This window comes from Roseateles sp. GW821-FHT09H11 (genome assembly GCF_059415845.1).
This window is the reverse complement of the sequence record NZ_JBWKOA010000010.1, coordinates 243,069-300,363: the sequence shown is the minus strand read 5'-3', so window position 1 is coordinate 300,363 and position 57,295 is coordinate 243,069. Positions and strand designations below refer to the sequence as shown.

The window sequence follows — 57,295 nt, the reverse complement described above, 5'->3', positions numbered from 1 at the left end:
GCCGCGCGGGTCGCGGCTGGAATCCGAGCACGCTGGTGGACAGGCACCGCCTGGTCGGCGCGTTCATGACGGACAAGCTGCTGCCGTGGGGACTGACCTTCTCCGCCAAGGGCACGTATGCGAGCGGCTTCCCGCGCCGCATGACGAATTGCATCGGCGGCACGCCGCAGTGCTTCCTCGTCGAAGGCGACTCGCCGAGCTTCCGTCAGGTCGACATCAGCATTGGCAAGGCCTTCAAGTACGGCATCCATCAGGTCGCGCTGCGGCTGGACGTGCTGAACGTGCTCGGCGCCGACAACTACGGCGGCTTCGACGACTGGATTGGCAGTGCGCCGCAGCCGGGGGCGACGCCCAACCGGCTTGGCGGCGACAACCTCAACCTTGACAAGCCCAACAACATCCGCGGCGACAACCGCGCGATGCGGGTGGTGTTGAACTACAAGTTCTGAGGATTGCGTTCCGATCAGCGCAGCGGCCGGAACGCCGCGCGCAGTTCCTCGGCGAAGAGCTGCGGCTCTTCCCACGCCGCGAAGTGGCCGCCCTTCTTCACCTCGTTGAAGTAGCTCAGCTTCGGATACGCCTTCTGCGCCCAGGACTTCGGCGCCTGGTAGATCTCGCCGGGGAACACGGTCACCGCGACGGGCACCTTGATTTCCCGCGTGCGCTGCTCGACGACGTTGAAGTTGTTGTTGTTGTTCTCCCAGTAGAGCTGCGAGCCCGAGGTCCCGGTGTTGGTCAGCCAGTACAGCGTGATGTCGTCGAGCATCTCGTCCCTCGACAGCGAACGCTCCGGCACACCGCCGCTGAAGGTCCAGTCGGCGAACTTGTCGTAGATCCACGCGGCCTGACCGGACGGCGAGTCCGACAGGCTGTAGCCCAGCGTCTGAGGGCGCGTGACCATCATCCCGGCGTAGCCGCCGCCGCGCGTGTACAGGCGGTTCATCGACTCGTAGGCGGCCTTCTCCTTCGCGGAGAGGCTGGCCGGCGCGGGCTTGCCGCTCTTGATCGAGGCGGCGATGTCCGCGGGCACGGTGGCCGGCATGTTCACGTGGATGCCCAGCAGCCCTTGCGGCGCCAGACGGCCCTGCGCCTGCGCGACGACCGAGCCCCAGTCACCGCCCTGCGACACGTACTGCGTGTAGCCCAGGCGCTTCATCAGCACGTCCCACGCACGCGCCATGCGCTCGGGGCCCCAGCCGGTGCCGGTCGGCTTGCCGGAGAAGCCGTAGCCCGGCATCGACGGGATGACGATGTCGAAGGCGTCCGAGGCCTGGCCGCCGTGCGCGGTCGGGTCGGTCAGCGGATCGATGATCTTCAGCTGCTCGAAGACCGAGCCCGGCCAGCCATGCGTGACGATGAGCGGCAAGGCGCCGGGATGCTTCGAGCGCACGTGGATGAAGTGGATGTCCAGCCCGTCGATGCGGGTGACGAATTGCGGATAGGCATTCAGCTTGGCTTCGGCCTTGCGCCAGTCGTAGCCCGTGCCCCAGTAATGCACCAGGTCCTGGAAGCCTGCGAGCTGCACGCCTTGCGAGCGGTCGTCGACCGTCTCGCGATCCGGGAAGCGCGTCGCCGCGATGCGCTGGCGCAGGTCGGCCAGCGCCGCCTCCGGAATGGCGGCCTGGAAGGGGCGGATGGTGGTGTCTTCGGCGGCATCGCGCGGCGCGGAGACGGCGGTCGGCGCCTGGGTCTGCGCGCTGCTGGCGACGGGGAACAGGGCGAGGCTGAAGGCGCTCGCGATGGCGGCAGCGGTCGCGGTGACAGCCAGGAGGTGGTGCTTGGCGTTCATGGGACTCCGTGGAGAAGATTCGGCGAGCCGGGATTCGGCACGGGACGAATTTCACCGGTCGCTGGTATCTCCGACGTGTCCTCGAGCAGGCCTTTTCGTCAGGTCGCGTATGCGGGTCGGCCGCAAATACACGCGCATACGATTCACTCGCATGCGACCAACATGAGACCAGCCGAAATGACGTTCCGATCGGGGCATGGCGAATGGATGACGCTCGTCGCGCGGCGTATGCTGGGCCGCTTCGCAACTCCGTGGTCCGGCGCCATGACGACTGCCCTGCTCATCATCGATCTGCAACGCGCGCTCTGCGTCGGCGAATACGCCTGCCACGACGTCGACGCCGTGATCGGTCGCATCAACGGCCTGATCGCACAGGCGCGTGACAGCGGCACGCCCGTGGTCTTCGTCCAGCACGAGGAAGAGGGTTACGAGCCGCTGCGCCACGGCAGCGAGGGCTGGCAGATCGATGATCGCCTGCACGTGATTCCGGAGGACCGGCGCGTGTTCAAGACCTCGCCGGACTCGTTCCACAAGACCGATCTGGACGCGGTGCTGAAGGGCTTGGGCGTGACGCACCTGGTCGTCTGTGGCGCGCAGAGCGACTTCTGCGTCGACACGTCGACGCGCCGGGCGCTGAGCTCGGGCTACGACGTCACGCTGGTCGAGGACGGCCACACGACGATCGCCTACGGCGACCTCACGGCGCCGCAGATCATCGACCACCACACGCTGATCCTGCGCAACCTCAACAGCTTCGGGCCGACGATGGAGGCGAAGAAGGCGGCGGAGATCAGGTTCGAAGCGGCCTGACGCGCGACCCTCGGATCACTTGAGCATCGTTCGGGAGCTGGCAAGCTGCGACAAGGTCATGTCGCACTGATCCACCGTCCCGATGCAGTCGAGCCCGCGGGACTCGACTTCGTTCATCAGGCTCAGCCATGCGTTCAGGCCTTCGAGCGTGACCTTCGTGCGCGAGGTCCGGCTCCAGCCTCGCTCGGCGAGCTGGCCCAGGTAGATCCACGTCTGCCGGCGCGACAGCCCCGACAGCTGCCCGATGCACGCCTGCGATACCGGCAGCGCCAGGCTGTTGCCCACCGTGCCCGCCCGCTGCGAACTGCTCAGCGCGGCCGCCAGGGTCGCCAGCACGCTGATCAGCCGCTGGAAGCCGTTGCCGGCCAGCCGCATCGTGATCTGGTCCTGCAACCGCGACGCGGTCGCCGCATAAAGCTCGCCCGTCGCCGCGTCGCGCTCCGGCGCGTTCGCGTCCTTCATGCGCGGCATCGGGATGTGGATCGTCGTCACGTCGACCAGCGCCGTCACGTCGTAACGCGCCGCCAGCTTGCCCAGCGGCGAGTCCGCCCCGATCACGTCGCCCAGCCACAGCGCCGCCACGGCCACGCGCGTGTCCGCCGCGACCTTCGCCGCAAGGAACGCCGCCCCGCCGCTGATCGCGATCCACTCGGCCAGCGGCGTGCCGGCCTCGATGATCTTCTGGCCGCGCCGATACGTCCGGATCTGGCCGTCGGCCAGCCAGTCGTCGCTCGTCGTGTCCGGTGCGCCGTCGTGCGGCGGCGTCCGCGTCCCTCTCGTGCTCATGATGTGTTCTGCATAAGGTCCGCCGGACAAGGCTCCGCCCTCCGCTGCTCATGCGGAACTGTCGCGAAAGCCATTGCGGCGAATCGTGGGTTATAGAAGCGGACCGCGGACACCGATCGGTGGATAAGCCCCGTGGCGCCGGCCCGGTTTGCGGGTTGACCGCGCGGCGGTCAGCGCGGTTGACCGCGCAGCGGTCGGCGGATCACCAGATGGACAGACTCCTTGCCAGCACGCGCTGGAGCCAGCTGCGCGACGAGGCTTCCGACACGTCGCCCTGCGCGACGCTCTCCAGGCTCGCGTTCACCACGTCGCGCGACGACACGAGGTTGCCCGGGCGGATGTCGCGCGGATTCACGATCCCCGAGAAACGCAGCGTGTTCACGCCCTTGTTCAGGCCCACGTTGCGTTCGCCCGCCACCAGCAGGTTGCCGTTGGGCAGCACGTTGATGACGCTCACCGCCACCGTCGTGACGAAGCTGTTGTCCGTCTCCGTCGTGCCCGAGCCCTTGAACGAATCGCTGCCCGCGGCCGTCGCGTCGATGTTGAGCAGCCGCTCCACCGCGCCGATCTTGCTCTGGCCGCCCGGCCCGCGCACCGCCAGCTTGTTGTCGCGGTTCGTGTCGGTCGTCTGCTTCTGGCTGGCCTTCAGCGTCTCCTGGATGTCCACCTTCATCGTGTCGCCGATCGCGCTTGGGCGCTTGTCGCCCGAGAACAGCGAGGTCGGCGACATGCCCGGCTGGTAGATCGCGCCGTTGTTGGGCCGCTCGATGTACATCGGCGCCTGCGGCGGCGTGACCATCATCGGACCGGCCACCGTCTGCGACGTGCCGGCACACCCGCCCAGCGCGCCAAAGGCGGCGAACGCGAGGATCGCCAGCGCCGGCGCCGTGGCTCGAGCAACCGCCGGAGCAACCGCCGGAGCCATCGCCGACGCGGTCGCGCGGCGGAATTCATTCGTCGACATCACATCCCTCTCCCTCAGCTCTGGAAGCCGGTGATCAGCGCCTTCACGACGGGCGCGATCTTGTTGCGCGTCCCGGCCCAACGGGCCAGGCCGAAGTTCTCCTCGGCGACGTAGCTGCTGCTCGACAGCAAGGTCCCGTCCGCCCGGTGCAGGCTCAGCGACGCGGCGCTGAGGTTGGCGCGGTAACCGCTGGCCATCGGCGGCACGCCCCATTCGATCGTCGCGACATAGCGCAGCCAGACGCCGCATTGCTGCAGGCCGGTGCCGGGTTCGTACACGCGGCTGTCCACGCCCTGCCCCTTCAGTTCCGCCTGCATCGCCGGGACCAGGTCCTCCAGCGGCGCGTTGCGGTTGAACTCGATGCACAGCGTGCGCACCGGCGCGTCGCCGTGATGGACGGTATTGCTGGCCTTGGCCGGCGCGGCGGTCGCGAGGGCCGTCGACGTCGCGGTGCCGGCGCCCTTGAGCAGTTCCCAGGCGGGCACCGGACTCAGCGCGCTGCAACCCCCGAGGCCCGTCAGCGCAATGAGCGCCAGGGCGGCGACGGGGCGGACGAAGCGGCGCGACGACGGTTCCGGTCGAATGCGCATGACCTGACCCTCACACCAGTTCATCGAGCACGGCGCCGCCGCCGAGCGCGGCCATCACGCCGTAACCGACGACATTGCCGAGCACGTTGCCGACGCCGCCGGCGACATCGCCGACCGTGTCGGTGACGACATCGGCGACCGTCTCGACGGCATCCACCGCGTCGTTCGCCAGCGCCTGCAGGCCCTTGGCGCTGATGGTCGCCGTCACGCCGAGCAGGGGCCCGAGCGTCACGCTGGGGCCGCCGCCTCGCGACGATCCCGACGAGCCGCCCGACGCGGCGGTGCGGCCGCTCTCGTGCGAGCCGTCGGAGGACGTCGCCAGGGCGACCAGGCTGGACAGGAGGGGCACGCTGCTCAAGGGAGGCTCCCGGCGACGATCAGCCGCGCGCGGCCAGCGAGGCCGTGTCGAGCGACAGCGTGGCGGGAGCGGCGGTCGACGTGGCGGCAGCAGCCGGTGCGGCCGCCATCGGTGCTGTCGCCGCGGAAGCCGGCGCACCGGCCTTCGCGTCATTCAGCATCTTGGTGAAATCGGGCGCGCCGGACTTGGCGCCCTTGGCCGGGCCTGCGGACGCCGGGGCGCCGACGTGGGCTGCGGGCGACGGGGAAGCGTTGGGCTTGACGTGCATGGCGAAGCGCTCTCGTTCGTTGGGGTGAACGGATTCTTCGCCGCGGCCACCTCCCGGCATGCCGCAATGAGCGCGACGAACTCAGCGGTCGTCGCGGACTCGGTGAACTGCGTCACCGAGGGAGATCAACTGGGAGGTGTCTTCGCCGCTTTGCCGGCTCAAGTCCGCGCGAGAGCGGCACCGACCTGGGCGATCAGCGCGCCGGGTGGGCGAAAAGGGTCAGGTCACGCGCCCCGGCTTTGATGCGCCATCGCCTCGGTCCATTCGTCCCAGGTGGACTCGGTGACCTCCAGGCCTTCCAGCGCAGGCGGTTCCTCGATGGGCCAGCCGGACGGGCTGAAGGGGATGCGCCGCTGCAGCAACACCTCGGTCTGCCGCAGGATGCGCTGCATGGCCGAAGTGAAGGGGTGGCCGGGTTCTCCGGCGGGTGGCGCGAAGCGTTGTCGCATGGTCCTCTCCTGACGAGTTCCCACTATCAGCGGGGGTCGGCCCAAGTGCCATCCCACCATAGGGTGGACTCGGGGGGATGCCGGAGGGGGTGTGACGAAAGGCAGTGGGGGACGGCCAGGCGGTCGGCCGGCCCGAGGAGCCCATCAACGGCGCGTGAAGCGGCTTCGCCACCTCATCAGATCGATCATTTCGATCTGATGGAACTGATCGGAATTGATCGTCAGCGCGGGCCGTCAGATCACCTGCCGGAGCAGCGCATACAGCGCGATCGCGCCGGAGACCACCGCACAGGCGGTCTTCATCGAACGGTTGGCCACGAAGGCGCCGATCAGGCTGCTGACCAGGATGGCGGCGAGGAGGTAGTTGGTTTTCATGGGCCGCGATTGTGGCGGCGCGCCGGCGGGTGTCCGGCGAGCGCCGCGGCGCGGATCAGACAGTCGCCCGATCGGGGCGGTTGATCTCGACGGTGACGTGAACAAGTTCCTCGTGGACGGACAGCATCCGGCGCACCTCGTCCGGCCGCGCGTCGGGGCTGTCGGTGACCAGCGAGACGATGCAGGCGTACTGCGCGCGACCGACGCGCCAGACGTGCAGGTCGGCGATCGCCGCCGGCCACGGCGCGGCGGCGATGACCTCGCGGATCTCGTCGACGACCGGCGCGTCCATCTCGGCGTCCAGCAGCACGCGGCCGGTGTCGCGCAGCAGCCCGCGCGCCCAGACCGCCACCAGCACCGCGCCCGCGATGCCCATCACCGGATCGAGCCAGTCCGCGCCCCACAGCCGGCCGCCCAGCAGGGCCACGATCGCCAGCACCGAGGTCGCCGCGTCGGCCAGCACATGCATGTAGGCGGCGCGGAGGTTGAGGTCGTCATGGCCCTGCCCCGGCGACTGGTCGTGCGGCTCGCCGTGCCCATGCCCGTGTCCGTGTCCGTGCGCATGACCATGACCATGACCGTGGTCGTGTCCGTGGTCGTGCCCGTGATGGTGGTGCTCGCCGCGCAGCAGCCAGGCGCAGGCAAGGTTCACCGCCAGACCGACCGCCGCGACCGCGATCGCCTCGTCGTAGTGGATGGGCGTCGGCGCGATCAGCCGCTCGACCGATTGCCACAGCATCAACCCCGCGACGCCGACCAGCAGCAGCGCGCTGCTGTAGCCGCCGAGGATCTCGATCTTCCAGGTGCCGAAGGCGAAGCGCCCGTCCCTGGCCCAGCGCCGCGCGGCGCCGTAGGCCAGCAGCGACACGCCCAACGCCACCGCGTGCGAGCTCATGTGCCAGCCGTCGGCCAGCAGCGCCATCGAGTTGAAGACGTAGCCGCCGGCGATCTCCGCGACCATCATCAGGACCGTCAGCAGCACCGCCCAGCGCGTGTTGCGGGCGGCCAGCGGATTGCCCTCGTCGAAGACATGCGTGTGTTGCCAGGGCGTGGTGGACATCGACGGAGACATGATGGCGGCGGCGAAGTGGACGGCGGTGGAGACGCAAGCGCCGCAGTATCCCCTTCACACCGCGCCCCCGGCGCCAGAGTCCCCGCGCCGGGGCGGTCATCGGGCGGGGGTAGACTGCGGCGCAGCTTTTCAATCACGACAACGGGATCCTGGGTGGACACAGAGGAGCGACAACCCTTGCGGGTGGTGGTGCTCGGCGGATCGGCGGGCAGCATCGATGCGCTCGGCACCGTGCTCGGTGCGCTACCGAACGAACCGGGCTTCGCGGTGCTGGTCATCACGCACCTGGACCCCAACGAGGAGACCCGGCTGCCCGAGGTCCTGCGCGACCGCAGCACGCTCCCGGTGGAGCGCCTCGAGCACTTCACCAAGGTCGAGCACGGCCGCGTCTTCGTGATGCCGGAGAACGTCGGCGTCATGGCGCTGGACGGCCATTTCCGCCTCACCCGCCGCACGCCCGGGCTGCACCTGCCGATCGACGCCTTCCTGGCCTCGCTGGCGCAGGACCCCGACCTGGACGGCGCGGTCGTCATCCTGTCGGGCACCGGCCAGGACGGTGCGGCCGGCATCGTCGACCTGAAGGCCACCGGCGGCTTCGTGCTCGCGCAGGCGCCCAACACCGCGGCGCACGACGGCATGCCGGTCGCCGCGATCGACACCGGCCTGGTCGACGAGGTCCTGCCCCCGGAGGACATCCCCGCGGCGCTGATGCGCCGCTTCGGCCAGCCGCACCACGAAAGCGACCTGCCCGGCTCCGCCGGCGTCGCGCAGGATGTCGACGCGCTGGAGACCGCGCTGGCGATCGTCCAGCAGAAGGCCGGCGTCAACCTCGGCTACGTCAAGGACGTCAACCTGCGCCGCCGCTTCCTGCGGCGCGTGCTGCTGCAGAAGGACCGCGACGTCGGCGCCTACCTGCAGTTCCTGCGCACCGACCCCTACGAGGCCGCCGCGCTGCGCGACGACGTGCTGATCGGCGTGACCGCCTTCTTCCGCGACGCGGAGTTCGTCAACGTGCTGCGCCAGGTCGTGCTGCCCAAGCTGCTGGCGCTGCGTCACGACCCGATCCGCATCTGGGTGCCCGCCTGCTCGACCGGCGAGGAGGTCTACACGATCGCCATGCTGCTCAAGGAGGCGATGATCTCCGAGGGCATCCACCGCCGCGTGCAGATCTTCGGCACCGACCTGAACGAGGCCTCGATCGAGACCGCCCGCGGCGGCCGCTACACCGCCGCCGCGCTGGAGAACGTGCCGCAGCCGTTCCGCGACACCGCCTTCGTGCCGAGCTCCGGCGGCTACCTCGTGGCCAAGGACCTGCGCGAGATGTGCGTCTTCGCGCGGCACAACCTGCTCACGCATGCGCCGTTCTCCGGCATGGGCCTGATCAGCTGCCGCAACATGCTGATCTATTTGCGCAAGGAAGCGCAGCAGCATGTCTTCGAGGTGCTGCACTACGCCTGCCGCAACGACGGCTTCATGCTGCTGGGCCGGGCCGAGGCGGCCTCGGTCGCCGACGGTTTCGAGCACGCCGGCGCGCCGCACCTGTACCGCAAGCTGCCGAACTCGCGCCGCCACCGGCCGCTGTTCCCGATCGATGCGCTGCGCCCCTGGGCCAGCGACGGCAACGCGCCGCGCGTGCCGCAGGCGCCGCCGCCGGACCTGGTCAGCGAGGCCGCCAACCGTGTCGCCCTCGCGCGCTACGTGCCGCCGGGCTTCGTCGTCAGCCAGGGCGGCGACGTGGTGCAGTTCCGCGGCGACGTCTCCGCCTTCATCGCACCGGCCAGCGGCGAGGCCACGCTCGCGCTGCCGCGCCTGCTGGACGCGTCGCTCAACGTGCCCGTGCGCACGGCGCTGGTCGAGGCCAAGCGCACCGGGCAGCCGGTCCGGCGCGAGCGCGTCGCCTTCAACGATCGCCGCTACGTGCTCGAGGTCCTGCCGCTCGAAGCGGGAGAGGCGTCGCAGCATTTCCTGGTCACCTTGGCGCCCCAGCCGGACGAACCCGCCGCCGAGACCACGTCGGCGCTGTCCACGCCGCCGTTCTCGCCCAGCGGCGCCCGCGCGCGCGTCGACGAGCTCGAGCGCACCGTGACGACGCTGTCCGACGAACTCGAGGCGACCCAGGCGCAGCTGCGCACGCTGGTCGTCGAATTCGAATCGGCCAACGAGGAACTGCGCACCGCCAACGAGGAGATGCTCAGCACCAACGAGGAATTGCAGAGCGCCAACGAGGAGCTGCAGAGCGCGAAGCAGGAGCTCGAATCGGCCAACCAGGAGCTGCTCTCGCTGAACGAGGAACTCAAGTCGCGCAACGACGAGCTGGATCTCGCCAACGACGATCTGAGCAACCTCGTCGAGGGCATCCCGCTGCCGGTCGTGGTGCTGGACCGCCAGCTGCGGCTGCGGCATGCCTCGCCGCAGGTGGCGCAGCTGTTCGGGCTCGATCCCGCGGCGCTGGGCCAGGCGATCGGGCAGCCGGTCGTCAACGTCACCTCGCGCTTCGCCGTCGGCCAGTTGGAGCAGCTGGTGCAGGCCGCCGTGCAAGGCCTGGCACCGGTCGAACACGAACACCAGGACACCGAGGGCCGCTGGTGGCTGATCAACGTGCGGGCCTACCGCACCGCCGACGAGCGCATCGACGGCGCGGTGATCGCCTTCCAGGACATCCACGAACTGCGCTGCGCGCTGGAATCGGCGCAGCATGCGCGCGACGACGCGGAGCGCGCCAACACGGCCAAGGACGACTTCCTCGGCATGGTCTCGCACGAACTGCGCGCGCCGCTGAACGTGATCTCCGGCTGGGCCTCGGTGCTGAAGCAGTCGCAGGAACGCGGCACGCTCGGCGAGGCGACCGCGACACGCGCGATCGCCACCATCCTCAAGCATTGCCAGGCGCAGGCGCAGTTGATCGACGACCTGCTCGACGTGTCGCGCATCGCGTCCGGCCACCTGACGCTGGAGATGCGCCCGCTCGACCTCTCGGCCTGCGTGCGCGCGGTCGTCGACGGGCTGCAGCCGGCCGCCGAGGTCAAGGGCCTGACGCTGAGCGGCACGGGATTGCAGCAGCCGCATCGCATCCAGGGCGACCAGCGCCGGATGCAGCAGATCGTGGCCAACCTCGTCGGCAACGCGTTGAAATTCACGCCGCGCGACGGACGGATCACCGTGTCGCTGAGCCGCATCGGGCCGACGATCGAGCTGGCCGTCGTCGACACGGGCATCGGCGTCGCGGTCGAACTGCTGCCCCGGCTGTTCGACCGCTTCACGCAGGCCGACATCAGCCGCACGCGCGAGTACGGCGGCCTCGGTCTGGGACTGTCCATCGTGCGCCACCTGGTGCTGGCGCACGGCGGCACGGTGACGGCGCACAGCGACGGCGAAGGCCGCGGCACGCGCCTGACGGTGCGCTTCCCGGCGGTGGAGCTGGTCTCGGACACGCCAGAGACGACGCCGCGCCAGAGCGTCGACGCCGACCTCGGCGGCCTGCGCGTGCTGCTGGTCGACGACGATCCGCATGCGCTGGACGCGCTGCGGCATCTGCTGGAGCTGGCCGGCGCCGAGGTGCGCGCGGCGGGCTCGGTCGAGCAGGGATGGGAGCAGGTCGCGGCGGCGTCCGAGCATCCGCCGCATGTGCTGATCAGCGACGTGGCCATGCCCGGCGCGGACGGTTATTCGCTGGTGCGCCGGCTGCGGGCGCGGGAGCGTGCGCTCGGCACCGCGTCGCCGCTGTTTGCCGTGGCGCTGACGGGCTTGGCCACGCTGCAGGATCGCGACGCGGCCATCGCCGCGGGCTTCGACGACCACCTGGCCAAGCCGGTGGACGTGGACCTGCTCATCGAGAAGGTGCTGCTCGCGCGCCCGCGCTGATCGGGGCCGTCGCGAAGGCGCCGCGGCGGATCAGTCCGCCGCCTGCATGACCGCCGGCAGGTCGATGGTCCGGCGGCGCGCCCGCTTGACGTCGTACATGCGCTGGTCGGCCAGGTGCAGCGCCTGCTCGACGCTGAGCCCCGCCGGATCGAGCGCCACGACGCCGACGCTGGCGCCCGCGTACTGCAGCGCGTGGCCGTCGAGGTCGAAGCGCCCCACGCTCGCGAGCGCGGCGCGCTGCTCCAGCGTGCGCGCGGCCTGCGCCGGCTCGCCGCGGTCCACGAGCGGTCCTTGCGAACGCGGCAGGCCGCCCAGGCTCACGCCGGGACCGACGACGATGAATTCGTCCCCGCCCACCCGCGCCAGCATGTCGGAGCCGCGCAGCTCCAGCGACAGGCGCTGGGCGATCTCGCGCAGGAACAGGTCGCCGCGATGGTGGCCGAGCTGATCGTTGACCGACTTGAAGCCGTCCAGGTCGATGCACCCCAGCAGCACGCAGGTGCCGTCGCGGGTGGCGCGCTGCAGCTCGCGCTGCAGTTCGTCGAACAGCGCGCGGCGGTTCGGCAGTCCGGTCAGCACATCGGTCAGGGCGTAGGTCGCCAGCTGCTCGTTGGCCGCGCGCAGGTCGGCCACCAGCCGCTCACGCTGCAGGAACTGGCTCACCAGCGACGAGAACAGCCGCAGCAGCGACTGCGCCTCAGGGCCGATCGTGCGACGGTCCGCGCTGGCCGCGCACAGCGTGCCGAGCAGCTCGCCGCCGTCGTCGCGGATCGGCGCGCTCACGTAAGTCTGGATGCCGAGCTGGCGCGCGGCGTCGGAGTCGCCCCAGCACGCCGCCACGTCGCTCGTGGCCATGCGGCCGGCGTCGAGCGCGCGCTTGCACAAGGTGTCCGACCAGGGGACGGTCAGCCCCTCCGGGATGGTCATCGTGCCGGCGTTGCGGGCCAGCAGCACATGCTGCTCACCGGCACGCAGGTCGATCGTGGTGAGGTAGGTCGACTCCAGGCCGGTGACCGTGCCCAGCATGTCCAGCAGCGGGCGGGTCAGCTGTTCCAGGTTGCGGGCGACGGGGACGGTCGACGTCAGGCGGGCGAGCAGGGCATCCAAGATCGGCGGTCGAAATCAGGACTGAAGTCGTGGATGTTGTCACAACTGCGAAGCACCGCCGGACGCCGTCCGTCATGACACGGGTGCCGTCCGCCGGATCGCGGACGCGTCCTTCATGACCGCGACATAGTGCCGCTCCGCCGGGCGTGGGAATTGCCGCTTTCGCAACATCGCAGACCAGGGGAGAACCCGCATGCAACGCGACGGACAGTACCGCGGCGTCACTTACCGCGTCGAATCGACACCCGCCCCCGGCGGGGCCTTCGTCGGCCACTACCAACTGCTGGATACCGGCCGGCGTCGGAGCGACGCGCCCGATCCCGGCCTGGCGGATCAAGGCCTGCCCAATGCCGCGGCAGCCAACGACGCCTTCGGAGACAGGCTCGAGACCCGGGACGATCAGACGACGTCCGCCGCCGGCGTGGACGACGTCGTCCACCCGGCGACCGACTCCGCCTGGGCGACCGAGAACGAGGCGCTCAACTACGCCACCGAGGCGGCCTGCCATGCGATCGAAATCATCCAGCTCGGGCGGCCGCAGGCTCAAGGACGAGGGAGCTCGTCGAGCCGGAGGCGGACGGACTCGCTAGGGCAGTAGGGGAGACCGCCCGACGCCGTCAGGCCTGGCGCGGGCACTCCACGACGCAGGGGGCATCCCTCCGGGAACCCCCAGCGTCATTCCGGCCCCACCCACACGCGCTGACCGCGGGCCTTGGGACTTTCTGACTGCGAGAGATGAACCGGTCAGGCTTCACCCAGGGCGCGCGCAACCAGCTCCACCTGCTCCAGCTGGTGGATCGTGTGGGAAGAGGTGGCGCCAGAGCCGTTCGCACGGCGCGCCACGCAGCGCAGCTGCACATGCTGCGGCAAGACCGCATCCATCTGCTCGCGGATGAAGCTCCACGCGCCCTGCTGACGATGCTCCTCCTGCACCCAGGTGATCTCGACGAGCGCCGGATAGCGCGCAAACAGCGCCGTCAGCTCATCCGCCGGGAACGGATAGAACTGTTCGATGCGGGCCAGCGCCAGATCCGCGCGCGCCACCGACCGACGGCCACGATCCAGGTCGTAATGGACCTTGCCGCTGCACAGCAGGAGACGTTCGATCTGCTCCGCGCGCTCGACCGTCGCATCGTCGATGACCGGCTGGAAGCTGCCGCCCGTCAGGTCCGCGATCTCCGCGTGCGACGCCTTCTCGTGATACAGCGTGCCCTTGGGCGAAAGCACGATCAGCGGCTTGCGCAGCGTGTCGAACGCCTGCCGGCGCAGCAGGTGGAACCATTGCGCGGCCGTCGACGGACAGGCCACGCGCAGGTTGTCCTCGCCGCACAGTTGCAGGAAGCGGCTCAGGTAGCCGCTCGAGTGATCGGGCCCGATGCCCTCGTTGCCGTGCGGCAGCAGGATGGCCAGCGAGGAGGTGTCGCCCCACTTCTCCTCGCCCGAGCTGATGTACTGGTCGACGAAGACCTGCGCGCCGTTGACGAAGTCGCCGAACTGCGCCTCCCACACGGTCAGCGTGCGCGTCGCCCCGACGCTGTAGCCGTACTCGAAACCGAGCACCGCCTCCTCGGACAGCGGTGAGTTGAAGATATCGAAGCGTCCCCGCGACGGGTCGCCCGGACCCGCGCCTGGCCGTTCGCCATGCCCCGCGCCGTGTGCGTCGCCATGACCGTTGCCGTGACCGTTGCCGGCACCGATCTGTCTCAGCGGCACGAACTCTGTCGGAGCGCCCTCGCCCACTGCCCCCGTCAACACGGTCGTCTGCGAGGTCCACACCGCCTGTCGATGCAGGAAGGTGCCGCGCCGCACGTCCATGCCGGAGATGCGCACGTTGAGGCCGCCTTGCAGGATCGTCGCGTAGGCGAGGTTCTCGGCGAAGCACCAGTCCGCGCGCAGCGGCGGCTCGGTGAGCCCCGCCATCCGGCGCCAGTGGTCCGTGAGCGTGCGCACCATCGCGTGCGGCTCGAAGCCGTCGGGCAGCCGCGTCATCGGATCGACCAGCGCCTGCAGCCCGGCCAGGTCCAAGCGGGGCACCTCGCCCGGGCGGCGCAGCGGGGACGGCGATTCGTCCTGCGCCGGGATCAACGGATCGGAGAACGCCTGGTGCGCGCGCACGCGGCTGTGCGTGACGTGCGAGGCCATGTCGGTGTCCGGCGGCAGGACGCGGTCGGCGCGCAGCGCGGCGGCGTAACGCTCGACGATCGTCGGATGCGTCTGCGTCAGCGCGTGGATGCGCGGCCGCGTCAGCGACGGGACGTCGCTCTCCGAGTGGCCGAGGCGGCGGTAGCCGATCAGGTCGATGACGATGTCGGAGCCGAAACGCGCCCGCCAGGCCAGCGCGATCGCCGCGGCACGCAGGGCCTGCTCGGGCTCGTCGGCGTTCACGCGCAGGACCGGCGCGTCGACCATGCGCGTGACGTCGGTGCAGTACTGCGCCGGCCAGGCGCTCATCGGGTTGGGCTCGGTGAAGCCGACCTGGTTGTTGATGATCACGTGCACCGTGCCGCCGACGGTGTAGCCCGGCTTGCCGCCCAGCATCAGCGTCTCCATCACGACGCCCTGCCCCGCGAAGGCCGCGTCGCCGTGCAGCATCAGCGGCAGCACGAGCCGGCGGCCGTCCTGGTCCGCGCGCTCGCGGCCGAGCGCGTCCTGGCACGCACGGGCCAGGCCCGTGAGCACCGGATGCACGCTCTGCAGATGCGACGGGTTGTGCGCCAGCGTCAGCGTCAGCCGGCCCTGCGGCGTGTCGAGCTCGCGTTCGCCGCCGAGGTGGTAGATGAGATCGGTGTGCAGCTCGGGATGCGGCGACTTCGGGTCGAAGAAGTCCAGCACGCGCGCCGGCGGGAAGCCCATCAGGTTGACCAGCACGTTGACGCGGCCCCGATGCGGCATGCCGAGGAAGATGCGCCGCACGCCGTGCCCCGCGGCCTCCTCGCAGAGCGCGTCCAGCAACGGGATCAGCGTCTCGTTGCCTTCCAGGGAGAAACGCTTCGCGTGCGGGAAGGCCTGCGCGACGTGCTCTTCCCAGCCCTGCGCGCGGATCAGCCGGTCCAGCAGCGCCAGGCGCTCCGCGGCGCCGCCCGCCCCCGGCGGCGCGGATTCCATCGCGTGATGGAGCCAGTCGCGCCGCGACGCGTCGCGCACCGCGCTGGCATCGAGCGCCAGTCCGCCGCAGTAGATCGCCTTCAGCGTGCGGTCGAGATCGCCGACGGTGCGGGCGTTCCACAGCGGCGTGCCGGCCGGCGACAGCCAGTCGCCGGGCTGCAGCCCGAAGCGCTGCGGGTCGAGCAGCGACGGATCGGCGGGGCGCGAAACGCCCAGCGGATCCAGTCGCGCACTGCGATGACCGTCACGGCGATGCGCGTCGATGAAGGCGAGCACCTCGGGCCGCCAGCGCGCGCCGGAGGGGTCGGGCGAAGCGGACGTCGGCGCTGCCGCGCCCGGTTGGATCCTGTCGTTCATGAGTCGCTCCCTGGTGATGCGACGGATACAAACGCGGCGATGACAGTGCCGCGGACGAAAACGGCGATGTGGGCGATGACGGCGTCGCAGGCGGTTCTGCGCCGCCTGTCGACCTGGGCCGCGCTACAACACGAAAGCCCGCACCGCGTTGTTCAGATGCGTGGCCTCGTCCTGCAGCGCCTTGGCCGAGGCGGTGCTCTGCTCGACCATCGCGGCGTTCTTCTGCGTGGTGTCGTCCATCTGCATGATGGCCGCATTGACCTGCTCGATGCCCATGCTCTGCTCGCGACTGGAGGCGCTGATCTCGGCGACGACGCCGCTGACCTGCCGGATGCCCGAGACGACCTGGGTCATCGTTTCGCCGGCCTGTTCGACCAGCCGGCCGCCGGCCCCGACCTGCTCGGTCGATTCGACGATCAGCGACTTGATCTCCTTGGCCGCGCTGGCCGAGCGCTGCGCCAGCGCCCGCACCTCCGAGGCCACCACGGCGAAACCGCGGCCGTGCTCGCCGGCACGCGCCGCCTCGACGGCCGCGTTCAGCGCCAGGATGTTGGTCTGGAAGGCGATGCCGTCGATCGTGCCGATGATCTCGCCGATGCGATGCGAGGACGCGGAGATGGCGCTCATCGTCGCGACCACCTCGCCGACCGCCTTGCCGCCGGCGCTGGCGACCTCCGACGCCGTCGCGGCGCGGGCATTGGCCTGGTCGGCGTTGTCGGCGCTCATGCGGATCGCCGCGGTCAGCTGTTCCATCGCGGAGGCGGTCTGCTGCAGCGCGCTGGCCTGCGCCTCGGTGCGCGCCGAGAGATCGGCGTTGCCCTGCGCGACCTCCTTCGCCGCGGCGGAGATGGTGTCGGCGCCCTGCCGGACCTCCGAAACGATGCGATGCAGGCTGCGCACCATGTGCTGCAGCGCGCCGATGAGCCGGCCGATCTCGTCCGTGCTCTGCGGCATCGGACGCAGCGTGAGGTCGCCCTTGGCGACGTCCTCGGCCAGCTGGATGGCCCCGTGGATGCGGTGCGTGATCGAGCGCGTGATGCTGATCGCCGTCAGCACGCCCAGCACCACCGCGACCGCGGCGACCAGCGTCATCCACAGCTTGGAACGGCGCGCGTCCTCCTTGGCCTTGACCACGTCGTCGGCCATGGCCTTGGTCTGGTAGTCGACCATCTTGTCGATCAGCGCGTAGTAGCGCACCTGCGACTGCGCCATGTCGCCCTGGTAGATGGCCATGGCCTGGTCGCGCTCGCCGGCGGCGATCAGGTCGAAGAGCTTGCGTACCGCGGCACCGTAGACCTTCCGGGCCTCCGACTGCTCGGCGAAGATGGCCTTCGCCTCGTCGGTGTTGAGCATCTTCTCGAACTTCGCGAAGTTCTCGGTGTTGGCCGCGCGCACGGCGGCGTAATCGTCCATGTAGCGCTTGGCCTGGGCGGGATCGGTGGCCATCAGCAGGCGCCCGATCACGATCACGCCCTGGTCGCCGACATTCTTGATGTCGTCGCTCAGGGCGATCTGCCCATAGCGGTCCTCGACCACCCGGTCCATCGTCCCGCTGGTGCGGTTGAGCACCGAGACGGCGACGGCCAGCACCAAAAGCAGCAAGGCAATCACAACGGCAAATGCGGCGGCCAGCCGCGTGCCGATATTGAAGTTGGACAACGTTGGCATGTTTTTTCTCCCTGAAAGCCGACGGTCAGGCCAAATCGGGGCAAAACACAGTCCGCCCCCCGATGGACGCGGTGCGTGCCCCGCGTCAGGCATGACTCCCCGTGGCCCCGATTTGGGATGCACCGCTAGGCGCAAACCGCAGCCATAGCCCAGCTATGGCGAGGATTTGCAACGACGCGGTGCGCCCAAAGCGGGGCCACGGGGAGTCATGCCTGCTCTGCGAAGGTGGCGATGTATTGGCAGGCGACGCGATCAGCGTGCGCGACAGCCTCGTCGGCGGAGGGGAATTCGTCGTCCAGCTCGTGCCAGGCGGTGACGCCGGGGCGGCCGTCCTCCTCGCCCTTGACGACGAATCGCCCTCGCCAGGGACCGGAGCCCGGCCCGTGGGTATCGAGGACGTAGGTACGGCCCTTGTGCTGGCGGACGGTCTGTGAGGTCGTCATGGTCGGCAACGGTCGGACGGACGCTGGAGTGCCGCGTCGACGGGCGCGAAGGGGGGCGCGCTCGGACGCGGGTGTCGCGGAGCCCGTGTTGTACACCTCCGCCCGCTTCACGGGAATGAAATCCTTGCGAGCGTCCCCGCTCGTCTCGGAGCCGGGCATGCCGGCCCCCCCCGGGAGCGAATTCCGAGCGGCGAGGAGGAGATTGAGCGGACGGGGGGGCCGGCATGCCCGGCGACCGCTCGGTCAACGCACCTGATTGCGTCCTTCGCGCTTGGCGACGTAAAGCGCCTCGTCGGCTTGCGCGATGAGGCTCTGCAGCGTGCATTCGTCGCTGGGCACACAGGCGGAGACGCCGAGGCTGACGGTGACGACCGGGCCTGCCGGCGAGTTCGGATGCGGCATCGCGAGCGACTCGATGCCGGAACGGACGGACTCCGCCACCTTGAGCGCGGCGTCGCGGTCGGCGCCGGGCAGCAGCACGACGAATTCCTCGCCGCCGTAGCGGGCCGCCAGATCGCCGGCGCGCCCGATCGACGCGCCCAGCACCGCGCCCACGGCGCCCAGGCACTCGTCGCCCTTCAGGTGGCCCATCTGGTCGTTGTAGCGCTTGAACGCGTCGACGTCGGCGATCACCAGCGCCAGCGAGCTGCCGGTGCGACGCGCGCGGCGCCACTCCTCGTCGGCCGCCTCGTTGAAGCGCCGGCGGTTGGGCAGGCCCGTCACCGCGTCGAGGAAGGAGAGCTGCTTCAGATGCTCGTTGGCCTGCCGGAGTTCCTCCGTCCGCTGGGCCACCAGGCGTTCCATCTCGATGTGGCGGGCGCGCAGCTGGCGCATCCGGAACATCACGGCGCCGGCGAAGAAGCCGATCGCCCCGACGGCAACGAGCAGGTGGAACCAGCCGGTCTCATGGAAGCGCGGCCGCACGGTGACCGGCAGCGGCGTGTCCGATTCGCGCCAGCGCTGACCGTCGCCGGACACCGCCAGGCGCAGCTTGTACTGACCGTGGGACAGCGCGGGGAAGGTCAGCTCGCGGTCGTTGCCGACGTCGGTCCAGCCGCGCGACAGCCCCTCCATCCAGAAGCGGAAGCGCACGCGATCGGCCTCGCGCAGCGTCGACGCGGCCAGGCTGACCGACAGCGCCACCGGCCCCGGCGGGAGCGCCAGCGGCTGGCCGTCGAGCGCGAGCGTTTCGCCATCGACCTTGATCTGCTCGATGCGCACCGTCGGCGGCTCGCCGCCGCCGGGCAGACGCTCGGGATCGACCACCACCAGGCCCGCCGACGACGGCAGCCAGACGCGGCCGCGGGCGTCGACGACACCGGCCGCCTGCAGGTTGCCGGCGAAGCTGGTGGCGCGCAGCGTGTCGCCCGGCCCGAAGCCGACCGAGCGCACCTGCTTGAGCCGGCCCTCGAGGAAGGCGTCGAGGTCGTCGCGGGCGACGCGGTAGAAGCCGCGGTTGCAGGTGATCCAGAAATGCCCCGCGCGGTCTTCGAGGAAGACCTGCGACAGCCCGTCCCACAGCCCGTCCGCCGGCTTGATCGCGCCGATGCGGCCGTCCTTCAGGCGGTTGATGCCTTCGCCGTTCGTGCCGATCCAGAGTTCGCCGCGCGCGTCCTCCTTGAGCGCCATGATCCAGTCGGACAGCAGGCCGTCGGCCGTCGTGAACTGGCGCGCCTGGCCGTCGCGCCAGCGCACCAGCCCCTGGCCGGTGGTGCCGAACCAGAGCGTGCCCGCGCGGTCCTGCAGGATCGCCGCGACGCCTTCCTTGGGCAGGCCGGGCGCGGTGACGACGTCGAAGCCGTGGCCGTTGAAACGCGCCAGCGCCGAGCGCGTGCCGACCCACAGCGTGCCGGCGCGATCCTCGAAGATCGAGCGCACCTCGATGCCGGGCAGGCCGCTGTCGGCGCCGAAGGTGTCGATGTGGCCGTCGGGCCGACGGCGCGCGATGCCGGCGGTGTAGGTGCCGATCCAGAGGGTGCCGTCGCGCGCCTCGTGCAGTGTCGAGACCTCGTCGGTCGGCAGGCCGTCGGCCTGGCGCACCGTCGTGATGCGGCCGTCCTTCATCCGGTTGAGTCCGCCGCCGGAGGTCGCGGCCCAGACCGCGCCGTCGCGCGCGGCGAGCACCGAGCGGACGTTGTCATGGCTGAGGCCCTCGGGCGTGCCGAGCACGGTGAAGGCGCGGTTGCGCAGCCGGTTCAGGCCGTCGACCCAGGTGCCCACCCAGATGCTGCCTTCGCGGTCGGCCATCAGCGACCAGATCTGGCCGCCGGCCAGACCGCTGCCCGGACCGCTGCCGCTGGAGATCGTGCTGAAGCGCCCCTCGCGGAAACGGCTGACGCCCGCGCCCCAGCTGCCGACCCACAGGTCGCCGCGGGCGTCGCGGGCCAGCGCGGTCAGGTGATCGCTGGGCAGGCCGTCGGCGGTCGTGTAGACGCGCATCGCCGATGGGTCGAGACCCGGCATGCGCACGAGTCCGCCGCCCGCCGTCGCCGCCCAGATGCCGCCAGCCGGATCGGCGATCACGAAGCGCACCTGCGCATGCGGGAAACCGCCCGCCGGATCGAAGACCTTGAACTTGCCGTCCGGTGTCATCGCGAACAGGCCGGCACCGGTGGTGCCGATCCAGAGCGTGCCGGCCGTGTCGAACACGGCGCTGCGCAGCCGCGCGGCGGGCAGTCCGTCCGCAGTGCCGAAGACCTTGACCGCGCCGTCCTGCCAGCGGACCAGTCCGCCGTCGCCGGCCGCCCAGATCGCGCCGGTCTTGTCCTCGACCAGCGACCAGATCCGGCGGCCGCCCGCCTGCGCCTTGGTGACGGCCGGCGAGAAGCGGCCGTGCTCATAGACGGTCACGCCGTTGGGATGGCCGATCCACAGCCGGCCGCGCCGATCCTCCAGCAGCGCGAACACCGGCTGCGAAGCAACGTCGGGCGCCCGCGCGGCGTCGAAGCTCACGAACCGCTTGCCGTCGAAACGCGCCAGGCCGCCACCGGTGCCGATCCACAGGCCGCCGTCGCGGGACTGGAGCAGCGCCTGGACGGTGTTGAGCGGCAGCCCCTGTTCGGTCTGCCAGAGATCGATCTTGTACTGGCTGACGGCACGGACCGGATCGGACAGGTCGCCGATGGCGCTGAGGTCGGGCACCGGCGCGGACGCTGCCGTCCTTGCCGCTGCCGCTGCCGGTGCGGCGGTGGATGCGGCCCGTACAGCCGGCACCGCCTTCGTCACCACGGGCGCTGACGCGTGTGCCGACGCCGCGGTCGCCGCCATGCCCCCCGGTGCCGCCGTCGCCACGCAGAACGCGGCGAGCAGCCACGCCGCCCCGCGAAGACGCATCGGCATCCCGGGCAAGGGATCGTCGGAGGAGAGGGAGGGCGACCGGTCGAAAGTCATAGGCGAGGACGGCGATTGTGACCGGTCCTGACGCAGCATCCGGGCTGCCGTACGGGAGACGGGGGCGGATCGCATGAAGGCGCGTCGGGTCATCGATCACCGCGCCGCGGCGATGCGGTCCCAGGACAAGCCGAACTTCAGCAGGTACTTGCGCAAGCGGTCGGCGTCGTTGACGACGCTGCGCGCCTGCCGGCTGGCATGGAAGAGCTGCCGTCCTGCCTCCGACAGGGACGACGCCGCCGCGCACACACGCAGCACGGCCGCGAGCTGGAGGCGATCGAAAAGGTCCATCGCCTCCAGGGCCGGCGCGTCGAGGAGCGCCGCGAGCAGCGACTCGCCCACCCCCTCGCCGGCGTCCGCGTTGCCCGGCCCGGCCGTGTCGCGTTCCCACAGCCACTCGAGCCGCGCGATCTCGGCCTCGACCAGCGGCAGGCCGATGCGACCGCCCTCCGCCAGCGTCACCAGCCGCATCACCGAGGCCGACAGGTCGCGGAAGTTGCCGCTCCACGGCGCCCGCGGCGATTGCGCGAAGCCGAGGTAACGCGCCTTCGCCTCGGCGTTGAAGCGCACCGCGCGGCCGCTTTCGCGCCCGACCTGCTGCACCAGGTGATCGACGTTGGGCTCGATGTCCTCGGGCCGGTCGCGCAGCCCGGGCAGGCTGTAGGTCCAGAGGTTGATCCGCGCGAACAGGTCGTCGCGGAAGCGCCCCGCGGCGACCTCGGCGCGCAGGTCGCGGTTGGTGCCGACGATCAGCTGGAAGTCGCTGGCGACCTCGCGGTCCGCGCCCACGGGCAGGAAGCGTTTCTCCTCGATCGCCTTGAGCAGCATGGCCTGCTCGTCCAGGCCCAGTTCGCCGATCTCGTCCAGGAACAGCAAGCCGCCGTCGGCGGTGCGCAGCAGCCCGGCCCGATCGGCCATCGCGCCGGTGAACGAGCCCTTCTTGTGCCCGAACAGCGTCGACGCCGCGCCGTCGCCGCGCAGCGTCGCGCAGTTGACCTCGACGAAGGCGCCGGCCAGCTGGTGGCGCGTCTGCTTCAGCTCGTACATGCGGCGCGCGAGGAAGGACTTGCCCGCGCCGGTCGGCCCGGCCAGCAGGATGGGCGCGCGGGAGTGCACGGCCACGCGCTCGATCTCCTCGATCAGCGCGTTGAAGCGGCGGTTGCGCGTGGCGATGCCGCTCTTCAGGAAGGCGACCGCGTCATGCTGCTCGGCCCGGAAGCGCTGCGCGATGCCGTCGTAGCGCGACAGGTCCAGGTCGATCAGCGTCATAGAGCCCGGGTCGCCCGCGCGCTGCTTGCGCGGCGGGGAGGTCTGCAGCAGCACGCCCGGGATGAAGCGCGCCTCCACCATCAGGAACATGCAAATCTGCGCGACGTGCGTGCCGGTGGTGATGTGCGCCCAGTACTGCTCGTGCGCGGGATCGAAGCGGTAGCCGCGCACCCAGTCGTAGAGCGTCGCGTAGACCTCGCCGAAGTCCCACGGATCTTCGTGCGGCATCGGGACGAGGTGGACCTCGGTCTCCGGCGAGACCGTGGCGATATCGGTCCGCAGCAGCTGCGCCAGGGTCAGGTGTTGCGGTGCATGGAACAGCTCCAGCCGATGTACGACCACGTCCGGCTGCGACACCAGCGAGATCGTCGGCCGCCACTTCTCCCAACGGCCGGCGCCCAGGCCGCCGTCCAGCTGCGATCCGAGGTAGCCGATCACCACGTTCTTCTTCGACATGGGGCCGCAGTTTATCCGCAGCGCCCGCGCCATCTATCTTTTTCGCTAGTTATCTAGCCAATCATCCAGTCCCGCCAAAGACGCCGGATGAATGGAGGGTGCAAACTTCCAGGTCGGACAAGAATTTTTCCCTTTTGAATCAATGGGTTGATCAACTTCAGACGAGACCAGGCAAGACCTGGCACGGGCGTTGCAATAAAGAGATCAAGACAACACGGCGAAGCAGCAGAACGGCAACGCCGAACAACATCCGACAGGGAGGACCACATGGTCAACACGCAACTCTTCAAGACGACGCCCGGCAAGCTGGCGCCCGCCGCGGACGCGGTGAACCAGTCCGGCGCCCGTGCCTACGGCTACAAGACCCGGCACCACCTGGCGCAACTGGCGGCCACGGGCTGCATGACGTCGACCTTCCACGCCGACGCGTCATCCCAGCTGGAGGACGCATTGGCGCTGGCACAGGACGTCGACACCGCCTTCCTGGCCAAGACTGCGGTCTACGCCCGTCAGGCCGGCCACATGAAGGACATGCCGGCGCTGCTGGCAGCCGTGCTGGCGCAACGCGACATCGCGCTGCTGCAGCCCGTGTTCGGCCGCGTGATCGACAACGGCAAGATGCTGCGCAACTTCGTGCAGATCCTGCGATCGGGTCAGACCGGCCGCAAGTCGCTGGGATCGCGTCCGAAGAAGCTGGTCCAGCAATGGCTGGTGACCGCGAGCGAGCAGCGCCTGCTGCAGGCGTCCATCGGGAACGAGCCGACGCTGGCCGACGTGGTCCGCATGGTCCACCCGAAGCCGGCGGAAGCCTGGCGCGCGGCGTGGTTCGCATGGCTGATCGGCCGTCCGTACGATGAAGCGGTGCTGCCGCCCGCGACCTTGGCTTACGAGCGCTTCAAGCGCGCGCTGCTGTCCGGCACGACGGAGGGCGCGACGGCGGACGATCTGCCGCCGGTGCCCTTCCAGATGCTGACGGCGCTGCCGCTGAACGACTCGCACTGGACGCGCATCGCGGCGCAAGGCTCGTGGCAGATGGTGCGCCAGAACCTGAACGCGTTCGCACGCCATGGCGTGTTCGACCAGCCCGACATGACCGCGCAACTGGCGGCGCTGCTGCGCGATCCGCAGGCCGTCGCCTCGGCTCGCGTGCTGCCATACCAGCTGATGACGGCGTTCAACGCGGCGTCGGACGTGCCGGCGGAGATCCGTGACGCGCTGCAGGACGCGATGGACGCCGCGCTGGTCAACGTGCCGGCGATCGAGGGCCGCGTCGTGGTCTGCCCGGACGTGTCGGGGTCGATGTCCTCGTCGGTGACCGGCTGGCGCGGTTCGGCGACCTCGGCGGTGCGATGCATCGACGTGGCCGCCCTGGTGGCTGCGGCGCTGGTCCGCAAGAACCCGCGTTGCCGCGTGATGCCGTTCGAGCAGCGCGTCGTGCCGGTCAAGCTGAATCCCCGCGATTCGGTGATGACCAACGCGGCGAAGCTGGCGGCGGTCGGCGGTGGCGGGACCTCGGTCAGCGCGCCGCTGCGTCTGCTCAATGAGGAACGCGCAAAGGTGGATCTGGTCGTGATCGTGTCCGACAACGAGTCATGGATCGACGCGCGCCGTCACGGCGCGACCGAGACCATGACACAGTGGGAGGCGATCAAGGTCCGATGCCCGACGGCGAAGCTGGTGTGCATCGACATCCAGCCCGGCGCCTCGACGCAGGCGGTGGAGCGCAAGGACGTGATGAACGTCGGCGGCTTCTCGGATGCGGTGTTCCGCATGGTCGGCGATTTCGCCGCCGGCGCGACCGAGGTCGGCCACTGGGTCCGCGAGATCGAGCGCGTGGCGCTCGATCCGCAGCGATTGAACGCATGAGGTGACTGCTGTCGCGTGGCGAATGCCGACGAGGACTACATCCGAAACTGATGTCCTCGACACCCGTTAGTCGCCACGCGGGGGCTGTGTCTGGACAACGAGAAAGAATCGAAGGATTGAAGACTGTCGACGGCACCGGATGCGGTTGCCGCGGCGAGCGATGAATGCCGGTGGAACTACAGCATTGTCACTGCCCAGGTCGCGGGTTCGAATCCCGCCGGTCTCCCCCGGGAGGCCGTAGCTCAGCGGTAGAGCAGGAACACGTTTCACCACCCCTTGTCATCGCTCACCGCGGCAACTGCCCGGTCGAGTCCCAGCACCCTGTTTTTGCGATGAATGCTGGCAGGACTACAGGTAGAGCACCCGTCCCCTCGGGGACGCGGACGTCGCGGGTCCGAATCCCGCCCGGCGCAAGCCGGTAGCTCAGGAAACGTCTTGCCGATCCCTTGTCATCGCGCTTTTGAATGGAACGAGTCATGAAGAACTACAACGAGATGGAAGTCGCCGGCGGCGTGCCGGTGAAGATGTGGACGCAGGGCGTGCCCGTGGAGGACGAAGCCCGCAAGCAGCTGATGAATGCGGCGAAGCTGCCGGTCGTGTTCAAGCACATCGCGGCGATGCCCGACGTGCACCTGGGCATCGGCGCGACGGTGGGCTCGGTGATCCCGACGCTGAAGGCGATCATCCCGGCCGCGGTCGGGGTCGACATCGGCTGCGGGATGATGGCCTGCAAGACCACGCTGCGCGCCGAGGACCTGCCCGACAACCTGGGCCCGCTGCGTTCCGCGATCGAGGCCGCCGTGCCGCACGGCCGCACGCCCAAGGGCCGCGACGTCGGCGCGTGGGAGAACCCGCCCGAGATGGTCGACGCGGCCTGGGCGGAACTCCAGCCCGACTTCGCCGAGATCTGCCGCGACTACCCGAAGCTGAAGAACACCAACAACCACAAGCACCTGGGCACGCTCGGGACGGGCAACCACTTCATCGAGGTCTGCCTGGATGAAGTGGGTTTCGTGTGGTTCATGCTGCACTCGGGTTCGCGCGGCGTGGGCAACGCGATCGGCACCATGTTCATCGAACTGGCGAAGAAGGACGCGATGCAGCACCAGGCCAACCTGCCCGATGCCAACCTCGCCTACTTCGAGGAAGGCGCGAAGTACTTCGGCGACTACGTCCGCGCGGTGGGCTGGGCGCAGAAGTTCGCGGAGACCAACCGCGAGGTGATGATGCGCCGCGTGATCAGCGCGGCGAAGAAGGTCATCGGCAAGAAGTTCGAGAGCCACATCGAGGCGGTCAACTGCCACCACAACTACGTGCAGAAGGAGACCCATTTCGGCCAGGACGTGTTCGTGACCCGCAAGGGCGCGGTGAGCGCGAAGAAGGGCCAGATGGGGATCATCCCCGGCAGCATGGGCGCGCGCAGCTACATCGTGCGCGGCAAGGGCAACCCGGAGAGCTTCGAGAGCTGCTCGCACGGGGCAGGACGCACGATGAGCCGCACGGAAGCCAAGCGCCGCTTCACGCTGATGGACCAGCGCGCCGCGACCGAAGGCGTCGAGTGCCGCAAGGACAAGGACGTCATCGACGAGATCCCGATGGCCTACAAGGACATCGACGCGGTCATGGCGGCCCAGCAGGACCTGGTGGAGGTGGTGCACACGCTCAAGCAGGTGGTGTGCGTGAAGGGATGAGGCACGCGAGACCGGCCTGATGGTCGGCGAGGGACGGCGCGCGCTTCCGGGCGCGCGCCCGTTCAAGGGAGAGAACAATGGACTGGAAGAGTTGGTATGTGACGATGAGGGGCGCACCCGTGTCCGCCTGGACTGCGGCCCAGTGGACGACCCACCTCGAGTCGCCCAGCGGCTACGAGCGCGAGGAAGCGATCCAGGCGCTGATGCGGCTGCGCGTCCACGCGACGCTGCCGACGCTGCTGCGCCGGATCAACGACTGGGTGCCGCAGGTGCGCGAAGCCGCGCGCGTCGCGGTGAGGGCATTCCTGGTTGAAGAAGCCATTCCCGCGTGGTCGCAGGCCATGCCGGTGATGATCGACCTGCTGCGCGGCCGTCGTGCCGATCACGGTCCGTTGCTGGAGGAGATCGCCGCGTTCCTGACCGATCCGGCGCGACTGCCGGTGCTCGCGGCGGCGCAACCGCACATGCATCCTCTGGTCCGGCGCTGGCTGGACCTGGGGGAGTGGCGCGTGGCCTCCGAAGCGCAACGCGCTGCGATGCTGTCGGCACGACTCGGCGGGGCGGACATCGTGACTGCGCGCTGGGCGTTGGAGCGGGTCGAGGAACTCGTCAGCACCACGGCGCGTCCGGCGCTCTGGCTCACAGGCTGCGGCCACGTGGCCGGCCCGGTGCGCGCGCACGCGCTGCGCCGGCTCTGCGAGGCCGCGCCCGAAGCCGGCACGGCGATGGCGCTGCAACTGGCACTCGACCCGCGCGCCGGCGTTCGCGAAGTCGCCCTCGCGCAGCTGCGCAAGGCGCAGCTGACGGACCCGATCCGCCAGCGGGCGCAATTGCAGCTGGAAACGCCGGCCAGTGCGCCTCATCACGGCGTGCCCGCGCTGCTGTTTCTCGCCCAGATCGACCCCGCGGACGCGACGGCACGTTGCGCGCGCTTGATGGCGATGCGCGGCAATGAACGCCCTCGTGCCGCCCTGCGCGCGGTCGCCCTGCAGCACCTGATCGCCGGAAGCGACGGCGACACCCAGCAGCATTGGCTGAGGCAGGCGATCGGCGACGCTTCCAGCCGGGCGCAACGCGTGGCGGTGAACGCGGTGTCGCTCGGCGCCAGTCCGCCGACGCCACGGGAGTTCTGGCCGCTGGTGTTCGAACACCAGGACGTGGGCGCCTTCCGGCGCGGGCTGCGCGTGCTCGAATACTGGGGCGTCTGGACGCAGTTGCATGAACTGCTGGGACTGGCCCGGTTGCCACTGCCGGAAGGGGGCGAAGAGGAACTCGTTGCCGCCTTGAGTCGATGGGAGGTCGGCACTCGCCGCGGCGTGACGGCGCCCGGCGACCCGCAGGCCTCGCAGCTGCGAGACCTGTGGCGAACCGGGGCTGTCAACCTGCCGGCGGCGATCCGGGCCCGACTCAGGTATGCGTTGACCGTCAGCGGCCTCCTGGCCGCGGACTGAAGGCGCCATCGCGAAGCAGCAGACCGGTCGGCACACCGACACACGGACTGACTGGGCGACAGACCCGGCGTCCGACATGACAACAAGCGCGAGAACACGCGCGACAACGACAGAGAGGCGTGCCCCTCGCATGGATTGCGGGGGCGCGAGAGAAGATGAAGACCACGGAGAAGATGATCGAGCTCGACGGCTCGCACGGCGAAGGCGGCGGGCAGATCCTGCGCACGGCGCTGGCGCTGGCCATGTGCACGGGCACGCCGCTGCGCATCGAGCGCATCCGCGCGAAGCGCCCCAAGCCGGGGCTGATGCGCCAGCACCTGACCTGCGTGCTCGCCGCGCAGGAGGTATGCGGTGCGACGGTGGTGGGTGCGGAACTCGGCTCGCAGACGCTGGAGTTCCGTCCCGGCCAGGTGCACGCCGGTGACTACCGGTTCGCGGTGGGCACGGCCGGCAGCTGCACGCTGGTGCTGCAGACCGTGCTGCCGCCGCTGATGCTGGCGGACGCGCCCAGCCGCCTGCACCTGTCCGGCGGCACGCACAACCCGATGGCGCCGCCCTTCCATTTCCTGCAGCGCAGCTTCGCGCCGCTGATGCGTCGCGCAGGGGCGAAGCTGGACCTGACGCTGCGCCGTCACGGCTTCTATCCCGCCGGCGGCGGCGAGATCGAGGCCGTGATCACGCCGGCCGACGGCGGCCTGCGCCCGTTCGACCTGCTCGAGCGCGGCGAGCCTGTGGAGGCGTTCGCGGAAGCGGTGGCGCCGGCGCTGCCGCGCGGCGTGGCCGAGCGCGAACTCGAGGCCCTCGAACGCCTGACCAACTGGGACACGCATCAACTGCGCATCGGCACGGCACGTCAGAACGAAGGCCCCGGGAACGCGTTGATGACGACGCTCGCGTACGAGCACCTGACCGAGGTGTTCATCGCCTTCGGCGAGCGCGGGCTGTCGGCGGAAGAAGTCGCACGGAAGGTCTTCACGGAGATGCGCGCCTATGAGGTCTCCGCCGGCGCGGCGGGCCCGCACCTGGCGGACCAGCTGGCGCTGCCGCTCGCGCTGGCGGTGGCCGGTTCAGGCCGCCCGGCCGCGTACACGTGCACCGAGTTGACGGAACACAGCCGCACCAACTTCGGCGTCATCGGGCGGTTCCTGGACGTGCGCTTCGACGCGCACCTGGAGGTCTCGCGGGCCGGCAACGCATGGCGTGTCGACATCCTGCCCGGCGTGGCGTGACCGCTGGACAGCCGGGCTTGATCGCGCGATGAGTTCACGATGAAACCACCATGAAACGCGGCGCCCGCGCGCCGCGTCACAATCCCGCACCGCGCGCCCTTCGGGGCGCGTTCCCCATTCCAGAACGCGCACGCCCCGCCATGAGCCACGCCCTTCCGCTGCAGCAGCACCTCCCGACCGCCAGCCCACTCGCCTATGGCTGCATGGGCCTGGGCGGCCACTGGGACGACTCCCCGTGGACCGACGCCCATGTCGACCATGCGCAGGCGGCCGTCGAGGCCGCGCTCGACATCGGCGTGACGCTGTTCGACCACGCCGACATCTACACCCGCGGCAAGGCCGAGTCGGTCTTCGGCGAACTGTTCCGCCGCCAGCCCTCGCTGCGCGACCGCATCGTGCTGCAGAGCAAGTGCGGCATCCGCTTCGCCGACGACCAGGGCCCAGGCCGCTACGACCTGTCCGGCGGCTACATCGTCGAGGCGGTCGAGGCCAGCCTGAAGCGCCTCGGGACCGAGCGCCTGGACATCCTGCTGCTGCATCGCCCGGATCCGCTGATGCAGCCCGAGGAGATCGCCGAGGCCTTCCAGCGCCTGCGCGCGGCGGGCAAGGTGGGCCACTTCGGCGTGTCCAACATGAACGTGGGCCAGATGGCGTGGCTCGGCCACGCGCTGGATCAGCCGCTGGTCGTGAACCAGCTGGAACTCGGCCTCGGCCACCTGGAACCGCTGGACGCCGGCACCTGCTTCAACGACCGCCAGGCCGCAGTCCGTCCCGGCGCGCTGGCCTGGACCGGCACGCTGGAACACTGCCAGCAGCACGGCATCCAGCTCCAGGCCTGGGCCGCGCTGGCCCGCGGCCGCTTCAGCGGCGAGACCGCGCAGGACCCCGCCGATGAGGCCGCGCGCGCGCTCGTCCACAAGCTGGCGCAGCAGCACGGCGTCAGCACGGAAGGCATCCTGCTCGCGTGGCTGATGAGGCATCCGGCGCGCATCCAGCCCGTCATCGGATCGGCCAACCCGGATCGCATCCGCGCCTGCGGCGATGCGCTCCGTGTTCAGCTCAGTCGTAATGAGTGGTACGCGCTGTACGTGGCAGCGCGTGGGGCACCGTTGCCTTGACTGCCTAGGCCGGGGCGTTGGCCGCGAGGTCGCAGGGCCTTGGCGGCAAGCGCCAAAACCCTGCGACCTCCCGTCCCCAACCAGTACCGTCCTTCAACGGTTTTGCGACCGAGGACTTCGAGGGAGCGGCGGCTGAGCGTCGCTGAGCGTCGCTGAGCGTCAGAACGCGGCGCTGAGCTCTGCAACAAGCGCGGCCGCGCCGATCTCACGCACCGCGGCGAAGTTCTGACCCGACCACAGCGGCGAGAAGTCGCCGCTGCCCTGCGCTTCGGCCTTCGCCCGCAACGGCGCAATGCTGGAGGTCGCCAGCGGGAATTGCGGGGCCGCGTCGTTCAGCGGACCGACCTCGCGCATGTAGCGGTTCACGATGCCGCGCGCCGGACGACCGGTGAAGAGATTCGTCACCGCCGTGTGGTGATTCGTCGGATCGCGCAGCGCCGCCCGATGCGGCGCGCTCGTCGTCGCTTCCTCGCACAGCAGGAAGGCCGTGCCCAGTTGCACCGCCGACGCGCCCAGCGCCAGCGCCGCGCGGATGCCGCGCACGTCCGCAATGCCACCGGCCGCGATGACCGGCACCTTCACCGCACGCACGATCTGCGGCAGCAGTGCCATGGTGCCGGGCTGGCGCGTCAGGTCGTCGCTGAGGAAATGGCCCCGATGTCCGCCCGCTTCCCAGCCCTGGGCGATCACGCCATCGGCGCCATGTTCATCCAGCCAGCGGGCCTCGTCGACCGTGGTCGCACTGCCCAGCACGAGGCTGCCCCACCCCTTCACGCGGGCGATGAGCTCCGGCGAGGGCAGTCCGAAATGGAAACTCACGACCGGCGGCTTGAACGGCTCGACGAGGTCGGCGATCTCCGCGGTGAAGGGGGCGCGTCCGGGGCCGGCCTTGATCTGCGCCGGGTCGATGCCGAACTCGGCGTAGTACGGGCCGAGGCGGTCACGCCAGCGGGCCTCGCGGACCTCGTCCGGCGTCGGCGATGTGTGGGCGAAGAAGTTGACGTTGAACGGCTTGTCCGTGCCGTCGCGCAGCGCCTGCAACTCCTTCTGCAGCGCCTCCGGCGTCAGCATCGCCGCGGGCAGCGAGCCCAGCCCACCCGCGTTGCTCACCGCGAGCGCGAGCCGCGCATCCTGCACGCCGGCCATCGGCGCCTGGATCAGCGGCAGCCGGGTGCCGAGGAAGAACGGAGCGAAAGGCGCACTGGAGGTAGGCATGGCGGCAGATCCTGGACTCGACAAGACGAGCCGTGATGATCGCCCAAGGCCAAAGGCCCTGTCATGACCGATCCATCTCGAAGGGCGGAATGCGACGGCCGTCGTCCTGCGCCGTGGCGCTCGCCAGCCATCCCGCGGCGGATTACTTGCAGCTGAAGCTCTTGGCGTTGACTTCCTTGACGTTGCCGGCGCCACAGGTGGTGGTGGCCTGCTCGCTCATCTTGCGGACGTCTTCCATGCGCTGGGTGGTGGCCTCGGCGGTGTTGGGCGCGATCACGCAGCCGGTGGACAGGACGGCGGCGGCACCGCCGAGCAGCAGCGCCATCAGACGGACGGCGGGGATGGAGCGGATGGTCATGATGAAGTTCCCTCGAAGGTTGATGTCGAGGCGGAGTCTAGGCAGCCGCGCCTGCGCCGGACGCCTCTCCGACAGACCGCGCTCCCGCCGGGACGAAGTGCACGACGGCGCGACACGCCGGGGAACCGGTGCGGTCAACCGGCGACCCATCGTCATGCGACCGATGTCCCCAGGATCAGTGGCCGTGCGCATCGCGCCCGGATATCCCCATTCACACGCGCTTGACGTAGCCCGGCTACGCTTCAAGTCTCGTCCTGCGGTCCAGCAGGACGATCCAGGAGTTGCCGTGACTGACCTTCGATCGATCCAGCGCCCTGCGACCGCGGTGCGCGCCGCGATCGCCGCGGTCCTGTGCGCCCTGCTGGGCGCCTGCGTGTCGGATTCCACCGGCGGCAAGCCGGAAATGACTGCTTACGAAACCACCCAGCACGACCGCTGCGTCGCCCTGCTGCGCCCGATGCTGCACGGCCAGCCGGTGCGCTCGACGGCGGTCGAACGTGGCCCCCAAGGCCTGGACTACGTCTGGGTGAACGCCGAGGTCCATGACGACGAGGACGACCTGGACCGCCGCCTGGCCAAGGGCACGAGCTTCGGCGGCCATTGCCAGTTCGAGGCCGGCGGACAGGGCGTGCATCTGCACGTCTATGCGCTGGACGACGACGCCGCGCCGATGCCGGCGGGCGATTACCGCTTCGTGGCCGGCCCGCGCGATGTGATCGTGAGCGCCGGCAGGCACTGACGGCCCCCACGCGGCCGGCATCGCGGTTCGGCGGATACTTCCCCCTCCCTCGACTCGCGGGAGCATCCTTGGCTGCCCCCTCCGACCCGCCCGTTTCCGCCGATCTCCCCGCGTTGCCGCCCTTCCTGTCCGGTGGCGGCACGGTCGCGCCCTTGATCGCCGCCTTCGATTGGGGCAAGACCGCATTGGGGCCGCTGCACACCTGGCCCGATCACGTCCGCCACGCGACGGCGCTGATGCTGCGCTCGCGCACGCCGATCGTGATGCTCTGGGGCGAACCCGGCGTGATGATCTACAACGATGCCTACGGCGTGTTCGCCGGCGCGCGGCATCCCCAATTGCTCGGCAGCAACGTGCGCGAGGGCTGGCCCGAGGTGGCCGAGTTCAACGACCACGTCATGCGCGTCGGCCTGGCCGGCGGCACGCTGAACTACGAGGACCAGGAACTCGTCCTCCATCGCCACGGTCGCGCGGAGAGCGCCTGGATGAACCTGGACTACTCGCCGCTGCTGGATGACGAGGGGCGGCCGGCCGGGGTGATGGCGATCGTCGTCGAGACCACGGGCAAGGTGATGGCCGAGCGCCGCGTCCACGGCGAGCGCCAGCGGCTGGCCCAGCTCTTCGAGCAGGCGCCGAGCTTCATGGCCGTGCTGGCCGGTCCCGAGCATCGGTTCGAGAGCATCAACCCGGCCTACCAGCGGCTGATCGGCGACCGCGAGGTGATCGGCCGCAGCGTCGCGGAGGCGCTCCCCGACGCGGCCGCGCAGGGCTACGTGACGCTGCTGGACGCGGTCTACGCGACCGGGCGCGCCTACACGGCGCAAAGCGCGCTGTTCACCGCCGATACGCCCGACGGTCAGACACGCGAGCACTTCCTGGATTTCGTCTACCAGCCGATCCGCGATGAGCGCGGCGCGGTCACGCACATCTTCGTCGAAGGCTTCGACGTCACCGCGCGCCTGCGCGGCGAGCAGCGCGGCGCGGCGCTCGCCGGGCTGAGCGAACGGCTGCGCGAGGTCGGATCGCCGGCCGACATCGGCTTCGCCTCGGCGCAGATGCTGGGGATGATGCTGACCGCGTCGCGGGCCGGGTACTGCACCGTCGATCACGAGACGGAGACCGTCCGCATCGAACGCGACTGGCGGCGCGGCGGCTTCGACAGCCTGGCCGGCCTGCGCCGCTTCCGCGACTACGGCAGCTTCGTGGAGCAGCTCAAGCGCGACGAGGTCGTCGAGATCGCCGACGTCCACGACGATCCGCGCACGCGCGACCATCGCGCGTCGTTCGACGCCATGCGGGTGCGATCCATCGTGAACGTCCCGGTGCTGGAACAGGGCCGGCTCGTGGCGCTGCTCTTCGTGCATGACGAGGCGCCGCGCGCCTGGAGCGCCGACGACGTGTCCCTGATCCGCGAGGTGGCCAACCGCACGCGCGTCGCGGTGGAGCGCGCGCGCAGCCAGGCGATCGCGCAGGACCGCGAGGAGCGGCTGCTGCGCTCGGACCGGCGCAAGGACGAGTTCCTCGCGACGCTGGCGCATGAGCTGCGCAACCCGCTGGCGCCGATCCGCAACGCGGTGCACCTGCTCGAGGCGGCCGACCGCGAGGGCCGCTTCACCGGCATCCGCGAGCTGCTCGAACGCCAGGTCAATCACATGGTGCGGCTGGTCGACGATCTGCTGGAGGTCTCGCGCATCAGCCGCGGACTGATCACGCTGCGGCACGAGCCGGTGAGCCTGGGCGCCGTGATCGACGCGGCGGTCGAGAGCAGCCGCCCGCTGATCGACCGCGAGGGACATCGCCTGACCCTGCGCTTCGACGGTCCGCCGCCGTGGGTGCAAGGCGACCTGGTGCGGCTCACGCAACTGCTGGTGAACCTGCTGAACAACGCGGCACGCTACACCGACCCGGGCGGTCGCATCGATGTGCATGTCGCGCGCGACGGCGCCGACGCCGTCCTGACCGTCACGGACAACGGCATCGGCATCGCGCCGGAACAACTGCCGCAGCTGTTCGAGCTGTTCTCGCAGCTGGATCGCTCGCACAGCCGATCGCAGGGCGGGCTCGGCATCGGGCTGAGCCTGTCGCAAACGCTCGCGCGCCTGCACGGCGGCCAGTTGACCGCGACGAGCGACGGCCCGGGACAGGGCAGCAGTTTCCAGTTGCGGCTGCCGGAGATCCCCGCCGCGGCGGCGGGCGCTCCGGCGGCGTCGGACAGCGATGCGCCGTTGACCGCCAGGCTGCTGCTGGTCGACGACAACCGCGACGCCGCCGACACCACCGCGGAACTGCTGCGGCTGATGGGCGCGGAGGTGGCGGTCGCGTACGACGGCGCGTCGGCGCTGAAGGCCGTCCGCGCGCTGCGACCCGACGCGGTCCTGCTGGACATTGGCATGCCCGACATGGACGGTCACGAGGTGGCGCGCCGGCTGCGCGCGATGGGCGAGGACATCGGCCATCCACGTCTGATCGCGTTGACCGGCTGGGGACAGGAACAGGACCGCGAGAAGACACGCGAGGCCGGCTTCGACGACCACATGGTCAAGCCGGTCGACGTCGACGTGCTGAAGGCCGCCCTGAGGGCCGCGCGGCGGCCGACGATGAACTGATGGATTGAATCGACGGGACGGACCGACCATGCTGCTGCGCATCCACCACGCCGCGATCATCTGCGCCGACTACGAGCGCTCGCGCCGTTTCTACACCGAGGTCCTGGGCCTGCGCGTGATCGCGGAGACCTACCGCGAGGCGCGGCGCTCGTACAAGCTGGACCTCGCGCTGCCGGACGGCGCGCAGATCGAGCTCTTCAGCTTTCCCGACGCACCGGCGCGGCCCTCGTACCCGGAGGCGCAGGGACTGCGCCACCTGGCCTTCGAGGTCGACGACGTCGAGCAAGGCAAGCGCGACCTCGAGGCCAAGGGCATCGTCGTCGAGCCGGTGCGCGTCGACGAGCTGACGGGCCGGCGCTTCACCTTCTTCGCCGATCCCGACGGGTTGCCGCTGGAGCTCTACGAGCGCTGACGCCCCCCTCACCCGGGCGGGTGTACGCGGGTCGGGACGGCGCCCGGGCTGCGGCATGATGCGCGCCTGGGAGGAATGGCCATGCCATCGACACACGCGGCCTGGAGGGAGCTCTCGACGGCCGGCACGCTCACGCGGGGCGGATTCTGGCTGCGCCACGGCACGCTGGTGCCGCTCGCGCTGTGGATCGCGATCGCGGTCGCGGACACGCCGCTCGGATGGGTCGCCGCACTGGCGACGACCGTCCTGCTGATCTCGATCTGGGGACGGCGCCTGCACGACCGCGGGCGCTCCGCCTGGTGGCTGCTGCTCGCGGCCCTGCCGGTGCTCGGGCCGCTGGTCCTGTGCGTCGAATGCGGCCTGCGCCGCTCCGTCCCCGAGGGCCGCCGCTTCGATGCGCAGCGTCCCGCCGATTACCTCACCGTCGCCCCTTGAGCATGTCTTCCCATCACATCGTCAATGACGTGACCGGATTGAATCCGGTGCGTGTCATGGCCATCGTCGCGCCGGAGTCCGTCGAGGACGTGCAGGAAGCGCTGCGGCGCACCACCGGTCCGGTGTCCGTCGGCGGCGGCCGCTTCAGCATGGGCGGCCAGACGGCCAGTCCGGGCAGCCTGCACATCGACATGCGGTCCATGAACCGCGTGGTCGCGTTCTCGCCGACGGCGCGCACGATCCGCGTCCAGGCCGGCACACGCTGGTGCGACATCCAACGCTTCATCGATCCGCACGGACTGTCGGTGAAGATCATGCAGACCTACGCCAACTTCACCGTCGGCGGCGCGCTCAGCGTCAACTGCCACGGACGGTATGTCGGCCTCGGTCCGCTGGTGCTGTCGGTACGCGCGATCCGCGTCGCGCTCCACGACGGCAGCGTCGTCGAGGCCACGCGCCAGTCCCACGCGGACATCTTCCGCGGCGCCATTGGCGGCTACGGGGCGCTGGGCGTGATCGTGGAGGTTGAACTCGACCTCGACACCAACCAGAAGGTGGAGCGCCACGACGCGGTCATGCCGCTGGCGGACTACTGGAGCTACTTCAAGGACCAGGTGCGCGGCAACCCGGCCGCGGTCTTCCACAACGCGGACCTCTACGGCCCCCACTACCGCACGCTGCGCGCGGTCACCTGGAAGGAGACCGACAAGCCGGCCACCGTCCCCGACCGCCTGCAGCCGCTGCGGCGCACCTATCCGCTGCACCGCTACTTCCTGTGGTCCATGTCGGAGACCCCCTTCGGCAAGGAACGCCGCGAGAAGCTGATCGATCCGCTGCTCTACCTGCGCGGCAAGGTGCACTGGCGCAATTACGAGGCCGGCTACGACGTGGCCGAGCTGGAGCCCCCGACGCGGATGCACCGCACCTATGTGCTGCAGGAGTACTTCGTGCCGGTGGAGCGGCTGACGGACTTCGTGCCGAAGATGGCCGAGATCCTGCGGCGCCACCGGGTGAACGCGCTCAACATCTCGATCCGGCATGCGATGCCGGATCCGGACACCTTGCTGGCCTGGGCGCCGACGGAGACCTTCGCCTTCGTGCTGTATCACAAGCAGCGCACCCGCGAGAACGCGCGCCGCCGCGTCGCCGTGTGGACGCGCGAGCTGATCGACGCGGTCCTGTCGGTGGGCGGGGCCTACTACCTGCCCTACCAGCCACACGCGACGCACGAGCAGTTCCACCGCGCCTATCCCGGCGCGCGCGAGCTCTTCGCGCTGAAGCAACGCCTGGACCCGCAGCATCGTTTCACCAACGCGCTGTGGGACAAGTACTGCCCGGGCGCGTCGTGCATGTCGGATGCTGCGCAGGCACCGCCCAGCTCGCCCGCTTCGGGCGCCGAAGGCAGCACCGAGTTCCACCGCGTGTTCGGCGACACGCGCCTGTCGGACGCTTTCTACCTGTTCCTGCAGAACGTCTTCCACACCGCGCCGGAGGATCGCTTCCACCACCTGATCGCGGACGCTGTCGCGCGCCATGCCGATGAGGAAAGCATCTACCGCGACATCCAGCGCCGCCTGCCGTCGATCAAGCCCGCGGCGGCGGAACTGCGCTACGCGCTGCCGGCGCTGTTCAAGCAGAAAGCGGAGATGACGCGGCAGACGCTGGCGGTGCTGACGGAGCGCGAGTTCGACGGTTACCTGGAGATCGGTTCCAAGGCGCGTTATCACGCCGGGCTGGCGAAGGCGCTGCGACTGCGCGGCGAGCTCGTGTTCGTCGAAGAGAAACCTCAGGGCCTCTCGCCCGTCGACATCGTCGAGCGCGGCCGGATCGCGCGGCCCGGGCGGCACGTCACGCTCGACGACTACGCGCCGCTGTCCGACGCCATCGCCTCCGGCAGCATCGGCCTGGTGACCTGCTACATCGGGTTGCATCACATGACGCCGGAGACGCTCGGCCCCTTCCTGCGGTCGGTTCATCGCGTGATGCGCCCCGGCGGTGCGTTCATCGTGCGCGATCACGACGTGCGGGATCCCGACCTCGGCGCACTGGTGTCGCTGGCCCACACGGTCTTCAACGCAGGTCTGGGCGAGACCTGGGAAAGCAACGTCGCCGAGCGTCGTCACTTCGCCTCGGGCCAGGACTGGGTGGATCGCCTGCGCGACGCCGGGTTCGAGGACAGCGGCCATCGCGTGTTGCAAGCCAACGACCCGACGATGAACACGTTGTTCTGCTTCATCAAGCCGGCGGAGGTCGCATGAACACATGGTCGACACGACACTCGCCATCGCCATCGCCATCAAGCGCGCGCGGCTGGTTCACCGGAGCCCGGGTCACCCTGTCGATGCTGGCCATCGGGATCACGGTGGCCTTCGGCGGAGCCGGCATCGTCGGCGCCGCCGAGCCGATGGCGCCCCGTGCGTCGCAGATCGCCGCGGCCGTGCCGGAGACGCCGGTCGAGGATCGACGGACACCCGATCAGACCTTCCTCACCTTCCCCGAGTGGTACCTGGTGCACAGCCCGGCGGAGTACGCCGCGTGGCTGCACCGCAGCGATGCGCCGAGCCGTTTCCCGCTGTTCGCGCACATCGGGCAGTTCTGGCAGTCGTACGGCGCGATCAATCGCGAGATCGAGCGCTATCCGTTCAACGGCGGCTACCACCTGATGGTGATGGTCATCGGCGTCAGCACGACGGTCGAGTACGCGCTCAAGGGCGCCTACGAGCGCACCATCGGCCGCATCGCCGAGGGCTTGCGCGGCACGGGCGGTCCGGTGGACGAGGAGCGTTTCGCGGCGCGGTACGCGCAGGACTACGTCGACTTCATCCGCATCGACCCCTGGTACAAGTTCGACTTCGCCTCGCAGCTGAAGGCGCTGTGGCGCGACGTGCCGATGACCGGTCCGAACATGGCGCGCAAATGGGAGCGCCGTTATCTGCTCACGACCGAGCTGCTCGTCAAGGAAGGGTATGCGCGACTGATCAAGCTGGGCACGCAGACGATCTACGACGCGCCGAAACCGGTGACCGCCGTGTGGCTGAGCCACGCGCCCGACGACGCAGCCGAGCGCGCCGCGCATCCGGACTTCATCGTCCCGCCGATGTCGGCGCCCCCGTCCTCCTCGGCGCTGGGACCGATCTACGCGACGATCCCGCGCTACGAGGGCTTCACCACCTACAGCCGATGGCTCGCCCGGCAGGACGTGGACTTCCTCAGCGTCGCCGGCAACACCGGCGAGATCGTGGTCAGCGAACTGGTCCCGCAAGCCTGGCGGCCGACCGGCACGCGGCTGCTCTTCGAGCAGCCCATCCTCACGCGACCGGGCACCAAACGCGCGGTCGTCGCGGTGCCGATCGCGCGTCTCGCCGACGAGCTCAGGCGGGCCGACCGAGCCGGCGACGACATCGAGCACATCTACGACTTCTGACGCCTCCGACGGCGAGATGCGCCGGCATCACCCGATGCGCTGCCGCATCGTGGCGATCGGCGATCGGCGATCGGCGATCAGCCGTCGCCGTCGCCGTCGCCGCGGCGATCAGTTCAACCGGTAGTTCAGACGCAGCCAGGTGATGGTGCCCTCGGGGCGGTTGCGCACCGAGAACTCCTTCATCACCTTGAAGTCGACGCCCCACTCGCCGCTCTCGGCCAGGTAGGCGATCAGTGGGCCGGCCGACAGCGCCTGCACCTTGTTGGCGCCGGCATCGCCGCCGCGATCGGCGGTGAACTGCTTGAGCACGTAGCCCTGCACGCCCACCTTCCACTGGTCGTTCAGCTGGTAGGTGCCCGACCAGTCCGCATGCAGGTACTGGCCGGAACGCACGCCCGTGTCGTCGTTGCGCGTGTTGAAGGAGTAGGTCGCGCGCAGGCCGACGGCCAGGCCGTTCTCCCACACGCGCGAGGCCACCAGCAGCGGCTTGAACGTCCAGAACTTGCCGGCGCCCGGATTGACCGGACGGTCCGCGTCGTACGAGCCCATCGGCGGGTTGAACGCGACGCCCAGCGCGACGCGCGATTCATCCTGCTGCCAGTCGATGTAGGCGGCCAGTTCCGGATCGGCCAGACCGCTGCGCTTGCCCGACAGCGCGCCGCCGGCGGCAGCCAGCTGCTGGTTGATCTGCGCCACCGCGGTCGGCGGCAGACCGGCAGGGAGCACGGTGCTCAGCGTGAAGTCGTTGGTCTGCTTGACCAGCGGGAACGCGGCGGAGAAGCCCAGGCGGCCGTCCATCACGATCTTCTCGGTGACCCAGGTGATGCGCGGGACGAAGACATCCGCCTTGATCGAGCCGTTCACCGTCAGCGGCAGCGTGCCGACACCGGGGATGGTCAGCGAGCGCGTCGGCGTGTTGCCGTCGGCGTCGCGCAGCTTGTCGGCCTCGTAATGCTGGTACCAGGTCTGCAGGTAGACGCCGGGGAACTGCGGCGTCGAGATCTCATAGGACGGCGCGCCGAGCAGCGCGCGCACCTGGCTGTTCTCGGTGGCGTGCGCGGTGCCGGTGACGGCGACCAGCGAAACGAAGGCGGCGGCGAGCGCGGACGGGCGCGCGCGGAGAAGGTCGATGGACACGGGGATCCCTCCGGGGAGTTCTGGATTTTCGAATCGGGGCGCATCGTGCCAGCGGAACAGGCCGGGGCTTGTGCCATTCGTCACATCGGGCATCGGATTAGAGGCACGGCCCCAGTTTCCGGGGCTGACGCGCCACACCCCGCCGCGCTTTAATCCGGTCCGCAACGCGCCCGCGATCGCCGTCACCATCGGCCTGAACTCGCGACGCCCCGAGCCACGACCTCACTTGCCACCGCATCCGGCCGGCTCGCGGTTCCCTCTCACAACATGACGCGTCACGCCTCGAGGAGACAATCCATGCACCGTTCCGCCCTTGTCCGTCCCAGCCTTGTCCGTTCCTTCCGGAACACCCTGTTCATCGGCCTGGCCGCGATGTCCTCGTTCGCCTTCGCGGCGGAGGTGGAAGTCGAGGGCTTCAAGTTCCAGGACACCGCGCTGCTGCACAACCAGACGCTGCAGCTGAACGGCGCCGCGACATCGAGCATCCTGTCGACGCGCTCGACGGCGGTGGCCTTCTACCTGCCGAAGAAGCAGACGACGATGGAAGCCGCGGTCGCCGAGAAGGGCGCCAAGCGCATCACCTTCTACATGATGCGCGACGTGTCCTCGCGCGACCTGGCCAACGCGATGCTGGACCGGATCCGCCAGAACGCGGCCGAGGAGTTCTCGAAGAACATCATCCAGACCTCGCAGCTGGGCGTCGTCTTCGGCAACCGCGCGAAGCTGCTCAAGGGCGATCTGGTCACGATCGACTACGACCCCGCGAAGCAGACGACGGAGTTCAGCGTCAACGGCCAGAAGGTCGGCGACACGATCCAGGGCGAGAGCTTCTTCCCGATGATGATGAAGGTCTGGATCGGCCCGAAGGTGCGCGGCAGCACGCGCGACGGCCTGCTGGGCATCGCGCCGGCGAAGTGATCGCGGGGCTCAGCGGCCCAGTTGCTTCAACGCGGCCTGCAGGCCGGTGACGCCGCCGACGCGCTGGTCGTTGATGAACACCTGCGGCATCTGGCGCACGGACGGGCCGCACTTCTCGTAGAAGGCCAGGCGCTCGGCCTCGTCGTCGATCAGGATCTCCTGATACTCGATCCCGCGGGACTTGAGCAGACTCTTCGCCGTGTCGCATTGCGGGCAGGCGGACTTCGAATAGACGACGATCTTCAGTTCCATGGGGCACGAGTGTATGCGTGGCCTCCGAAGAATGCCGACCAGGGGTCTCCCTGAGTTCCGGGGCTTCGGGGCCCGCATCGCCGGCGCTTAAGCTCCGCCCCCATGGACGCCCTGATCACCGCCGCCGCCCGCTTCCTCGCCGCCGGGGATGCGTTGAGCGCGCTGCAACGGGTGGCCCTGCGCGACGATCCGCCGGCGCTTGCGCTGCGAGGCATCGCGATGGCGCAGCTCGGCGAGCATCCACGCGCCCGCGAGCTGCTGCGCCAGGCCGCCAAGGCCTTCGGGCCGAAAGAGGCTGTCGCCCGCGCGCGCTGTGTCGTGGCGGAGGCCGAGGTCGCGCTGGCGATGCGCGATCTCGGGGATCCGACGCGTCCGCTGCTGCAGGCCGCCGCGATGCTCGACGCGCACGACGACCGCGCCAACGCGTTGCAGGCCCGCCTGATCGCCGCGCGCCGCCTGCTGCTGCTCGGCCGGCTCGACGACGCCACCCAGGCACTGCCGGCCGCGGATCTGAGCGGCCTTCCCCCGATGCTGACGGCCATGGCGGCGCTCGCGGCGGCGGAACTCGCGATGCGCTCATTGCGCAGCCGGGACGCGCTGCGGGCGGTCGAACTCGCCCTCGTGGCCGCTCGACGGTCCGGCGTCCCGGCGCTGATCACGGAGGCCGTCGAGCTGCGTGCCGCGCTCGACCAGCCGGTCGCCCGCCGCATCGATGCGGGCGAAGCTCGGGCGTTGACACTCGACGAGGTCGAGGACCTGCTCCGATCGCCGGCCCTGGTGGTCGATGCCTGCCGCCGCGCGATCCGCGGCGCGGGCCTGGCCATCGACCTCGCCCGGCGGCCGATGCTGTTCACGCTCGCTCGCGTGCTGGCCGAAGCCTGGCCCGGCGACGTCGGGCGGGAGACGCTGATCCTGCGGGCCTTCCGGACGAAGCATCCGGACGAGACGCATCGCGCGCGACTGCGCGTCGAGCTCGGCCGGCTGCGCGCGCTGGTGGCCCCGGTCGCCCGCATCGAGGCGACGCCGGCGGGCTTCGCGCTTCGCCTGGACGGCGCCAGCGCCGTCGAGGTCGACGTCACCGTCGGCGGCCTCGCGGACAAGCGTTCGGAAAATCGCTCCGCCGTGGTCCTCGTCCCCCCGATCGAAGGCGAGCTCGCGTCCTTGCAGGCCCTGCTGGCCGATGGCGCGCCGTGGTCGACCTCGGCGCTGGCCTTGGCGCTCGGCGCGAGCCAGCGGACCGTGCAGCGCGCGCTGGCGGAACTCGAAGCCGCGGGGCGCGTGCGCGCGCTCGGCCAGGCCCGCGCGAAGCGCTGGCTGGCGCCGCCGATGACGGGAATCGCGACGATCTTGTTACTCCCCGCTCTGCCGCCCGCTGGATAGATTGAGGTCCATGCGGCGACGGTTTCGCCGTACAGGAGAACACGATGACCACGACGACTGCGCCCACCCACACCGCTTGCGATCCTCATGCCGAGGCGTGCATGGCGTCCAACGCGCACCTGCCCGCGGCCCATGAAGCCGAGATCGTGCGCGAGTTCGGCCCCTACCCCGGCGCGCCCGCCGTGCATGGCGTGAGCCACGACGGCGACCGCGTCTGGGCCGCGACGGCGCTGGGCCTGCTGGCGATCGATCCGGCCACCGGCGAGGTCCAGCGCACGCTGCCCTGCGCGGCGGATGCCGGGACGGCCTTCGACGGGCGCCACCTCTACCAGATCGCTGATTCGCGGATCCAGAAGATCGACCCGGAGAACGGCCGCGTCGTCGGGTCCATCCCCGCGCCGTCGGGTCAAGGGAGCGACTCCGGGCTCACCTGGGCGGAGGGCAGCCTGTGGGTCGGCCAGTACCGTGATCGCAGGATCGTGCAGATCGACCCCGAGACCGGCGCGGTACGGCGCACGATCGAGTCCAACCGCTTCGTCACCGGCGTGACCTGGGTGGACGGCGAGCTGTGGCACGGCACCTGGGAAGGCGACGAGAGCGAATTGCGCCGCGTGGACCCGGCGGACGGCGCCGTGATCGAGCGCCTGGCCATGCCGGCGAACATCGGCGTCAGCGGGTTGGAGTCGGACGGTGCCGGACTGTTCTATTGCGGCGGCGGCAACAGCGGGAAGCTGCGCGCCGTGCGGCGACCGGCGCGCAGCTGAGACACGCGCCGCTTCAGTCGGTCGCTCGAGCGCTCCGTCGCACGGCCTGCGGCGGCACGCCGAAGTGCCTGACGTAGACCTCGCGCAGATGGCGACGGTCGCGGAAGCCGGCCTCGCGCGCGACGACGTCGAGCGAATGCCGGCTCTGCTCGATCATCAGTCGCGCCGCCTCGAGCCGCAGCCCTTCGACGGCCTTGGCCGGCGGCATCCCGGTCTCCGCCGTGAACACGCGGCTGAACTGGCGCGGGCTGAGGGCGGCCACCTCGGCCAGTTCCTCGACCGACAGCGTCTTCGCCAGATTGGAGCGCGCATAGCTCAGCGCGTGCTGGATGCGGTCCGACTTGGGCGCGAGGTCCAGCATCTCCGAATGCTGGGACTGCCCGCCGCTGCGGCGCTGCTGCATCACCAGCTTGTGCGCGACGGAGCGAGCGAGTTCGTCGCCGAGGTCCTTCTCGACCATCGCCAGCGCCAGGTCCAGTCCCGCCGTCATGCCGGCCGAGGTCCACACCGGGCCGTCGACGATGAAGATGCGGTCACTGTCGACGTCGATGTCGGGATGGCGCTCCTGCATGGCCCGCGCGAAGTGCCAGTGCGTCGTGGCGCGCCGGCCGTCGAGCAACCCGGCCTCCGCGAGCACGAAGGCCCCCGTGCAGACCGCGGCGATGCGGCGCGCGTGACGATCCGCGCGCTGGAGGAAGCGCAGCACCTCCTCGGGCGGCCCTACCTCGATGGGATCCGACACGCCGGCCACGATCCAGGTGTCCGCGCGCGTCGCCGAAGTCAACGGCCGCGTCGACACGGTCACGCCCATCGATGAGCGCACCTCGCCACCGCCTGGCGAATAACAGGCCATCTCGTAGAACGGGGGGCCGGCCACGAGGTTGGCGTACTCGAACACGGCCTGCGTGCCCAGCGCCAACAGCTGGAAGCCTTCGTTGAGGACATAACCGATGCGATGCATGGCACGAATCATACCCTTCTACGTCATTTACGCCATGCGACCTGATTCCTACTATGGACGTACTTTCAGCCAATACCGGCTTTAGGCTTTCATCGAAGGAGTTCTCCATGACCACGTCCCCCGCCACCCGCCCGGGCACCGCCCTCATCACCGGCGCGTCCACCGGCATCGGCGCCGTGTACGCCGACCGTCTCGCGCAGCGCGGCTATGACCTGATCCTCGTCGCCCGCCAGCGGGACCGTCTGAGCGCGCTCGCCGACGCCCTGACGACGAAGTACGGTCGGGCCGTCGAGATCATCGATGCCGATCTGGGAGACGCGGTGCAGCGCCGGCGCGTCGAAGACAAGCTGCGCGAGGACGCGAGCATCACGCTGCTCGTCAACAACGCCGGGATCGGCACGCACACGCCGCTGCTGGAGAGCGACGTCGACCGCATGACGCAGATGGTGGAGCTCAACGTCACGGCGCTGACGCGGCTCACGTACGCGGCGGTTCCTGGTTTCGTGGCGCGCGGCCGTGGCGCGGTGATCAACATCGCCAGCATCGCGGCGATCGCGCCGGAGATCCTCAACGGCGTCTACGGCGGCAGCAAGGCTTTCGTCGTGGCGTTCAGCCAATCGCTGCAGCATGAGCTCGGCACCAAGGGCCTGCGCGTGCAGGCGGTGCTCCCGGGCGCGACGGCGACGGACTTCTGGGCCATCGGCGGCCGGCCGGTGGAGCACCTGCCGCAGGAGATCGTGATGAGCGCCGAGGACATGGTCGACGCCTCGCTGGTCGGCTTCGACCGCGGCGAGCTGATCACGATCCCGGCGCTGCACGACGAGTCGCAATGGCAGGCCTACGAGGGCGCGCGCCAGGCGATGTTCGGCGGCCTGTCGACCAGCGTGCCGGCGCCGCGTTACGCGAAGGTCTGAACCTGTCTTGCCCCCTCTCCCGCTTGCGGGAGAGGGTGGGGGTGAGGGGCAGCGGCGGTAACAGTACTGAAGCCTTCCAACGCTCTCCCGCGCTTACGGGAGTGGTGGTGCTGCGCGTACTGCGAGGCGCCGATTACCGAGGCTTGCCCAGGTCCATCACCCAGTACTTGCTGTACGTGTTGGCCGACGAAGCCGCCGGCCGGCAGGCGACGCCGACGTCGACGAAGTTCGCCGACATCAGGTTGGCGCAATGGCCCGCGCTGTTGCGCCACGAGTTCATGACCGACTCGACGGTCTGCTGTCCGGCGGCGATGTTCTCGCCGGCGGCGGCCCAGGTGTAGCCCGCGTTGGTGATGCGGGTGGAGAAGCTGCGTCCGTCCTGGCTGTCGTGGCTGAAGTAGTTCTTCGTCGCCATGTCCAGCGCGTGGGCGTCCGCGGCCGCGGTCAGCTTGTCGTTCCAGACCACCGGCCCCACGGCGGGGAAGTTCCCCGAGGTCCCGCAGCTCGCGCCCGACGCGCGCAGCGCGTTGATGCGGGTGAGCAGGTCCTGCTTGAAATTGGGCAGGTCGCAGGTACCGGCGACGAGGGGAGGATCCGTCGGCCCCGGGCCGGTCGGGTTCGTGGGATTGGTCGGGTTGGTGGGCGTCGTGACGGGATCGGGGGCCGGCGCATCGCTGCCGCCACCACCGCACGCACCCAGACCCAACGCCAGGAGGGCGGCAACGATCATCGAAGTGGGGAACTGCCGGTGGCCCGGCTTGTTGGAAGGGACGTCCATCCCACCATCTTAGGAAACGATTGGAAAGAATTCTGGAACCAAACGTTCCAAAGGGTCAGCGGGCGAGGCCGCCGAGCCCGAGGTGTAGCCAATTTGCCTACACCGTAGCCAGATTGCCTACAGCCACCCCTCCCGAGGACAGCGGGGCCGCCGACCCTCCCGGGTGGGCGGCCTCGCGTCCGCTCAGATCAGGTCGTAGCGGTCCAGGTTCATCACCCGGGTCCAGGCCTTGACGAAGTCATTGACCAGCACCTTCTCGCCGTCCTTGGACGCGTAGACCTCGGCCAGCGCGCGCAGTTGCGAGTTCGAACCGAACACCAGGTCCGCCGTCGTGGCGGTCCACTTCGCGGCGCCGGACGTGCGGTCCCGGCCCTCGAGCACGCCTTCGTCGCTCGTCGACTTCTGCCAACGCGTCCGCATGTCCAGCAGGTTGACGAAGAAGTCGTTGCTCAGGGTCCCGGGCCGCGTCGTGAGGATGCCGTGCTTCGTGTGGCCGACGTTGGTGTCCAGCACCCGCAGGCCGCCGACCAGCGCCGTCAGTTCCGGCGCGCTCAGCGACAGCAGCTGGGCCTTGTCGATCAGCAGCTCCGCCGTGTGCTTGACCAGGTCCTTGCGCACGTAGTTCCGGAATCCGTCGGCGGCGGGCTCCAGGTAGGCCATGGATTCGACGTCGGTCTGGTCCTGCGACGCATCGGTGCGGCCCGCCGTGAAGGGCACGACGACGTCATGCCCGCCCTGCTTCGCCGCCGCCTCGATGCCGGCGGAACCGCCCAGCACGATCAGGTCGGCCAGCGAGATCTTCTTGCCGCCGTCCGCGGACGCGTTGAACTCCTTGCGCACCGTTTCCAGCTTGCTCAACACCTTCTCGAGTTCGCTGGGCTGGTTCACCAGCCATTCCTTCTGCGGGGCGAGGCGGATCCGCGCGCCGTTGGCGCCGCCGCGCTTGTCACCGCTGCGGAAGGTCGCGGCCGAGGCCCACGCCGTCGACACCAGTTGCTGCACGGTCAGGCCGCTGGCCAGCAGCTTGGCCTTCAGGGCGGTGACGTCCTGGTCGTCGACCAGCGGGTGATCGACCTTGGGGACCGGGTCTTGCCAGATCAATTCTTCCTTCGGCACCAGCTTGCCAAGGTAGCGCGACAGCGGGCCCATGTCGCGGTGCGTCAGCTTGTACCAGGCCCGCGCGAACGCATCGGCCAGCTCGGCCGGGTTGTCCTTGTAGCGGCGGGAGATCTTCTCGTAGGCCGGGTCGACGCGCAGCGCGAGGTCGGCCGTCGTCATCATCGGCGCGTGCTTGCGGTTCTTGTCGTGCGCGTCGGGCACCGTGCCCGCTCCTGCGCCGCCCTTGGGCGTCCACTGGTGCGCGCCGGCGGGACTCTTGGTCAGTTCCCACTCGAAGCCGAACAGCGTCTCGAAGAAGCTGTTGTCCCACTTCGTCGGCGTCGGCGTCCAGGCGCCCTCGATGCCGCTGGTGATCGTGTAGACGCCCATGCCTTCGCCGAGCTTGTTCTTCCAGCCCAGTCCCTGGTCCTCGATGTCCCCGCCCTCGGGCATCGCGCCGACGTGGTGGACCTCGCCCGCCCCGTGCGCCTTGCCGAAGGTGTGACCGCCGGCGACCAGCGCGACGGTCTCCTCGTCGTTCATCGCCATGCGCTTGAAGGTCTCGCGGATGTCGCGCGCCGACGCGGCCGGATCGGGATTGCCGTTCGGGCCTTCCGGGTTCACGTAGATGAGGCCCATCTGCACGGCCGCCAGCGGGTTCGCGAGGTCGCGGTCGCCCGCATAGCGTTCATCGCCGAGCCACGTGGTCTCGGGGCCCCAGAAGACGTCGGTCTCGGGTTCCCAGACGTCGGTGCGCCCGCCGGCGAAGCCGAAGGTCTTGAAGCCCATCGATTCCAGCGCGACGTTGCCCGCCAGGATCATCAGATCGGCCCAGGACAGCTTGCGGCCGTACTTCTGCTTGATCGGCCAGAGCAGGCGGCGGGCCTTGTCGAGGTTGCCGTTGTCGGGCCAGCTGTTGAGCGGCGCGAAGCGCTGGGCGCCGGTGCCGGCACCGCCGCGGCCGTCCTGCACGCGGTAGGTGCCGGCGGAGTGCCAGGCCATGCGGATGAAGAACGGCCCGTAGTGGCCGTAATCGGCGGGCCACCAGTCCTGGGAGTCCGTCATCAGCGCGGTCAGGTCCTTGACGACGGCGTCGAGGTCGAGGGTCTGGAACTCATGCGCGTACTTGAAGTCCTCGCCCATCGGATTCGTCTTGGACGAGTGCAGCGAGAGGATGGAGAGGTTGAGCTGTTCGGGCCACCAGTCCCGGTTGCCTTTGGTGCCTGCCACCGCATGGTGGTGGGTTCCGCCCGAGAACGGGCACTTCGATTCGCCTGACATGTCTTCCTCCTGAGTTGAACCTTGGGGATCAGTCCGCTAGTCCGCCTGCAGCGTGCGAGCGCGGTCGAGTCTAGAACTCGCTCAGTGAGAGCGGCAACAGTCCGGGTCAATCGGAGCGATAGTTTTTTTGACCGGGGAGAGCCGTTCGGCTCAGGCGGCCATCTGGATGACGCTCTCCGGGAATCTCGCTGGCTCGTCGTTCGCACGCTCACGGCGCCGCGCGGTGGAGCGAAGCCCATCGACATGTTCCTGCAGGCTTGGTGAGACTGGCTGCCACATGGGGTCAAGGATGAAGTCGATGCCTTCGCGTCGTGCCATTTTGGCGGCCGGGACAAAGTCGGCATCGCCGGACACAAGGACGATCTGGTCAACCAGTTTCCGCAAGGCCAACGTCACGATGTCGACACCGATGCTCATGTCAACCCCCTTCTGGCGAAGGTGAGGGACGACATCGGTCTCCCCGAGGTCGTCGAAACTCAGCTTGCGTTTGAGCATGGCCTGGATCGCTTCCGGCTTGATGGTCCACGGGCTGTCTGAGGCGAGGTGTCCTAGCCGCAACGCCGTCTTGCGTTTCGTCTTTAGGCGCTCATGCAGCTGAGTACGGAACAGAGCCTCTGGACTCGTCGAGAAATTGACGCCCTTACCCGAGATCGGGTTCTGAAGTCGCTTCATGAGCGGCGGACAGTCGTAGAAATAGATCCGGAACAGATCCTTGAAGCGCCTCTCGGGACCGCAGTTGCGGTCAACGAGATGAGCGAGGGCCCACCTGAAAGCGCAGTCCGCCGCGCGATCGGCGTCGAACGCGTGATCCGGCTGCAGGGCGCGAAAACGCTTCACGAAGAAGGCACCGTCGATAAGGATGGCCGTTGGCATCTTGATCCCCCAACTTCTGGAGAAATATCGCCCCAGGGGCGCAGCCCGTCCACGATCTATTAGGACGGGGGGCAGCCTGGGGCGAAGGAGAAAAGTCTATCGATGGGCAACCGACCTGCGGATGACTTTCAGATGAGCCGATGGCCCTGCGCCACAGCTTTCAAGGGTGTTGATCCGAGCTATTGACCGATGCCACAATTCGCGCCTTTCATCCCTTGGAGCCCCTCGTGGACAGTGCCCCCAGTCCCATCGCGACGCGAGCCGGAACGGCCGCCGCACGACTGACGCGCTGACCCGGCTCCGGTGGCGCGCGAGGCCGCGCCGACCTTCTTCTCCTGTCGCATCGATCGCCTTTCCGAGGCAACCGTCGCCAATGCGCGACGACTCACCCGATCCGATCCATCTTGAACCGCGCCGTCATCACACCTCAACGGGTGTGAGGGACAGTGCGCGCAGGAGTCTTTCCATGCCCTTCTTCCTGCTGGCCCTGCTGGCCGGCCTGCTGCTGCCTGCCCCCACCTTCGCCGCCGGCGGACACCACGCCGTCGACGACGCCGCGATCGTCGAATCCGGCCAGTGCAATCTCGAACTCTGGGCCGAGCGCTCGAACCTCGACCACCGCCAGCTTCAACACGCCGGCCTCGGCTGCAACCTGCTCGGCGCCGAAGCCGAACTCAACGTCGACCGCGAGACGGCCCGGTCGGCGTCGTCGCTCCACCTGCATGGCGTGCAGCTCAAGTGGGCGACCGGGCTCACGCCGCAACTGGCGATCGGCCTTGTCACGGCGCTGGGGTGGCAAGACCAGACCCCGCGCTCGCAACAATCCTTGCTGGTGCCGCTGACCTGGACGCCGCGCGAGGACCTGGCCTTCCATGTGAACGTGGGACGCACCCTGCGCAAGGGCGCGGACGATCTCACCCAACGCGGCATCGCCGCCGAGTGGCAGATGACGCCGGACTGGCAGGCGCTGGCCGAGCACTTCCACGACGGCCAGCGCCCGCTGACGCGACTCGGCCTGCGTCGCACGCTGAGCGACCGGCTGACGCTGGACCTGAGCTTCGCGCGGACCACCGCCACGGCGCACGCGCCGAAGGAAGGCTGGTGGACAGTCGGCGCGAACTGGACCTTCGGCCAGTGAGCATTCGCTCCGCGCATGAGTAAAGTCGCTGGTCGAGTAAGGCCATTGGGCAGACTCTGCCCGTCGTCAATCTGGAGGACAAGAATGTCGCTCCCCCCTGCCGGACGCCCCCGACGGCTGGATTGACGACGAGAATCGCCCGGCCTGTCCGATCGTCCACGAGGGCGACGGCACTTTCAACCTTGGAGCCCACCATGTCTCTGCGCATCAACGACATCGCCCCGAACTTCACCGCCAAGACCACGCAGGGGGAGATCGATTTCCACAGCTGGATCGGCGACAGCTGGGCCGTCCTGTTCTCGCATCCGAAGGACTTCACGCCGGTGTGCACGACCGAGCTGGGCTACATGGCCAAGATCGAGCCCGAGTTCACCAAGCGCAACGCCAAGCTGATCGGCCTGTCGATCGACCCGGTCGAGAACCACGCGAAGTGGGCCGCGGACATCGAGGAGACGCAAGGTTCAGCGGTGAACTACCCGATGATCGGCGACACCGACCTGGCGGTGGCCAAGCTCTACAACATGCTGCCGGCCGAGGAGCCGGGCACGTCGGAAGGCCGCACGGCGGCGACGAACGCGACGGTGCGTTCGGTGTTCATCGTCGGTCCGGACAAGAAGATCAAGCTGACGCTGACCTACCCGATGACGACGGGCCGCAACTTCGACGAGATCCTGCGCGTGCTGGACTCCATCCAGCTGACCGCCAAGCACCGCGTCGCGACGCCGGTGAACTGGAAACAGGGCGACGACGTGATCATCGCGGGCTCGGTGTCCGACGACGAAGCCAAGACGATCTACCCGGAAGGCTGGAAGGCGCCGAAGCCTTACCTGCGCATCGTCAAGCAGCCGAAGTGATCGAGCGCGTCCTGCGCGCGTGCCTGCGCGCATGACCCGACCCCCGATGCACCGCAAGGCCGACGTTCCCTCCGATGGGGGGCGTCGGCCTTTCTGCTTCCTGCGTCGATAACATCCACGGCGTCAATGCGGCGGACGACCGCATCGCAGGGAGTCAGGAAGATGAATCACCCACGCCGCTGGATCGTGGCGAGCGGGCTGCTGCTGACCGGCGCAGCGATTGCCGTGCAGCTCTGGCCCGAATCGCCGAAGGCCGTGCAGGTCGCGACGGCCACCCCGCCCACCGTTGTTCAGCCGCCGGCCTCCGTACCGCAGCGCGCCTCCGAGCCCGACGCCGCGAAGCCCGAGAAGGCGGCGCCAGCCCCCACCCCGGCTCCAGCCGCGGCGAGCGGCGCCACAGCCAGGACAGACCCTGCATTCAAGCCGCCCGAGATGCAGGACTTCGGCCAGATCGTGCTGATCGGCATGCACGGCGGAACGCCGAAGCAGGCCGGCGAGGCCGCGTTCGTGCTGCAGACCTGTCTGGAGACCTCGTTGTACGACCTGCCGGGCGACGCCAGGAGATCGGGACTGCCGGATGCGCAGCGCAACGGCAGGATCGCCGCCGCCGAGTGGCTCGAAGCCCAATGCAAGTCGATCACACCGGAGATGCAGGCACAGCGCGGCGCCCTCGCGGCGCGCGCGGTGGAGGCAGGCGTGAGCGGCGTGTCGTTGATCTACGGCCGTTCCGTCGACTACCGTCCGCCCGAGCCGATGCGGGATCGGCTGCTGGACGCGATGAAGACCGATTTCCGCGATGGCGCCCGCCACCTCCCCGATGAACTTGGCTTCAACGGCATGAAGTTGGGCATGTCCAAGACGGAAGCGCGCGCCTACCTCCTGGTGGCCATCTCCGAATCGCCGGAAGAGATCCGGCGCCTACGCGAGACGATCTTCCAGGAAGGCCCGTTCCGCGACATGTCCGAGGAGGAGATCCGCGAGGCCGAAATGCTCGCGGAGCGCCTCAAGCAGGAACGCAAACCACCGAAGCGACGGACTGGATGAGCGCCTTGAACGAAGGTCCGAAGGCCCGTGGACGCAGAGCCCTCTTCGCGGGCGGCGTGCTGCTCATGATCGGCGTCGCGGCGGCCACCACCTACTTCCGGGCCGATCCCTCGTCGGCGGAGCAGGTGTCCTCTGACATGCCGGCGGCGATCACACCGGGCACGCCGGGACGATCGGCCAGCGAGGCCGCGCTCCCGCAGGCGGCGGCGCCGCCAAGCGCTCCGCCGCGTTCAGGCGCGGCCAGCGCCGGCAAGGCATCCTTTGCCGTCCCGACACCGGGTATCGGCGCCTCCGCCGCGATGCGGGACCACGGCCAGATCGTGATCACGGCCATCAACGGCGGCACGCCGGAACAGCTCGGACGAGCGGTCAAGATCATGTCGATGTGCCGCTTCGCCTTGGACATGTCGCAGACCGTGGAGCAGCTGAAATCGGAAGGTCGCCTGTCCGGCCAGATCGCCACCGTCGCCACACAGCACTTCAGCGAGCGGGAGCGTGAATGCCAATCCATTCCTCCGGATCTCATGCCTCGCGAGAAGGAGCTCGCAGAGCGGGCATTGCTCGGCGGCGCGCGAGGGGTGGCCATCATCTATGCCGACCTCGTCGGCTTCGATCCGCCCGCGTCGATGAGACGCCCCTTGGGCGACGGCCTGCGGGCCGACTTTCTCGCCGGCGACTACATCGCCTCGCGCATGCTTGCGACACATGCCGAGCTGTTCGAGCTGTCTCGCGTTGAGACGCGCGCCTACGAGATCGCGTTTGAGACGGAGAAGAGTCGTCGCGGGAAGTCCTGGAATCTCGACGATTTCGCCAAGCCCACGCCTGCGCTGAGCGAAGAGGAACGGCGTCAGGCCCACGAGCTCGCGCAGACGTGGCTTCGGAGCCTCCCCAGGCGGGAACCCAATGCGCCCTGAGATAGCTAACGATACAGCTGGTTCGATCGCCCGGCAGGAGCGTTCAATGCCATTTCAGCGTCGCACGGGAATCCTTCTGACGCTGGTCGCACTCCTCACCGTCGCAGGCCTCGCGTTCCTCTGGCCGAGCGCGGTCGGACACGAAGCCGCCACTCCCGAGCCGCGGCTTCCCGAGCTTGCATCGTCGATCCCAGCGCCCGGTGCGACGGCCGGCCCGATCGGCAATGCCAGCGGAGACGGCATGCAGCCATCGACGGCCGCTTCCGATACACGGGCGCGATCCCCGGATGCGGTGGCTGGCGTCGATGCCGGTCAGACGGTCCTCATCGCCATCCACGGGGGAACGCCGCGACAAGCCGCTGATGCGGCGCAGATCCTCGCCAGCTGTCACGGCGTCCAGGACATGGCGGACAAGATGCGCAAGCTCAGACCCACGGCGAAGGTCACGGCGGAGACGCTGGCCAGGGCCGTCGATGCCGCCGACCGGCAGGCGGGCAAGTGCCAGTCGATCACCGAGGAGATGCAGACACACCTCACCGAACTCGCCGAGAAGGCATTGCGGGCGGGCTTCTACCAGGTGTCCACAATCTATGGCGACGCCGTCGACTTCCGACCGCCGGAGGCGATGCGTCAGCCGCTGCTGGATGGCTTGCGCCGGGAGTTCATTGACGGCGAGCTCCACATCGCCAGTCTCATCGCATCGACTGGGATGGGGCTGGGTCTGACTGCCGTCGAAGCGCGAGCCTTCTACGAGGTGGCCGAGAGTGATGAAGGCTCTTCCGGAAAGGAGCTACGCAAGATGGCCTTTCCAGCGATGCCCTTCGCTCGCCTGAACGACGATGAGCTCCGCCAGGCGCAGGCGCTCGCTGAGCAATTGAAGAAGCAGCGGAAGAAGACACCCAAGAGCTACGGCAACTGAGCAACGCTCCTCACACCTTCACGTCGAAGTAGCCCGCATCGTCGAGATCCTGCGCCAGCGTCGGATGCTTCGGCGCCCAGCCGAGCACCTCGCGCGTGGCGGTGCTGGTCGCCGCGAGGTTCAGCCCGGCGAACTTCGTGAACCAACCGAAGTGCGCCTGGGCCTCGTCCTGCGAGAGGCTCACCACCGGCACGCCCAGACGCCCGCCGATCGCGGTCGCGATGTCCTTGAATGCGAGCCGCTCCTCCGCGATCGCATGCCAGCGCGCGCCTGCGCGGGGCGCTTCGATCGCGCGCCGGAACACCACCGCCGCATCGCGGCGATGCACGGCGCTCCACGCGTTCTGGCCATCGCCGATGTAGGCCGACCGGCCCGTGCGCCGCGCGAGGTCGATGAGGATCGGCACGAAGCCGTGATCGCCCGCGCCGTGCACCGTCGGCGAGAGACGCACCGTGGCGGCGTTGACGCCGCGCGCCGCGAGCGCCAGGGCGGTCGGCTCGGACGCGCGCGGGTAGCCGTCGGACACGGGCAGGCACGGATCCCCTTCGTGACCCAGTCGCCCCGACACCGCCATCGCCAGCCCCGACGTCACCAGCAGCGGACGCTGCGATCCGACCAGTGCCTCGCCGAGCGCCTCGATGGCGACGCTGTCGCGCCGGCAGTTCTCGGCGAAGCGGGAGAAGTCGTGGTCGAACGCGGTGTGGATGACCGCGTCGGTCGACGCCGCGCCCGAGCGCAGGCTGTCCAGATCGTCGATCGTGCCGCGATGCACGTCGGCGCCGGCTCGGACCAGCGCCTCCGCGGACGCCTCCGACCGCGCCAGCCCGAGCACCTGATGGCCGGCCTCGATCAATTCATCGACCACCGCCGACCCGACGAAGCCCGTGGCTCCAGTGACGAAAACGCGCATGAGAGAAACCCTCGAAAGTTGATGCCACGCATCGTCGACGCAGAATCCATCCCGGTGTAGTAGTGACCTTATCCAGGTATGGCGGCTAACAGGATGAACAGCGTCTTTCCCCTTCCCTCCGTGTTTCGTCCCGAGTCCCCCGAGCCTTCCGGGCCTCGCGCGGACATGCCCATCGCGTTGCCCGAAGCTGCCGCGCAGATCCACATGCACGCGCCGAAGGACAACCCGCTCGGCGCCTACCTGCGCGATCGCCGCGAGCGACTCGACCCCGCCGCGCTCGGCCTGCCGATGACGCGTCGGCGCACGCCGGGCCTGCGCCGCGAGGAGGTGGCCCAACGCGCCCACGTGAGCCCGACCTGGTACACGTGGTTGGAGCAGGGACGTGGCGGTGCGCCGTCGGAGGTCGTGCTCGAGCGCATCGCCACCGCGCTGCTGCTGACGGACGTCGAGCGCGAGCATCTCTTCCTGCTCGCCTTCGGACGCGCGCCCGAGATCCGCGCCCCGGAAGCCGCCGGCGTCACGCCGCGGCTGCAGCGCGTGCTGGACGCGCTCACGCTGAGCCCGGCGATCGTGAAGACGCCGCTGTGGGACGTCGTCGGTTGGAATCGCGCGGCAAGCGCCGTGCTCACCGACTACAGCACGCTGCCGCCGGAGCAGCGCAACATCGTGAAGCTGATCTTCTGCAACCCGCGCGTGCGGGCGGCGCAGGACGATTGGGAAAGCGTCGCGCGTTTCGTGGTGGCGGCGTTCCGCGCGGACTCCGCGCGAGTCGGCGACACGGCCAGGGTCGAGGCCCTGGTGCGCGAAGTCAGCGCGCGCAGTCCCGAGTTCGAGAAGTTCTGGCGCGAGCACGACGTGAAGGCCTTCGGCGAGGGAGTGAAGCGGCTGCGGCATCCGACCGTCGGGCTGATCGCCTTCGAGTACTCGGCGTTCTCCGTCGATCAGCGGCCCGACCTCGGCATGGTGGTCTACCAGCCGGCGACGCGCGAGGACGAGGACAGCGTGCGCCGGCTGTTGAATCTCCAGGCGCTCGCTTCGACCTGAGGATCCGCGAATCGCGGCGGTTCACCGCATCACGGGATCACCAAGGCATCACGGCAGAAACAGCGCCTTCTCTTCTTCGAACACCTGTTGCAGGTGATCTGCCACCGTGCGGATCGCCCGGTCCTTCCGGTCCTGCCCGCGGATCAGCAGCCACATCTCCCGCGGATCGCGCACCGGTGCCAGCGCGCACGCACGCAGCCCGGGCACCTGCCGCCCGATGTAATGCGGCAGCACCGCCAGGCCCGCGCCGGTCCTTGCCGCGATGGCCTGCGACATGTGGTTGTTGGCGCGGAACGCCACCCGCGCGCGCGGGAAGCGCTGCGCCAGCCAGGTCGCGTCGGGCATGTCGGCGTTCTCCTCGTCGAAGCCGACGAACACCGGCGCCGCGCCGGCCTCCGCCGGCTCGCAGACCGACGGCGTGCCGTAGAAGCCGAAGCCCATCGTGCCCAGCGGCT

At 69.5% G+C, this 57,295-nt stretch carries 50 protein-coding genes (2 of these 50 only partly in view); 25 read left to right on the top strand and 25 right to left on the bottom strand.

Annotation, left to right across the window (positions count from 1 at the left end):
- Positions 1-449: the end of a TonB-dependent receptor gene (locus tag AC07PR_RS28945; RefSeq protein WP_495137319.1), read on the top strand. Its footprint begins 2,551 nt before the window's first position; the window shows 449 of its 3,000 coding nt (coding positions 2,552-3,000); its start codon lies beyond the left edge, outside the window; its stop codon occupies positions 447-449.
- 14 nt (positions 450-463) lie between these two features.
- Here AC07PR_RS28945 and AC07PR_RS28940 read toward each other — a convergent pair whose 3' ends face one another.
- Positions 464-1,789 (bottom strand): epoxide hydrolase family protein, encoded by a 1,326-nt coding sequence (locus AC07PR_RS28940; protein WP_377157704.1) that lies wholly within the window; start codon positions 1,787-1,789, stop codon positions 464-466.
- Between the two features lie 264 nt (positions 1,790-2,053).
- Between AC07PR_RS28940 and AC07PR_RS28935 the strand changes: the two genes are divergently transcribed.
- A complete protein-coding gene (locus AC07PR_RS28935; RefSeq protein WP_495137318.1) occupies positions 2,054-2,599 on the top strand; it encodes a cysteine hydrolase family protein in 546 nt (181 codons plus the stop codon).
- 15 nt (positions 2,600-2,614) lie between these two features.
- On the opposite strand, the gene AC07PR_RS28930 is transcribed toward AC07PR_RS28935, so the two are convergent.
- The 8 genes from AC07PR_RS28930 to dmeF form a co-directional block, all read right to left on the bottom strand.
- Positions 2,615-3,385 (bottom strand): Crp/Fnr family transcriptional regulator, encoded by a 771-nt coding sequence (locus tag AC07PR_RS28930; protein ID WP_495137317.1) that lies wholly within the window; start codon positions 3,383-3,385, stop codon positions 2,615-2,617.
- Positions 3,386-3,587: 202 nt separating this feature from the next.
- Positions 3,588-4,349, bottom strand: a complete 762-nt coding sequence (locus AC07PR_RS28925; RefSeq protein WP_495137316.1) for a flagellar basal body L-ring protein FlgH — start codon at positions 4,347-4,349, stop codon at positions 3,588-3,590.
- Between the two features lie 14 nt (positions 4,350-4,363).
- On the bottom strand, positions 4,364-4,939 hold the full coding sequence (locus tag AC07PR_RS28920) for a cell division protein FtsI (RefSeq protein WP_495137315.1): 576 nt from the start codon (positions 4,937-4,939) through the stop codon (positions 4,364-4,366).
- 10 nt (positions 4,940-4,949) lie between these two features.
- A complete protein-coding gene (locus AC07PR_RS28915; RefSeq protein ID WP_377157712.1) occupies positions 4,950-5,297 on the bottom strand; it encodes a hypothetical protein in 348 nt (115 codons plus the stop codon).
- A gap of 19 nt (positions 5,298-5,316) precedes the next feature.
- Positions 5,317-5,565, bottom strand: coding sequence for a hypothetical protein (locus tag AC07PR_RS28910; protein ID WP_483108832.1), 249 nt, complete (start codon positions 5,563-5,565; stop codon positions 5,317-5,319).
- Between the two features lie 224 nt (positions 5,566-5,789).
- Positions 5,790-6,014 carry a hypothetical protein gene (locus AC07PR_RS28905; protein WP_377157715.1) on the bottom strand — a complete coding sequence of 75 codons (225 nt, stop codon included), beginning with the start codon at positions 6,012-6,014 and terminating at the stop codon, positions 5,790-5,792.
- A 234-nt stretch (positions 6,015-6,248) separates the two neighbouring features.
- A complete protein-coding gene (locus tag AC07PR_RS28900) occupies positions 6,249-6,389 on the bottom strand; it encodes a hypothetical protein (RefSeq protein WP_157522617.1) in 141 nt (46 codons plus the stop codon).
- A gap of 55 nt (positions 6,390-6,444) precedes the next feature.
- On the bottom strand, positions 6,445-7,449 hold the full coding sequence (gene dmeF / locus AC07PR_RS28895; RefSeq protein WP_495137314.1) for a CDF family Co(II)/Ni(II) efflux transporter DmeF: 1,005 nt from the start codon (positions 7,447-7,449) through the stop codon (positions 6,445-6,447).
- Positions 7,450-7,614: 165 nt separating this feature from the next.
- Here dmeF and AC07PR_RS28890 point away from each other — a divergent pair, with 165 nt between their 5' ends.
- Positions 7,615-11,322, top strand: coding sequence for a CheR family methyltransferase (locus AC07PR_RS28890; protein WP_495137313.1), 3,708 nt, complete (start codon positions 7,615-7,617; stop codon positions 11,320-11,322).
- 30 nt (positions 11,323-11,352) lie between these two features.
- Here AC07PR_RS28890 and AC07PR_RS28885 read toward each other — a convergent pair whose 3' ends face one another.
- The gene (locus AC07PR_RS28885) at positions 11,353-12,429 is read right to left on the bottom strand and encodes a GGDEF domain-containing protein (protein WP_377161582.1); all 1,077 of its coding nucleotides are present in this window, start codon (positions 12,427-12,429) and stop codon (positions 11,353-11,355) included.
- 193 nt (positions 12,430-12,622) lie between these two features.
- Here AC07PR_RS28885 and AC07PR_RS28880 point away from each other — a divergent pair, with 193 nt between their 5' ends.
- A complete protein-coding gene (locus AC07PR_RS28880; RefSeq protein WP_483108828.1) occupies positions 12,623-13,027 on the top strand; it encodes a hypothetical protein in 405 nt (134 codons plus the stop codon).
- A 146-nt stretch (positions 13,028-13,173) separates the two neighbouring features.
- Here the strand turns inward: AC07PR_RS28880 and AC07PR_RS28875 are convergent, their stop codons facing one another.
- The 5 genes from AC07PR_RS28875 to rtcR all read right to left on the bottom strand — a co-directional run bounded on the left by AC07PR_RS28875 (position 13,174) and on the right by rtcR (position 23,117).
- A complete protein-coding gene (locus AC07PR_RS28875) occupies positions 13,174-15,891 on the bottom strand; it encodes a thiamine pyrophosphate-dependent enzyme (protein WP_495137312.1) in 2,718 nt (905 codons plus the stop codon).
- Positions 15,892-16,014: 123 nt separating this feature from the next.
- Entirely contained in the window at positions 16,015-17,559 is a 1,545-nt protein-coding gene (locus AC07PR_RS28870; RefSeq protein WP_431101638.1) for a methyl-accepting chemotaxis protein, read from the bottom strand.
- 206 nt (positions 17,560-17,765) lie between these two features.
- Positions 17,766-18,002 (bottom strand): hypothetical protein, encoded by a 237-nt coding sequence (locus tag AC07PR_RS28865; RefSeq protein ID WP_483108826.1) that lies wholly within the window; start codon positions 18,000-18,002, stop codon positions 17,766-17,768.
- Positions 18,003-18,245: 243 nt separating this feature from the next.
- The gene (locus AC07PR_RS28860) at positions 18,246-21,335 is read right to left on the bottom strand and encodes a ligand-binding sensor domain-containing diguanylate cyclase (protein WP_495137311.1); all 3,090 of its coding nucleotides are present in this window, start codon (positions 21,333-21,335) and stop codon (positions 18,246-18,248) included.
- A 153-nt stretch (positions 21,336-21,488) separates the two neighbouring features.
- Positions 21,489-23,117 (bottom strand): RNA repair transcriptional activator RtcR, encoded by a 1,629-nt coding sequence (gene rtcR, locus AC07PR_RS28855; RefSeq protein WP_495137310.1) that lies wholly within the window; start codon positions 23,115-23,117, stop codon positions 21,489-21,491.
- Between the two features lie 267 nt (positions 23,118-23,384).
- Here rtcR and AC07PR_RS28850 point away from each other — a divergent pair, with 267 nt between their 5' ends.
- The 5 genes from AC07PR_RS28850 to AC07PR_RS28830 all read left to right on the top strand — a co-directional run bounded on the left by AC07PR_RS28850 (position 23,385) and on the right by AC07PR_RS28830 (position 30,472).
- Positions 23,385-24,983 (top strand): vWA domain-containing protein, encoded by a 1,599-nt coding sequence (locus AC07PR_RS28850; RefSeq protein ID WP_495137309.1) that lies wholly within the window; start codon positions 23,385-23,387, stop codon positions 24,981-24,983.
- Positions 24,984-25,459: 476 nt separating this feature from the next.
- On the top strand, positions 25,460-26,674 hold the full coding sequence (locus AC07PR_RS28845; RefSeq protein ID WP_495137308.1) for an RtcB family protein: 1,215 nt from the start codon (positions 25,460-25,462) through the stop codon (positions 26,672-26,674).
- 119 nt (positions 26,675-26,793) lie between these two features.
- The gene (locus AC07PR_RS28840) at positions 26,794-28,125 is read left to right on the top strand and encodes a hypothetical protein (protein ID WP_495137307.1); all 1,332 of its coding nucleotides are present in this window, start codon (positions 26,794-26,796) and stop codon (positions 28,123-28,125) included.
- 173 nt (positions 28,126-28,298) lie between these two features.
- Entirely contained in the window at positions 28,299-29,354 is a 1,056-nt protein-coding gene (gene rtcA, locus AC07PR_RS28835) for an RNA 3'-terminal phosphate cyclase (protein WP_495137342.1), read from the top strand.
- Between the two features lie 140 nt (positions 29,355-29,494).
- Entirely contained in the window at positions 29,495-30,472 is a 978-nt protein-coding gene (locus AC07PR_RS28830; RefSeq protein WP_495137306.1) for an aldo/keto reductase, read from the top strand.
- Between the two features lie 159 nt (positions 30,473-30,631).
- On the opposite strand, the gene AC07PR_RS28825 is transcribed toward AC07PR_RS28830, so the two are convergent.
- Positions 30,632-31,687 carry an NAD(P)H-dependent flavin oxidoreductase gene (locus tag AC07PR_RS28825; protein ID WP_495137305.1) on the bottom strand — a complete coding sequence of 352 codons (1,056 nt, stop codon included), beginning with the start codon at positions 31,685-31,687 and terminating at the stop codon, positions 30,632-30,634.
- Between the two features lie 142 nt (positions 31,688-31,829).
- Positions 31,830-32,045, bottom strand: a complete 216-nt coding sequence (locus tag AC07PR_RS28820; protein WP_377157739.1) for a hypothetical protein — start codon at positions 32,043-32,045, stop codon at positions 31,830-31,832.
- Positions 32,046-32,331: 286 nt separating this feature from the next.
- On the opposite strand from AC07PR_RS28820, the gene AC07PR_RS28815 reads away from it, so the two are divergent.
- The 6 genes from AC07PR_RS28815 (at position 32,332) to AC07PR_RS28790 (ending at position 39,661) form a co-directional block, all read left to right on the top strand.
- Positions 32,332-32,784, top strand: coding sequence for a hypothetical protein (locus AC07PR_RS28815; RefSeq protein WP_495137304.1), 453 nt, complete (start codon positions 32,332-32,334; stop codon positions 32,782-32,784).
- A 68-nt stretch (positions 32,785-32,852) separates the two neighbouring features.
- A complete protein-coding gene (locus tag AC07PR_RS28810; protein ID WP_495137303.1) occupies positions 32,853-35,390 on the top strand; it encodes a hybrid sensor histidine kinase/response regulator in 2,538 nt (845 codons plus the stop codon).
- 28 nt (positions 35,391-35,418) lie between these two features.
- Positions 35,419-35,802, top strand: coding sequence for an SMU1112c/YaeR family gloxylase I-like metalloprotein (gloA2, locus tag AC07PR_RS28805; protein WP_483108818.1), 384 nt, complete (start codon positions 35,419-35,421; stop codon positions 35,800-35,802).
- A gap of 81 nt (positions 35,803-35,883) precedes the next feature.
- Positions 35,884-36,237, top strand: a complete 354-nt coding sequence (locus tag AC07PR_RS28800; RefSeq protein WP_483108817.1) for a DUF805 domain-containing protein — start codon at positions 35,884-35,886, stop codon at positions 36,235-36,237.
- Positions 36,238-36,239: 2 nt separating this feature from the next.
- The gene (locus AC07PR_RS28795; RefSeq protein ID WP_495137302.1) at positions 36,240-38,495 is read left to right on the top strand and encodes an FAD-binding protein; all 2,256 of its coding nucleotides are present in this window, start codon (positions 36,240-36,242) and stop codon (positions 38,493-38,495) included.
- Positions 38,492-39,661 carry a hypothetical protein gene (locus AC07PR_RS28790; protein ID WP_495137301.1) on the top strand — a complete coding sequence of 390 codons (1,170 nt, stop codon included), beginning with the start codon at positions 38,492-38,494 and terminating at the stop codon, positions 39,659-39,661. Before AC07PR_RS28795 ends, AC07PR_RS28790 begins: the two co-directional genes overlap by 4 nt.
- Positions 39,662-39,769: 108 nt before the next feature.
- Here AC07PR_RS28790 and AC07PR_RS28785 read toward each other — a convergent pair whose 3' ends face one another.
- On the bottom strand, positions 39,770-40,798 hold the full coding sequence (locus AC07PR_RS28785) for a SphA family protein (protein WP_483108814.1): 1,029 nt from the start codon (positions 40,796-40,798) through the stop codon (positions 39,770-39,772).
- Positions 40,799-41,095: 297 nt separating this feature from the next.
- Between AC07PR_RS28785 and AC07PR_RS28780 the strand changes: the two genes are divergently transcribed.
- The gene (locus tag AC07PR_RS28780; protein WP_377157744.1) at positions 41,096-41,716 is read left to right on the top strand and encodes a chalcone isomerase family protein; all 621 of its coding nucleotides are present in this window, start codon (positions 41,096-41,098) and stop codon (positions 41,714-41,716) included.
- A gap of 9 nt (positions 41,717-41,725) precedes the next feature.
- On the opposite strand, the gene AC07PR_RS28775 is transcribed toward AC07PR_RS28780, so the two are convergent.
- Positions 41,726-41,968 carry a glutaredoxin family protein gene (locus AC07PR_RS28775; protein WP_377157746.1) on the bottom strand — a complete coding sequence of 81 codons (243 nt, stop codon included), beginning with the start codon at positions 41,966-41,968 and terminating at the stop codon, positions 41,726-41,728.
- A gap of 102 nt (positions 41,969-42,070) precedes the next feature.
- On the opposite strand from AC07PR_RS28775, the gene AC07PR_RS28770 reads away from it, so the two are divergent.
- Positions 42,071-43,348, top strand: coding sequence for a helix-turn-helix domain-containing protein (locus AC07PR_RS28770; RefSeq protein WP_495137300.1), 1,278 nt, complete (start codon positions 42,071-42,073; stop codon positions 43,346-43,348).
- Between the two features lie 101 nt (positions 43,349-43,449).
- The gene (locus AC07PR_RS28765) at positions 43,450-44,112 is read left to right on the top strand and encodes a Vgb family protein (protein ID WP_495137341.1); all 663 of its coding nucleotides are present in this window, start codon (positions 43,450-43,452) and stop codon (positions 44,110-44,112) included.
- 13 nt (positions 44,113-44,125) lie between these two features.
- Here AC07PR_RS28765 and AC07PR_RS28760 read toward each other — a convergent pair whose 3' ends face one another.
- Entirely contained in the window at positions 44,126-45,073 is a 948-nt protein-coding gene (locus tag AC07PR_RS28760) for a GlxA family transcriptional regulator (RefSeq protein WP_495137299.1), read from the bottom strand.
- 107 nt (positions 45,074-45,180) lie between these two features.
- Here AC07PR_RS28760 and AC07PR_RS28755 point away from each other — a divergent pair, with 107 nt between their 5' ends.
- Positions 45,181-45,987 carry an SDR family NAD(P)-dependent oxidoreductase gene (locus AC07PR_RS28755; protein ID WP_495137298.1) on the top strand — a complete coding sequence of 269 codons (807 nt, stop codon included), beginning with the start codon at positions 45,181-45,183 and terminating at the stop codon, positions 45,985-45,987.
- A gap of 133 nt (positions 45,988-46,120) precedes the next feature.
- Here the strand turns inward: AC07PR_RS28755 and AC07PR_RS28750 are convergent, their stop codons facing one another.
- The 3 genes from AC07PR_RS28750 to AC07PR_RS28740 form a co-directional block, all read right to left on the bottom strand.
- A complete protein-coding gene (locus tag AC07PR_RS28750) occupies positions 46,121-46,765 on the bottom strand; it encodes a CAP domain-containing protein (protein WP_495137297.1) in 645 nt (214 codons plus the stop codon).
- A gap of 183 nt (positions 46,766-46,948) precedes the next feature.
- On the bottom strand, positions 46,949-49,144 hold the full coding sequence (gene katG / locus AC07PR_RS28745) for a catalase/peroxidase HPI (protein WP_495137296.1): 2,196 nt from the start codon (positions 49,142-49,144) through the stop codon (positions 46,949-46,951).
- Between the two features lie 150 nt (positions 49,145-49,294).
- Positions 49,295-50,017 (bottom strand): NYN domain-containing protein, encoded by a 723-nt coding sequence (locus AC07PR_RS28740; RefSeq protein WP_495137295.1) that lies wholly within the window; start codon positions 50,015-50,017, stop codon positions 49,295-49,297.
- 466 nt (positions 50,018-50,483) lie between these two features.
- On the opposite strand from AC07PR_RS28740, the gene AC07PR_RS28735 reads away from it, so the two are divergent.
- The 5 genes from AC07PR_RS28735 to AC07PR_RS28715 all read left to right on the top strand — a co-directional run bounded on the left by AC07PR_RS28735 (position 50,484) and on the right by AC07PR_RS28715 (position 54,886).
- Positions 50,484-51,155, top strand: coding sequence for a PA4824 family protein (locus AC07PR_RS28735; protein ID WP_495137294.1), 672 nt, complete (start codon positions 50,484-50,486; stop codon positions 51,153-51,155).
- A gap of 194 nt (positions 51,156-51,349) precedes the next feature.
- Positions 51,350-52,009 carry a peroxiredoxin gene (locus AC07PR_RS28730; protein ID WP_495137293.1) on the top strand — a complete coding sequence of 220 codons (660 nt, stop codon included), beginning with the start codon at positions 51,350-51,352 and terminating at the stop codon, positions 52,007-52,009.
- A gap of 126 nt (positions 52,010-52,135) precedes the next feature.
- A complete protein-coding gene (locus AC07PR_RS28725) occupies positions 52,136-53,053 on the top strand; it encodes a hypothetical protein (RefSeq protein WP_495137292.1) in 918 nt (305 codons plus the stop codon).
- Positions 53,050-53,967: a hypothetical protein gene (locus AC07PR_RS28720; RefSeq protein WP_495137291.1), complete on the top strand. Its 918-nt coding sequence runs from the start codon at positions 53,050-53,052 to the stop codon at positions 53,965-53,967. Before AC07PR_RS28725 ends, AC07PR_RS28720 begins: the two co-directional genes overlap by 4 nt.
- 46 nt (positions 53,968-54,013) lie before the next feature.
- Complete coding sequence (locus AC07PR_RS28715) at positions 54,014-54,886, top strand: hypothetical protein (protein WP_495137290.1); 873 nt, start codon at positions 54,014-54,016, stop codon at positions 54,884-54,886.
- A 10-nt stretch (positions 54,887-54,896) separates the two neighbouring features.
- On the opposite strand, the gene AC07PR_RS28710 is transcribed toward AC07PR_RS28715, so the two are convergent.
- Positions 54,897-55,796, bottom strand: coding sequence for an SDR family oxidoreductase (locus AC07PR_RS28710; RefSeq protein ID WP_495137289.1), 900 nt, complete (start codon positions 55,794-55,796; stop codon positions 54,897-54,899).
- Positions 55,797-56,000: 204 nt separating this feature from the next.
- Between AC07PR_RS28710 and AC07PR_RS28705 the strand changes: the two genes are divergently transcribed.
- Positions 56,001-56,840 carry a helix-turn-helix transcriptional regulator gene (locus AC07PR_RS28705; protein WP_495137340.1) on the top strand — a complete coding sequence of 280 codons (840 nt, stop codon included), beginning with the start codon at positions 56,001-56,003 and terminating at the stop codon, positions 56,838-56,840.
- A 48-nt stretch (positions 56,841-56,888) separates the two neighbouring features.
- On the opposite strand, the gene AC07PR_RS28700 is transcribed toward AC07PR_RS28705, so the two are convergent.
- A protein-coding gene (locus AC07PR_RS28700) for a LysR family transcriptional regulator (RefSeq protein ID WP_495137288.1) crosses the window boundary here: on the bottom strand, positions 56,889-57,295 show its end. It continues 508 nt past the right edge of the window; only the last 407 of its 915 coding nucleotides appear in the window; its start codon lies off the right edge, out of view — the gene reads right to left on this strand; it ends in the stop codon at positions 56,889-56,891.

Coding starts and splice junctions, on each gene's coding strand:
- AC07PR_RS28940 (WP_377157704.1), bottom strand. CDS start 1,789: ATGAACGCCAAGCACCACCTCCTGGCTGTCACCGCGACCGCTGCCGCC.
- AC07PR_RS28935 (WP_495137318.1), top strand. CDS start 2,054: ATGACGACTGCCCTGCTCATCATCGATCTGCAACGCGCGCTCTGCGTC.
- AC07PR_RS28930 (WP_495137317.1), bottom strand. CDS start 3,385: ATGAGCACGAGAGGGACGCGGACGCCGCCGCACGACGGCGCACCGGAC.
- AC07PR_RS28925 (WP_495137316.1), bottom strand. CDS start 4,349: ATGTCGACGAATGAATTCCGCCGCGCGACCGCGTCGGCGATGGCTCCG.
- AC07PR_RS28920 (WP_495137315.1), bottom strand. CDS start 4,939: ATGCGCATTCGACCGGAACCGTCGTCGCGCCGCTTCGTCCGCCCCGTC.
- AC07PR_RS28910 (WP_483108832.1), bottom strand. CDS start 5,565: ATGCACGTCAAGCCCAACGCTTCCCCGTCGCCCGCAGCCCACGTCGGC.
- AC07PR_RS28905 (WP_377157715.1), bottom strand. CDS start 6,014: ATGCGACAACGCTTCGCGCCACCCGCCGGAGAACCCGGCCACCCCTTC.
- AC07PR_RS28900 (WP_157522617.1), bottom strand. CDS start 6,389: ATGAAAACCAACTACCTCCTCGCCGCCATCCTGGTCAGCAGCCTGATC.
- dmeF (WP_495137314.1), bottom strand. CDS start 7,449: ATGTCCACCACGCCCTGGCAACACACGCATGTCTTCGACGAGGGCAAT.
- AC07PR_RS28880 (WP_483108828.1), top strand. CDS start 12,623: ATGCAACGCGACGGACAGTACCGCGGCGTCACTTACCGCGTCGAATCG.
- AC07PR_RS28875 (WP_495137312.1), bottom strand. CDS start 15,891: ATGAACGACAGGATCCAACCGGGCGCGGCAGCGCCGACGTCCGCTTCG.
- AC07PR_RS28870 (WP_431101638.1), bottom strand. CDS start 17,559: ATGCCAACGTTGTCCAACTTCAATATCGGCACGCGGCTGGCCGCCGCA.
- AC07PR_RS28865 (WP_483108826.1), bottom strand. CDS start 18,002: ATGACGACCTCACAGACCGTCCGCCAGCACAAGGGCCGTACCTACGTC.
- AC07PR_RS28860 (WP_495137311.1), bottom strand. CDS start 21,335: ATGCGTCTTCGCGGGGCGGCGTGGCTGCTCGCCGCGTTCTGCGTGGCG.
- rtcR (WP_495137310.1), bottom strand. CDS start 23,117: ATGTCGAAGAAGAACGTGGTGATCGGCTACCTCGGATCGCAGCTGGAC.
- AC07PR_RS28850 (WP_495137309.1), top strand. CDS start 23,385: ATGGTCAACACGCAACTCTTCAAGACGACGCCCGGCAAGCTGGCGCCC.
- AC07PR_RS28845 (WP_495137308.1), top strand. CDS start 25,460: ATGAAGAACTACAACGAGATGGAAGTCGCCGGCGGCGTGCCGGTGAAG.
- rtcA (WP_495137342.1), top strand. CDS start 28,299: ATGATCGAGCTCGACGGCTCGCACGGCGAAGGCGGCGGGCAGATCCTG.
- AC07PR_RS28830 (WP_495137306.1), top strand. CDS start 29,495: ATGAGCCACGCCCTTCCGCTGCAGCAGCACCTCCCGACCGCCAGCCCA.
- AC07PR_RS28825 (WP_495137305.1), bottom strand. CDS start 31,687: ATGCCTACCTCCAGTGCGCCTTTCGCTCCGTTCTTCCTCGGCACCCGG.
- AC07PR_RS28820 (WP_377157739.1), bottom strand. CDS start 32,045: ATGACCATCCGCTCCATCCCCGCCGTCCGTCTGATGGCGCTGCTGCTC.
- gloA2 (WP_483108818.1), top strand. CDS start 35,419: ATGCTGCTGCGCATCCACCACGCCGCGATCATCTGCGCCGACTACGAG.
- AC07PR_RS28800 (WP_483108817.1), top strand. CDS start 35,884: ATGCCATCGACACACGCGGCCTGGAGGGAGCTCTCGACGGCCGGCACG.
- AC07PR_RS28795 (WP_495137302.1), top strand. CDS start 36,240: ATGTCTTCCCATCACATCGTCAATGACGTGACCGGATTGAATCCGGTG.
- AC07PR_RS28790 (WP_495137301.1), top strand. CDS start 38,492: ATGAACACATGGTCGACACGACACTCGCCATCGCCATCGCCATCAAGC.
- AC07PR_RS28780 (WP_377157744.1), top strand. CDS start 41,096: ATGCACCGTTCCGCCCTTGTCCGTCCCAGCCTTGTCCGTTCCTTCCGG.
- AC07PR_RS28775 (WP_377157746.1), bottom strand. CDS start 41,968: ATGGAACTGAAGATCGTCGTCTATTCGAAGTCCGCCTGCCCGCAATGC.
- AC07PR_RS28770 (WP_495137300.1), top strand. CDS start 42,071: ATGGACGCCCTGATCACCGCCGCCGCCCGCTTCCTCGCCGCCGGGGAT.
- AC07PR_RS28765 (WP_495137341.1), top strand. CDS start 43,450: ATGGCGTCCAACGCGCACCTGCCCGCGGCCCATGAAGCCGAGATCGTG.
- AC07PR_RS28760 (WP_495137299.1), bottom strand. CDS start 45,073: ATGCATCGCATCGGTTATGTCCTCAACGAAGGCTTCCAGCTGTTGGCG.
- AC07PR_RS28755 (WP_495137298.1), top strand. CDS start 45,181: ATGACCACGTCCCCCGCCACCCGCCCGGGCACCGCCCTCATCACCGGC.
- AC07PR_RS28750 (WP_495137297.1), bottom strand. CDS start 46,765: ATGGACGTCCCTTCCAACAAGCCGGGCCACCGGCAGTTCCCCACTTCG.
- katG (WP_495137296.1), bottom strand. CDS start 49,144: ATGTCAGGCGAATCGAAGTGCCCGTTCTCGGGCGGAACCCACCACCAT.
- AC07PR_RS28740 (WP_495137295.1), bottom strand. CDS start 50,017: ATGCCAACGGCCATCCTTATCGACGGTGCCTTCTTCGTGAAGCGTTTT.
- AC07PR_RS28735 (WP_495137294.1), top strand. CDS start 50,484: ATGCCCTTCTTCCTGCTGGCCCTGCTGGCCGGCCTGCTGCTGCCTGCC.
- AC07PR_RS28730 (WP_495137293.1), top strand. CDS start 51,350: ATGTCTCTGCGCATCAACGACATCGCCCCGAACTTCACCGCCAAGACC.
- AC07PR_RS28725 (WP_495137292.1), top strand. CDS start 52,136: ATGCGGCGGACGACCGCATCGCAGGGAGTCAGGAAGATGAATCACCCA.
- AC07PR_RS28720 (WP_495137291.1), top strand. CDS start 53,050: ATGAGCGCCTTGAACGAAGGTCCGAAGGCCCGTGGACGCAGAGCCCTC.
- AC07PR_RS28715 (WP_495137290.1), top strand. CDS start 54,014: ATGCCATTTCAGCGTCGCACGGGAATCCTTCTGACGCTGGTCGCACTC.
- AC07PR_RS28710 (WP_495137289.1), bottom strand. CDS start 55,796: ATGCGCGTTTTCGTCACTGGAGCCACGGGCTTCGTCGGGTCGGCGGTG.
- AC07PR_RS28705 (WP_495137340.1), top strand. CDS start 56,001: ATGCACGCGCCGAAGGACAACCCGCTCGGCGCCTACCTGCGCGATCGC.